The organism is Acidovorax sp. (genome assembly GCF_034519795.1).
Lineage (GTDB): Bacteria > Pseudomonadota > Gammaproteobacteria > Burkholderiales > Burkholderiaceae_C > Acidovorax.
On sequence record NZ_JAXHOB010000012.1, the window covers coordinates 224110 to 281780 of the forward strand.

47 protein-coding genes (1 of these 47 running past the window's edge) are annotated in these 57671 nt (G+C 67.9%); 19 read left to right on the forward strand and 28 right to left on the reverse strand.

Annotated features, from left to right (window positions below):
* Positions 1–157: 157 nt before the first annotated feature.
* On the forward strand, positions 158–409 hold the full coding sequence (locus U5N23_RS14620) for a hypothetical protein (RefSeq protein WP_322593511.1): 252 nt from the start codon (positions 158–160) through the stop codon (positions 407–409).
* Between the two features lie 69 nt (positions 410–478).
* Here the strand turns inward: U5N23_RS14620 and U5N23_RS14625 are convergent, their stop codons facing one another.
* Positions 479–778 (reverse strand): DUF2917 domain-containing protein, encoded by a 300-nt coding sequence (locus U5N23_RS14625; RefSeq protein ID WP_322593512.1) that lies wholly within the window; start codon positions 776–778, stop codon positions 479–481.
* 84 nt (positions 779–862) lie between these two features.
* On the opposite strand from U5N23_RS14625, the gene U5N23_RS14630 reads away from it, so the two are divergent.
* Positions 863–1828 carry a LysR substrate-binding domain-containing protein gene (locus tag U5N23_RS14630; RefSeq protein WP_322593513.1) on the forward strand — a complete coding sequence of 322 codons (966 nt, stop codon included), beginning with the start codon at positions 863–865 and terminating at the stop codon, positions 1826–1828.
* A gap of 26 nt (positions 1829–1854) precedes the next feature.
* Here the strand turns inward: U5N23_RS14630 and U5N23_RS14635 are convergent, their stop codons facing one another.
* The 6 genes from U5N23_RS14635 to U5N23_RS14660 all read right to left on the reverse strand — a co-directional run bounded on the left by U5N23_RS14635 (position 1855) and on the right by U5N23_RS14660 (position 10528).
* On the reverse strand, positions 1855–2355 hold the full coding sequence (locus tag U5N23_RS14635) for a hypothetical protein (RefSeq protein WP_322593514.1): 501 nt from the start codon (positions 2353–2355) through the stop codon (positions 1855–1857).
* Positions 2356–2620: 265 nt separating this feature from the next.
* The gene (locus U5N23_RS14640; RefSeq protein ID WP_322593515.1) at positions 2621–3406 is read right to left on the reverse strand and encodes an alpha/beta hydrolase family protein; all 786 of its coding nucleotides are present in this window, start codon (positions 3404–3406) and stop codon (positions 2621–2623) included.
* Positions 3390–4574: a DUF3182 family protein gene (locus U5N23_RS14645; RefSeq protein WP_322593516.1), complete on the reverse strand. Its 1185-nt coding sequence runs from the start codon at positions 4572–4574 to the stop codon at positions 3390–3392. Before U5N23_RS14645 ends, U5N23_RS14640 begins: the two co-directional genes overlap by 17 nt.
* Before the next feature lie 187 nt (positions 4575–4761).
* The gene (locus tag U5N23_RS14650) at positions 4762–8145 is read right to left on the reverse strand and encodes an EAL domain-containing protein (protein WP_322593517.1); all 3384 of its coding nucleotides are present in this window, start codon (positions 8143–8145) and stop codon (positions 4762–4764) included.
* Positions 8146–8285: 140 nt separating this feature from the next.
* Positions 8286–9806: a HAMP domain-containing sensor histidine kinase gene (locus tag U5N23_RS14655; protein ID WP_322593518.1), complete on the reverse strand. Its 1521-nt coding sequence runs from the start codon at positions 9804–9806 to the stop codon at positions 8286–8288.
* On the reverse strand, positions 9803–10528 hold the full coding sequence (locus tag U5N23_RS14660; protein WP_322593519.1) for a response regulator transcription factor: 726 nt from the start codon (positions 10526–10528) through the stop codon (positions 9803–9805). Before U5N23_RS14660 ends, U5N23_RS14655 begins: the two co-directional genes overlap by 4 nt.
* A gap of 140 nt (positions 10529–10668) precedes the next feature.
* Between U5N23_RS14660 and msrB the strand changes: the two genes are divergently transcribed.
* The 4 genes from msrB to U5N23_RS14680 all read left to right on the forward strand — a co-directional run bounded on the left by msrB (position 10669) and on the right by U5N23_RS14680 (position 14910).
* Positions 10669–11172 (forward strand): peptide-methionine (R)-S-oxide reductase MsrB, encoded by a 504-nt coding sequence (gene msrB / locus U5N23_RS14665; protein WP_322593520.1) that lies wholly within the window; start codon positions 10669–10671, stop codon positions 11170–11172.
* An 11-nt stretch (positions 11173–11183) separates the two neighbouring features.
* The gene (locus tag U5N23_RS14670) at positions 11184–13010 is read left to right on the forward strand and encodes a cytochrome c biogenesis protein DipZ (protein WP_322593521.1); all 1827 of its coding nucleotides are present in this window, start codon (positions 11184–11186) and stop codon (positions 13008–13010) included.
* Positions 13011–13067: 57 nt separating this feature from the next.
* Positions 13068–13796: a peptide-methionine (S)-S-oxide reductase MsrA gene (gene msrA / locus U5N23_RS14675; RefSeq protein WP_322593522.1), complete on the forward strand. Its 729-nt coding sequence runs from the start codon at positions 13068–13070 to the stop codon at positions 13794–13796.
* A gap of 133 nt (positions 13797–13929) precedes the next feature.
* Positions 13930–14910 (forward strand): tripartite tricarboxylate transporter substrate binding protein, encoded by a 981-nt coding sequence (locus U5N23_RS14680; RefSeq protein ID WP_322593523.1) that lies wholly within the window; start codon positions 13930–13932, stop codon positions 14908–14910.
* 8 nt (positions 14911–14918) lie between these two features.
* Here the strand turns inward: U5N23_RS14680 and U5N23_RS14685 are convergent, their stop codons facing one another.
* From U5N23_RS14685 to U5N23_RS14710, 6 genes are all read right to left on the reverse strand, one after another.
* On the reverse strand, positions 14919–15926 hold the full coding sequence (locus U5N23_RS14685; RefSeq protein ID WP_322593524.1) for an SDR family oxidoreductase: 1008 nt from the start codon (positions 15924–15926) through the stop codon (positions 14919–14921).
* Between the two features lie 11 nt (positions 15927–15937).
* Positions 15938–16153 carry a hypothetical protein gene (locus U5N23_RS14690; RefSeq protein WP_007850896.1) on the reverse strand — a complete coding sequence of 72 codons (216 nt, stop codon included), beginning with the start codon at positions 16151–16153 and terminating at the stop codon, positions 15938–15940.
* Positions 16154–16256: 103 nt separating this feature from the next.
* Complete coding sequence (locus tag U5N23_RS14695; protein ID WP_322593525.1) at positions 16257–18443, reverse strand: TonB-dependent receptor; 2187 nt, start codon at positions 18441–18443, stop codon at positions 16257–16259.
* A gap of 30 nt (positions 18444–18473) precedes the next feature.
* Positions 18474–19904 (reverse strand): ABC transporter permease subunit, encoded by a 1431-nt coding sequence (locus U5N23_RS14700; protein WP_322593526.1) that lies wholly within the window; start codon positions 19902–19904, stop codon positions 18474–18476.
* A gap of 40 nt (positions 19905–19944) precedes the next feature.
* A complete protein-coding gene (locus U5N23_RS14705; protein ID WP_322593527.1) occupies positions 19945–21342 on the reverse strand; it encodes an ABC transporter permease subunit in 1398 nt (465 codons plus the stop codon).
* Entirely contained in the window at positions 21339–22049 is a 711-nt protein-coding gene (locus U5N23_RS14710) for an ABC transporter ATP-binding protein (protein ID WP_322593528.1), read from the reverse strand. Before U5N23_RS14710 ends, U5N23_RS14705 begins: the two co-directional genes overlap by 4 nt.
* A gap of 280 nt (positions 22050–22329) precedes the next feature.
* Here U5N23_RS14710 and U5N23_RS14715 point away from each other — a divergent pair, with 280 nt between their 5' ends.
* Entirely contained in the window at positions 22330–22752 is a 423-nt protein-coding gene (locus U5N23_RS14715; RefSeq protein WP_322593529.1) for a transcriptional repressor, read from the forward strand.
* Positions 22753–22758: 6 nt separating this feature from the next.
* Here the strand turns inward: U5N23_RS14715 and U5N23_RS14720 are convergent, their stop codons facing one another.
* Genes U5N23_RS14720 through U5N23_RS14735 form a run of 4 tightly spaced genes read right to left on the reverse strand, consistent with a single transcriptional unit; the run spans position 22759 to position 27478 of the window.
* A complete protein-coding gene (locus U5N23_RS14720) occupies positions 22759–23943 on the reverse strand; it encodes a lipid-transfer protein (protein ID WP_322593530.1) in 1185 nt (394 codons plus the stop codon).
* 11 nt (positions 23944–23954) lie between these two features.
* Positions 23955–25499, reverse strand: coding sequence for an AMP-binding protein (locus U5N23_RS14725; protein WP_322593531.1), 1545 nt, complete (start codon positions 25497–25499; stop codon positions 23955–23957).
* A 12-nt stretch (positions 25500–25511) separates the two neighbouring features.
* On the reverse strand, positions 25512–26648 hold the full coding sequence (locus tag U5N23_RS14730; protein ID WP_322593532.1) for a DUF5938 domain-containing protein: 1137 nt from the start codon (positions 26646–26648) through the stop codon (positions 25512–25514).
* A 23-nt stretch (positions 26649–26671) separates the two neighbouring features.
* Positions 26672–27478, reverse strand: coding sequence for an SDR family NAD(P)-dependent oxidoreductase (locus tag U5N23_RS14735; protein WP_322593533.1), 807 nt, complete (start codon positions 27476–27478; stop codon positions 26672–26674).
* A 196-nt stretch (positions 27479–27674) separates the two neighbouring features.
* Here U5N23_RS14735 and U5N23_RS14740 point away from each other — a divergent pair, with 196 nt between their 5' ends.
* The 7 genes from U5N23_RS14740 (at position 27675) to U5N23_RS14770 (ending at position 36690) form a co-directional block, all read left to right on the forward strand.
* Positions 27675–28337, forward strand: a complete 663-nt coding sequence (locus tag U5N23_RS14740) for a TetR/AcrR family transcriptional regulator (RefSeq protein WP_322593534.1) — start codon at positions 27675–27677, stop codon at positions 28335–28337.
* A gap of 160 nt (positions 28338–28497) precedes the next feature.
* Positions 28498–29436: a hydroxymethylglutaryl-CoA lyase gene (locus tag U5N23_RS14745; RefSeq protein WP_322593535.1), complete on the forward strand. Its 939-nt coding sequence runs from the start codon at positions 28498–28500 to the stop codon at positions 29434–29436.
* Positions 29429–30631 (forward strand): CaiB/BaiF CoA-transferase family protein, encoded by a 1203-nt coding sequence (locus U5N23_RS14750; protein WP_322593536.1) that lies wholly within the window; start codon positions 29429–29431, stop codon positions 30629–30631. The genes U5N23_RS14745 and U5N23_RS14750 overlap by 8 nt, the downstream gene beginning before the upstream one ends.
* Before the next feature lie 199 nt (positions 30632–30830).
* Complete coding sequence (locus U5N23_RS14755) at positions 30831–31361, forward strand: molybdopterin-dependent oxidoreductase (protein WP_322593537.1); 531 nt, start codon at positions 30831–30833, stop codon at positions 31359–31361.
* 185 nt (positions 31362–31546) lie between these two features.
* The gene (locus U5N23_RS14760) at positions 31547–34567 is read left to right on the forward strand and encodes a response regulator (RefSeq protein WP_322593538.1); all 3021 of its coding nucleotides are present in this window, start codon (positions 31547–31549) and stop codon (positions 34565–34567) included.
* Positions 34564–35754: a two-component system response regulator gene (locus tag U5N23_RS14765; protein ID WP_322593539.1), complete on the forward strand. Its 1191-nt coding sequence runs from the start codon at positions 34564–34566 to the stop codon at positions 35752–35754. The genes U5N23_RS14760 and U5N23_RS14765 overlap by 4 nt, the downstream gene beginning before the upstream one ends.
* 3 nt (positions 35755–35757) lie before the next feature.
* Positions 35758–36690, forward strand: coding sequence for a response regulator (locus U5N23_RS14770; protein ID WP_322593540.1), 933 nt, complete (start codon positions 35758–35760; stop codon positions 36688–36690).
* A gap of 10 nt (positions 36691–36700) precedes the next feature.
* Here the strand turns inward: U5N23_RS14770 and bioB are convergent, their stop codons facing one another.
* The 9 genes from bioB to scpA all read right to left on the reverse strand — a co-directional run bounded on the left by bioB (position 36701) and on the right by scpA (position 47386).
* The gene (gene bioB, locus U5N23_RS14775) at positions 36701–37726 is read right to left on the reverse strand and encodes a biotin synthase BioB (protein ID WP_322593541.1); all 1026 of its coding nucleotides are present in this window, start codon (positions 37724–37726) and stop codon (positions 36701–36703) included.
* A gap of 330 nt (positions 37727–38056) precedes the next feature.
* Positions 38057–38446, reverse strand: coding sequence for a phosphopantetheine adenylyltransferase (locus U5N23_RS14780; RefSeq protein WP_322593542.1), 390 nt, complete (start codon positions 38444–38446; stop codon positions 38057–38059).
* 201 nt (positions 38447–38647) lie between these two features.
* Positions 38648–39121: a VOC family protein gene (locus U5N23_RS14785; RefSeq protein ID WP_322593543.1), complete on the reverse strand. Its 474-nt coding sequence runs from the start codon at positions 39119–39121 to the stop codon at positions 38648–38650.
* 30 nt (positions 39122–39151) lie between these two features.
* A complete protein-coding gene (locus U5N23_RS14790; protein ID WP_322593544.1) occupies positions 39152–39976 on the reverse strand; it encodes a YdcF family protein in 825 nt (274 codons plus the stop codon).
* A gap of 28 nt (positions 39977–40004) precedes the next feature.
* Positions 40005–42053: an acetyl/propionyl/methylcrotonyl-CoA carboxylase subunit alpha gene (locus tag U5N23_RS14795; RefSeq protein ID WP_322593545.1), complete on the reverse strand. Its 2049-nt coding sequence runs from the start codon at positions 42051–42053 to the stop codon at positions 40005–40007.
* Between the two features lie 52 nt (positions 42054–42105).
* On the reverse strand, positions 42106–43638 hold the full coding sequence (locus U5N23_RS14800; protein WP_322593546.1) for an acyl-CoA carboxylase subunit beta: 1533 nt from the start codon (positions 43636–43638) through the stop codon (positions 42106–42108).
* 31 nt (positions 43639–43669) lie between these two features.
* Positions 43670–44716 carry a methylmalonyl Co-A mutase-associated GTPase MeaB gene (meaB, locus tag U5N23_RS14805; RefSeq protein WP_322593547.1) on the reverse strand — a complete coding sequence of 349 codons (1047 nt, stop codon included), beginning with the start codon at positions 44714–44716 and terminating at the stop codon, positions 43670–43672.
* Complete coding sequence (locus U5N23_RS14810; protein ID WP_322593548.1) at positions 44713–45177, reverse strand: GNAT family N-acetyltransferase; 465 nt, start codon at positions 45175–45177, stop codon at positions 44713–44715. The genes meaB and U5N23_RS14810 overlap by 4 nt, the downstream gene beginning before the upstream one ends.
* A 37-nt stretch (positions 45178–45214) precedes the next feature.
* Positions 45215–47386, reverse strand: a complete 2172-nt coding sequence (scpA, locus tag U5N23_RS14815) for a methylmalonyl-CoA mutase (RefSeq protein WP_322593549.1) — start codon at positions 47384–47386, stop codon at positions 45215–45217.
* A gap of 118 nt (positions 47387–47504) precedes the next feature.
* On the opposite strand from scpA, the gene U5N23_RS14820 reads away from it, so the two are divergent.
* Positions 47505–48140 (forward strand): GntR family transcriptional regulator, encoded by a 636-nt coding sequence (locus tag U5N23_RS14820; RefSeq protein WP_322593550.1) that lies wholly within the window; start codon positions 47505–47507, stop codon positions 48138–48140.
* A 24-nt stretch (positions 48141–48164) separates the two neighbouring features.
* Here the strand turns inward: U5N23_RS14820 and U5N23_RS14825 are convergent, their stop codons facing one another.
* Positions 48165–49328: a GGDEF domain-containing protein gene (locus U5N23_RS14825; RefSeq protein WP_322593551.1), complete on the reverse strand. Its 1164-nt coding sequence runs from the start codon at positions 49326–49328 to the stop codon at positions 48165–48167.
* Positions 49329–49543: 215 nt separating this feature from the next.
* On the opposite strand from U5N23_RS14825, the gene U5N23_RS14830 reads away from it, so the two are divergent.
* Together U5N23_RS14830 and dusA are read left to right on the forward strand one after the other, a co-directional pair.
* Positions 49544–51397, forward strand: coding sequence for a long-chain fatty acid--CoA ligase (locus U5N23_RS14830; protein ID WP_322593552.1), 1854 nt, complete (start codon positions 49544–49546; stop codon positions 51395–51397).
* Positions 51398–51706: 309 nt separating this feature from the next.
* Positions 51707–52738, forward strand: a complete 1032-nt coding sequence (gene dusA, locus U5N23_RS14835; RefSeq protein ID WP_322593553.1) for a tRNA dihydrouridine(20/20a) synthase DusA — start codon at positions 51707–51709, stop codon at positions 52736–52738.
* Here dusA and U5N23_RS14840 read toward each other — a convergent pair.
* Positions 52713–55526 carry an EAL domain-containing protein gene (locus tag U5N23_RS14840; RefSeq protein WP_322593554.1) on the reverse strand — a complete coding sequence of 938 codons (2814 nt, stop codon included), beginning with the start codon at positions 55524–55526 and terminating at the stop codon, positions 52713–52715. The genes dusA and U5N23_RS14840 overlap by 26 nt on opposite strands.
* 242 nt (positions 55527–55768) lie before the next feature.
* Between U5N23_RS14840 and U5N23_RS14845 the strand changes: the two genes are divergently transcribed.
* Both U5N23_RS14845 and U5N23_RS14850 read left to right on the forward strand, forming a co-directional pair.
* Positions 55769–56833, forward strand: coding sequence for a (p)ppGpp synthetase (locus U5N23_RS14845; RefSeq protein ID WP_322593555.1), 1065 nt, complete (start codon positions 55769–55771; stop codon positions 56831–56833).
* 223 nt (positions 56834–57056) lie between these two features.
* Positions 57057–57671, forward strand: the 5' end (the start) of a protein-coding gene (locus U5N23_RS14850; protein WP_322593556.1) for a polyhydroxyalkanoate depolymerase. Its footprint extends 942 nt past the window's final position; the window shows 615 of its 1557 coding nt (coding positions 1–615); the start codon lies at positions 57057–57059; the stop codon falls past the right edge of the window.

The following is a 57671-nucleotide window of genomic DNA, read 5'->3' on the forward strand; positions in this document are numbered from 1 at the left end:
AGGGCAAGCAGAAAGCCCGCTCCGTGCGGGCTTTCTTTTGGGTGCTGCACTGCATCGAAACCCCTCCCGCCCCAGGGCTGTTGCGAATGGTTGCCCTCCCTGTGGAGCCGGCGGTTCAGAATGCGCTGTCACCAAATACGCCGGGGGTTCTATGCCGATGGAATACCTGAAAGTGATCGCTGCCGAGATGCTTCCGTTCGAGGTGGACGATGAAGCGGAGGTGGACATGCTGCGGGTGCTGGAGGCGGCCGGCATGGTGGAGGTTCAGTTCGCGGCTGGACGGGGCAGCCCCGCCCGCGTGATCGCCGTTACGGGCCTGGGCAGGGCCTCGCTGCTGGCCGAGGTCGCCAGGCAGGTGATCCGACAGCGAAGCCCCGAGGTGTCGTCCGCCTGGGCTGCGCTGTCCTGAACGCGAGTTCCGGGTCAGAAAAGGCGCCCTGCCCCACCTCTGCGATCCGGGTCTTTGCAACCCGACCGTTCAAGCGCCAGCAGTGGCTGGCGGTGTCTGCAGGTGCGGTGTGGGATTCGTGCGTTGGGGCACCCCGGCACCGACCACCCTGCCGTCGCGGGGATCTTCCAGGCTCACGCGGGCCGGCTCCAGCGCGAAGATGATGGCCCGCCGGTGCTCCGGCGTGGAAAAACTCTGGCCCGGGTCGAGCACGATGTCGCGCGTGTCGTGGTCCAGCGTGACCCAGATGCTGCCGCTCTGGCAACGGATCTGCACGCCCGCCGCGTCGGGCAGGCTGTGCAGGTCTCTGTGGGCAAGTTTCAGCATCATGGCGGGTACTCCTTGGCATTCATCCATGGAATGAATATAGTGAGCAGCAGCGCCTTGCTCAAACGGTCATTTGGAATCCTTCGCATGCCCATGCAGAATGTGAAAATCTCTTCTTCGGCGATCGGCCGGGAAGAGTTGCCGCCGCTGGACCTGCTGCGCAGCTTCGAGGCCTCGGCGCGGCACCTGAGCTTCACGCAGGCGGCGCAGGAGCTCTACCTCACCCAGTCCGCGGTCAGCCGCCAGATCCAGCAGATGGAGGCCTGGCTCGGGGTGGCCCTGTTCGAGCGCAGGCACCGCGCCCTGGTGCTGACCGAGGCCGGTGCCGTCATGCACCGCGCCGCCGTGGATGCCCTGGAGCGGTTGCGCGACGCCACCGCACGGGTGCGCGCCGCCCCCGCCCTGCGCCAGGTGGCGATGACCTGCACGCCGGGCTTTGCATCGCTGTGGCTCATCCCCCGGCTGGCGCGGTTCACCGAGCGGCACCCGGACGTGGACGTACGCATCTCGGCCACGCTGGAGTTGCTGGACCTGGACCGCAGCCAACTGGACCTGGCGGTGCGCTTTTGCCCGACCGGGGATGGGCAAGGCCAGCCATTGTTCGAAGAGTGGGTGGTGCCCATGTGCTCCCCCCGCCTGGCCGAGAACAGCGCCAACCCCTTGCTGCAGCCCGCAGACCTGGTACGCCACACCTTGCTCGCCGTGGACCAGCATCCGGGCATGCCGCTCACGGTGGAATGGGAGCCCTGGGCGCGGCTGATGGGTGTGTCCGAAGTGCGCATGAAGAACACCGTGCGCTTCACCCAGTATGCAGATGCCGTGTCGGCGGCCACGCAGGGCCAGGGCGTGGTGATCGGGCGCCTGCCGCTGCTGGCCGAGCTGGTGGCGAGCGGCCGCCTGGTGACACCGTTCGGAAGCTGCGCCTCGTCGCAGCGTGGCTATTACGTGGTGCCCAGCGCCCGCGGCGCGGTCAACCCGGATGCGCAGGATTTCGTGCGCTGGCTGCGCCGCGAGGCCGAGGCGGCGCTCTCGCCGCACAACGCGCTGCCCTGAGCGCGGCACCGCCGGTGGGGATGGATTCAGCGGAAAGACCGCTGCAGGCCGTAGGGCTGGTGGTCGTTGGCCGCGATGAAGGGTTCGTGCAATACCTTGCGCTTGGGCGCAAGGGCACCCGCAGCCTCTGCCCCGGCGCTGCCCTTCACCTGCACGGCAGCCTTGCCGTCGGCTGTGGCGCTCATCTCCAGTTGCACAGGGTCCTGCCCCGTCTGCATATGGTAGGCCCAGGCGACATCCGAGATCACCGCATGCTCGGCAATCACCAGACCCAGCAGGTCGGTGAAAGCGCGTTGCTGCGCCTCCTGCCACTGGACCTGGATCGTGAAACACCGGCCATTGTTGGCGCAATTGATCGTCAGATAGGGATTGTTTTCCTGCGCCGGGTTTGGCTGAGAAGACGGATCGTTCTTTGCCTGATTTTTCAGGGCTTCCCTGCGGAATATCTCCAGCGATGCGCCCGGATCTTCTTCACCAAGAACGGAAGTATCGACAGGGGCGGGGACAGTGGATTTGGAACGGGACATAAGGCACCTCACACCAGTGGGCTCCGTATATTCTGGATACCAGAACATTCACCCTGGACCGAATGGATCCATGGGTACCCGCATGCTCCCGGAGCGTATGGATGATGCGATTGCCAAGGCAATTGGCCGTACCGATGGGTGATCGATGCCCCGATGGTGAACCTGGTGCCCTGTGGGGGCTGTAGGACAATCGCCGGGAGAACGGCCATCCTGCCGCCGCAATCACCTTGCGAGGTTGACCAGGAGGCGGCGGCACCAGGGTGGGTCACGGCTGCAGGTCTCCCTGGGGTGGCGAGGCAGCAACGGGCCTGGCCTTCTTGCGGGCCCCGTTGACCATTTCCTGCACCCAGTGCACCAGCATGGCGGTGTAGTCCTCTTTCCACTCGGGACGGGTCAGCGCATGGTCGGCGCCGCTGATCACCCGGTAGGTCATGGAACGGGTCTGCAGGAAGGCGGCGCGGTAGTTTTCCAGCACCGGGTGGGGCACGACATCGTCGTTCTCGGACTCGACCAGCAGCACGTCGCCCTGGAATTGCGCGCTGGCTGCCAGCGCCCGGTTGGTCTGCGGTTCGATGGAGCGGGTGCGGTAGGCCGCCACCTCCTGGCGGTTGAGCTTGATCTTGGAGACCATCCAGTCCTCGTCCTTGTACAGCGCCGGTGCCCTGAGCGCCATCCAGCGCACGGGGCGCAATGCACTGAGCACGGCCGCCAGGTAGGCGCCGTAACTGGTGCCCACGACCAGCACCGAGGCCGGGTCCACAGCGGGGTGGCCCACCAGCAGGTCGTAGGCGGCCAGCATGTCCGCAAGGCTGTCCTCGCGCGTGACGGTCTCGCGCCCGGCCCGGTCGCTGGCATGGCCGCGCAGGTCGAAGGTCAGGCAGATGCAGCCCAGGGCGGCGATCTGGTGCGCCCGCTCGATGTACTGTTTCTGGCTGCCGTCCCAGCCGTGCACCAGCATCACGCCCGGCACCAGCACATCGGGCGCCACCAAGGTACCGGCGATGCTGCGGTCGCCCACGGGGATGCGGATGCTTCTATGCCGTGTGGTCATGGATCTCCAGCGTGGTGTACTTGGTCAGTGGCCCGGCCTCGGGATCGACACCCTGGTAGTACAGCGTGGCCCCGACCGGAATCGGCTGGCGTGCGCCGAACTTCTCGACGCAGCTGGCGCGCACCCGGCGCAGGCCCGGATTGCGGTGGAAGGCCTCCAGCGCCGCCACCTCGGCACCGCTGGCACCGCCCACGCGCCAGGACTGCTCCAGCACGCCCGAGCACCACTGGCCGGACGCGTTCAGGCCTTGGACCACATCGTAGTTGATGCGCGAGGCGAAGAAGCCCGGGTAGCAGGTGCGTGCCGCCTCGTCATAGGCCAGCGCCTGGGTCACGGCGTCGTGCAGCGGTCCCGATGCGGTGGCGGCCAGCAGCGCATTGAAGTCGCCCCGCACCACGGTGAGGTCCGAGCCGCCATACACCAGCGCCCCGTTGTTGTCGGGTGTGAGCCGCTGCGAGCCATAGTACGAGGCCTGCAGGCCGGCCACCCGCACCTGGCCGATGCTCAGCGTTTCCACCTCGGTCAGGTTGTGCTCCAGCACGATGCCCCCCCTTTCGAGCAGGCTGTCACCCAGCGCGTTCAGGCAGGTTTCCAGGGCCTGCAGGGTGGTGACGACGGTCTGCCCCCGCCCGCCCGTCTCGCCCACGGGTTTGACGCGCAGCGGCCCCAGGGCGAACAGTGCCTCGCCAGCGCGCAGCGCGTCGGCGCGCGAGAATGCTGCATGGCCGGGGAGCACCGAGCGCTTGACCAGCCGGGAAAACTCGGGATTCCAGCCCTCGGGCGCTGCGGCTTCGAACGACACCAGGGGGTGGGTGATGGCCTTGGTGGCCACGAAGGCATGCGGAACCACACCGCCGAACAGGTCGTCGGGCCCGTGTACCCCCAGGGCGTGGGCAGCGGCAACGCCCACCAGCGTATCGCTGGGGACCAGGTAGGTGCGCCCCTCCCAGATGGGCTGGGGCAGCTCCTCGGTGCTGTAGGCACAGCCCTTGATGTCGGCGAGCCTGCGCACCAGTTCTTCGCGCGTGATCTGCTCATGGGTGCTGGCGTGTCCGCGCAGGCCCCGCGTGAACGGCATGACGGTTTCCTGCGCCGCGCGCCGTCGCAGGGCCAGCGCGCTGTAGGCGGCTTCCAGGCCGAGCGGAAACTCCGATGGGTGGGATGTCATGGCGCGGCCCTCCAGGGTGGGTGGGCGCGCACTGCAAGGAGATTCGCAGACCCGCCATTGGCACAACTGCGGCAACCCAGGGCCCTGCCCTGCGGTGACCATGGCTCGATGCTATTTTTGGTGGGGGCTGCTGGCGCTTCTTGTGCACCGCAACATGCTGTAGGACACGGGCTACACAGCGAAATGCTCAACCCACGAACGGGCTCTCGGGCCGCGCACCGGTCACGGGCGCGACGAAGCCTGCCATCCAGCCCGGCAGGTCCTGCGCCGGCATGGGCCGGGCCAGAAAGTAGCCCTGCCCGATATCGCAGCCCAGTGCGGCCAACTGGTCCCAGTGCGCCTGGGATTCGATGCCCTCTGCCACCACCTTGCGGCCCAGGTCGTGCGCCAGGTCGATGGTGGAGCGCACGATGACGGATGAGGTCTTGCTCGATGACATGTCGCAGACGAAGGACTGGTCGATCTTGATGTACTCCACCGGCAACTGCTGCAGGTAGCTGAGCGACGAGTAGCCGGTGCCGAAATCGTCGATGTACAGCGCAATGCCCAGGTCGCGCAGCGCCTGCAGCACGCGCAAGGCGCGCTCGGGCTCGCCCATGACGGTGGTTTCGGTGATCTCCAGCTCCAGCATCCCGGGTGCCAGGGGCCATGTGGCCTGCAACTGGCGGATGGTCTGCAGCAGGGATTCGTCGCGCAGGTTGCGTGCGGACAGGTTCACGGCGATCGGCAGGCTGGCCCCCTGGGCGCCCCAGCCATGGTTGAGCCGCAGGCTGGCCTCGATCACCCACTCGGTCAGCGGCTTGATCAGCCCGGTGTGTTCGGCCAGGCCGATGAACTCGCCCGGCATGAGCAGGCCGCGCTGCGCATGGCGCCAGCGCACCAGGCCCTCGGCGCCGCGTACCTGCCCTGTGGCCATGTCGATCTTGGGCTGCAGGTAGAGCGCGAGGTCGCCGTTTTCAATGGCACGCCGCAGCTCGCCGGCCAACTGCAAATGGTGTGCCTGGTTGCGGTGGTGGCTTTGCGCCGGGTCGAACACCAGATGCCCGAGCCCGGCCTTCTTGGCCTGGTGCACTGCCGTGTCCATGTGGCGGTACAGGTCGTGCGGGGTTTCTCCGTGCGCAGGGAACAGGGCCACCCCGGCTGTCACGGAGACTTCCATCGCGATGTCGGCGATCGCAAACGGCCGGGCCAGCATGGCGTCCACGGTCCGCACCATGGCCACTGCGGCCTGCGCATCGCACTGCGGCAGCAGGATGGCAAACTCGTCGCCGCGCAGCCGCCCCACCGTGGCCGAAGGGGGAACGGCCTGGACAAGGCGGGCCCCGACTTCCTTGAGGATCTGGTCGCCGTAGCAGAAACCCAGGGCATCGTTGATCTCGCTGAGCCGCTCCACATTGGCCTGCAGCACCGCAAACGGCTGGCCAGCGTCGATGGCGGACACCAGGGTCTCGGTGAACTGCGCCTCGTTGGGCAGCCCGGTGAGGGCGTCGTAGCGGCGCATCTGCTGCATGGCCTCCTGCACCCGGGCCTGCTCGCTGCGGTGGCGCAGCGTCGCCATGCCGAAGGCCAGGTCATCAGCCGACTCGACGAGGAAGGTGATCTCGTCGGGCTCGAATATCTTCGGCCGGTTGCTGTAGATGGCCAGGGCGCCGATCACCGCGCCGTCCACCCGCAGCGGGCACGCCAGCACCGAGGCCGCCGCCGGCATGCCGGCCAGCCAGGCCGGGCCGTCGGGGCCGGGCGGCTCGCCTCCCCGGCCCACGCAGGCCAGCCCGGAGCGCAAGGCATCCCCCAGCACGCCCTGCCCCATGTCGCCCGCCTGCCAGCGGGTGTTCAATGCGCGCAGCCAGGGCTGCGCCAGGGGGGCGGTGCTCTCGGCCATGGGCACCAGCAGGCCGTCAGCCCCCTCTGCCGGGCGGCACCACACCACGGCCATGGCATAGCCGCCCGCGGTGACGATGGCCTCGCACATGCCGCTGAGCAGGCCCTGCTCGTCCACGGCGCGCAGCATGGTGCGGTTGCCGGCGCTCAGGGTCTTGAGGGCCCGGGTGGTGTGCTCCAGCCGCAGCACGTGGTCTTCGAGGGCGGTGTTGAGTGCCTGGACCTTCTCCTCGGCCTGCTTGCGCACGGTGATGTCGGAGCCCAGCACGTAGTAGCCCAGCACGCGCCCGCCGTCGCCGTGCTTGGGGATGCAGTCGATGGCCAGCCACTTGCCCGCAAAAGGCTGCCAGTCGTAGCTTTGCCGCTCGCCCTTCAGGGTCCGCTCGATCCGGGGGGCGGCGTGGGCATAGCGCTCTTCGCCCAGGATCTCCCGCACCGTGTGGCCGGTCACCTCATCGCGGTCCGGCGCATACAGCGCCTTGTGCTGCGCGTTGACGTACACATAGCGCTGATCCGCATCGACATAGGCCAGCACCGCCGGAACGTTGTTGATGACACTGTGCAGGTGGTCTTCGCTGGCGCGCAGTTGCGCCGTGCGTTCCTGCACCCGCTGCTCCAGCAGCGCGTTGGCGTCCACGATCATGCGCTGGGCTTTGCGGGCCAGGGTCTCATCGCGGAACACCAGCACCACGCCCGTCACCTGGCCGTCACTGGTGCGGATGGGGGCGGCACTGTCCGCGATCGGGCACTCCGTGCCATCGCGGGCGATCAGCGTCGTGTGGTTGGCCAGTTCATGGACCACCCCGGTGGCCAGCACCTGGGCCACCGGCACCACCGCAGGTTCGCGGGTGATCTCGTTGATGATGCGGAACACCACGTCGATGGGCAGGCCGCGCGCCATCTCGAAGGTCCAGCCGGTCAGTTGCTCGGCCACCGGGTTCATCCGGGTCACACGGCCTTCGATGTCGGTGGCCAGCACCGCATCGCCAATCGACTGCATGGTGGTGGCCAGGCCCTCTTCGCTGTCCGCCAGCGCGCGCTGGGCCTGGCGGGTTTCGCGCAACTGGCCCTTGATCAGCGTGTAGGCGCCCGCCAGCAGCCCCGCCAGCACCAGCACCGCGATGCCATTGGCGGCCAACAGCAAGCGCCGGGTGCGCAACTGCGCTTCGGTGCGCTCGCGCAGCAGCGTGGCCTCCTCGGACTCCAGGCCGCGCAGCAGTTCGTGGATACGGTCACGCGTCTTCTGCAGGGGCGCCGTGGCCACGTAGGCGTTGGCGGCTTCCGGGCCCTGCGTCTTGCGCAGCATTTCCACACGCCGTGAGATGGCCAGCCGCTCGTCCACCATCTGGCGCAGCAGGGTCCAGCGCTCCTGCTGCAAGGGGTTGTCGGCGGTGAGCTGGCGCAGTTGCGACAGCATGGCCTCACGGGCCTCGGCCGCAACATCGCGCTCGGCGAGGTGCGCGGGGTCGCCGGAAATGCGAAAGCTCTGCGTGCTCAGCTCGATTTGCAGGGTGTTGGCCCGGATATGGGCCACGTTGCCCAGCACCTGGTGGGAATGGGCCACCCAGCCATTCGCCTCCTCGGCGTCGTCGGCCAGCTTCGAGCCCGTGAACGTGACGCCAGCCACCACCAGGGCGGCTGCGATGAAAGCAGCGAGAACCTTCGATTCGAAGCTCGAGCGCAGCAGCAATGGGCCTCCCCCCGGGTTCCTGTGGTGCCAGGATGGCCCATTCTTACACCCGGCAGGCGCTCGCCGGTAGCAAAAAATTACAGGGCAACGGTCGATTGCGGCGTTGTCCTACAAGGCGGAGCCGCCCGTGGAGGCCGCGCTCAGCACGGCGGCGACGGCCCACCCCCGCCCTTGTCCTCGGGGGGCGCATGCCTGCCGGGCACGTCGGCCCAGGGCAGGGTGAACCGGAATGCAGCGCCGGGCGCCAGCCCGTCCACCAGCGCGATGCAGCTGCCATGCAGCGCCAGGATGCGGTGCGCAATGCGCAGCCCCAGGCCTCCGGTGCGCCGCGATCCCCCCAGCGCAAAGGGCCGTTCGAACAAGCCTTCGCGCAGCTCGGGTGCAATGCCGGGCCCGGTGTCCTGCACCTGCACGGCCAGGGCATCCCCCTCGCGCGCCAGCACCACGGTCACGGCACCGCCTGGCGGCGTGTGGCGCAGGGCGTTGTCCAGCAGGTTCGTCAGCACCCGCTCGACCAGGCCCAGGTCGGCTTGCACGGGCGGCAGTTGCGGCGCGATGTCCGCCAGCAGGGTCACCTGGCGCTCCTGGGCTGCCAGCTCGAACTTCTGGAACACGTCCTGCACCAGGTCGGCCATGGCGAAGGGCTCGGCCTCTGGCTGCACGAAACCGTATTCGAGCCGCGCCAGCTCGAACAGGCTCTGCGCCAGTGCGCCCACCTTGCGGCTCTGGTCCAGGGCGATGCCCAGGTAGCGCTGGCGCTCGGCCGGCTGCAGCGTGGCGTCCTTGAGCAGCAGGGTCTCCAGGTAGCCGTGCAGCGAGGACAGCGGGGTGCGCAGGTCGTGCGAGACGTTGGCGATGAGCTCGCGGCGCTCCTGGTCCTGGCGGCTCAGCACCTGCCATTGCTCGCCGATGCGCGCCACCATCTGGCGGTAGGCGGCGCCGAGCACGGCGATCTCGTCGCGGCTGTCGGCAGGGGCCGGTGCTGGTGCCGGCAGGGGCGGCGGCGCACCGGTCATGTCGAAATGGCGCACGGTCTCGGTCAGGCGGCGCAGTGGCCGCGTGATCAGGGTGAAGGCCACAAGGCCCGCCGCCAGGCACAGCAGCGCCACCATGGCGATGGACCACAGCGCCGTGGTCAGCACCGCATTGGTGGCGCCCTGCGCCGCCACCAGGTCGTGCGCCTCGCCCAGCAGCACCACGTAGATGAAGCCCACGTCGCGCCCGTGCACGCGCAGCGGCGCAGCGCTGAAGACCTTGCGGCCATCGGTGCTGCGCGGGTCGTCGGCCAGGATGGGCAGCGGCGCACCATCGATCATGCGGCGCACGGGCGCCAGGTCGATGCGGTCACGGCGCAGCCGGCCCTCGGGGGCGGCGTGGCCGGCAATGCGGCCATCGGGTTCTAGCAGGTACACCTCCACGCTCGGGTTGACCACCATGAGCTGGCTGAACAGCTTGCGCACGGCGCCGGGCATGAGTCCGTTGGCATCGGTGAGCTGGGCGTCGCGCGCAATGCCCTGGGCCAGGTCGCGCGACAGGCCTTGCACCACCTCCAGCTCATGCATGCGGTTGGAGCGCACCTGCATCCAGGCCGAGGTGCCGCTGCACACCAGCAGCAGCACGGCGAACACCAGCGACAACCGCTGCGTCAGGGTGAGGCTCATGGCGTGCCCTCGGGGCCGGCGAACTTGTAGCCGCGCCCCCATACGGTGAGGATGCGCGCCGGCTGGGCCGGGTCGGCCTCGATCTTGGCGCGCAGCCGGTTGATATGGGTGTTGACCGTGTGCTCGTAGCCTTCGTGCTGGTAGCCCCACACGGCATTGAGCAGGTCCATGCGCGAGAACACCTTGCCCGGCTGGCGGGCGAAGAAGTACAGCAGGTCGAACTCGCGCGGCGTCAGATCGAGCCGCTGGCCCGCGAGCCGCGCGTCGCGCGCCACCGGGTCCATGGCCAGGCCTGCCACCGACAGGCTGCCCGCCTGCAGGCGCGCGTTCTGCGCCATGGCCTCGGCCCGGCGCAGCAGGGCGCGCACGCGCGCCACCAGCTCCAGCACCGAAAACGGCTTGGGCAGGTAGTCGTCGGCACCGATCTCCAGGCCCAGGATGCGGTGCACCTCACTGGCCCGCGCGCTGATGATGATGATGGGCACGTAGCGCGCCATCGCGCGGGCGCGGCGGCAGATTTCGAGGCCGTCCACCCCTGGCAGCATCAGGTCCAGCACCAGCGCGTCCCAGTCGCCGCCGCGCGTGAGCTGCGCCAAGCCGTCGTCGCCCCGCGCGCAATGCACGACCTGCAGGCCTTCGTCGCGCAGGTGCATGGTCAGCAGGTCGGCGATATGGGCATCGTCTTCGACCAGCAGCACGCGTTTGGAGGGGGGTGTGGACATAGGGGCAACAGGCGGCAATCGGATGCCTGCATTGTGCGCAATCGGGGCCTGCCGAGTTATCACGAATTTTTGAAGTTTGCGTGAGGACTTGGCGATGGGGCCGAACCTAAGCTTCGTTCCATCTACCGACCGAGGACCCCATGACCACCACCCGCCGCCATCTCCTGTTCACCGGCAGCGCCAGCGCACTGGCCCTGGCCGCCTGGTTCTCGCCGCGCCGCGCCCCGGCAGCAGCCGCCACCAGCGAAGTCTTCGAGGTAACCTTCACCGACGCCCAGTGGCGCGCCAAGCTCACACCCGCGCAATACGCCGTGCTGCGCCACGAAAACACCGAGCGCCCTGGCAGCAGCCCGCTCAACAAGGAGCACCGCGCCGGCACCTTTGCCTGCGCGGGCTGCGCCTTGCCGCTGTTTTCATCGAAGACCAAGTTCGACAGCGGCACCGGCTGGCCCAGCTTCTGGAAGCCGCTGGACAACGCCGTGGCCACCCGCACGGACCGCACCCTGGGCATGGCGCGCACCGAGGCGCATTGCCGCCGCTGCGGCGGCCACCTGGGCCATGTGTTCAACGACGGACCCCAGCCCACCGGCCTGCGCTACTGCATCAACGGCCTGTCGCTCACGTTCGCGGCCGGCGCTGCCTGAGGACCGGCGCCATGCTGCTCCTCCTTTTGGCCTACCTGGGCGGGGTGCTGACCATCGTCAGCCCCTGCATCCTGCCCGTGCTGCCGTTTGTCTTCTCGCGCGCCAGCCAGCCGTTCGTGCGCAGCGGCCTGCCGCTGCTGGCCGGCATGGCGCTCACCTTTGCGGCCGTGGCCACGCTCGCCGCCGTGGGCGGCGGCTGGGTGGTGGCCGCCAACCAGTATGGCCGCTGGGCGGCGCTGGTGCTGGTGGCGGTGTTCGGCCTGGCCCTGCTGTGGCCGGGCCTGGCCGACCGCATGGCACGCCCCCTGGTTGCCGCCGGTGACCGCCTGTCGCAGTCAGCCCGGGGCGACGGCAAGCCACGCGTGGGCGCATCGCTGCTGCTGGGTGTCGCCACGGGCCTGTTGTGGGCCCCCTGCGCCGGGCCGGTGCTCGGCCTGATCCTGACCGGCGCCGCATTGCAGGGTGCCAGCGTGGGCACCAGCCTGCTGCTGCTGGCCTATGCGGCCGGCGCGGCCACGTCCATGGCCGCCGCCCTGCTGCTCGGCGGCCGGGTGTTTGCTGCGCTCAAGCGCTCGCTGGGCGTGGGCGAATGGGTGCGCCGCGGCCTGGGCGCTGCGATGCTGGCCGGCGTGGCTGCGATTGCACTGGGGCTGGACACCGGCATCCTGGCCCGGCTGTCGACGGCATCCACCGGCGGCATCGAACAGGCCTTGGTGGACCGGCTGGGCAACGAAGCCCAGGGCGGCGCCATGGCCATGAGCGGCGGCCCATCAATGATGATGCAGGGCAGCGGCGCCATGATGACGGCCGCCGCCGAAGGGGCCGGCCCTTCCATGATGGCAGCCGGCAACGCTGCGGCCGGGCGCTTGCCGGACCAGGGCGAAGTGCCCTCGCTCGATGGTTCCGTGCAGTGGCTCAACTCCCCTGCCCTCACCACGGCCGGCCTGCGCGGCAAGGTGGTGCTGGTGGACTTCTGGACCTATTCGTGCATCAACTGCCTGCGCGCCATGCCCTATGTGAAGGCCTGGGCCGAGAAGTACAAGGACCAGGGCCTGGTGGTGGTGGGTGTGCATGCGCCCGAGTTCGCCTTCGAGCGCGACGCCGCCAACGTGGCCAAGGCCGTGCGCGACCTGGCCATCGCCTACCCCGTGGCCATCGACAACAACTACGCCATCTGGCGCGCCTTCCAGAACCGCTACTGGCCCGCGCACTACCTGATCGACGCCCAGGGCCGCATGCGCTACCGCCATTTCGGCGAGGGCAACTACGCCGAGTCGGAGCGCGCCATCCAGCAACTGCTGCGCGAGGCCGGCACCGCAGCACCGGCCCAGGATGGCCTGGCCCAGGTGGCCGCCCAGGGCGTGCACCAGCCGACCGACCTGGGAACGGTGCGCTCGCACGAAACCTACCTGGGCTATGAGCGGGCCGAGCACTTCGCCTCGGCCGAGCCCGCGGTGCGCGACCGGGCGACCACCTACACCGCCCCGGCCCGCCCGGCGCTCAATGCCTGGGGCCTGGCCGGCCAGTGGACGGTGGGCGCCGAGCGCGCCACGCTGGCGGGCGGTAACGGCCGCATCGTCTACCGCTTCCAGGCGCGCGACCTGCACCTGGTGCTCGGGCCTGGCGCCGGTGGCAAGCCTGTGCGCTTCAAGGTCACGCTCGATGGCCAGGCCCCTGGCGAGGCGCGTGGCATCGACGTGGCCGCCGACGGCACGGGCACGGTGACCGACCAGCGCCTGTACCAGCTGGTGCGCCAGGGCGGTGAGGTGCGCGAACGCACCTTCAGCATCGAGTTCCTGGATGCCCCTGTCGACGCCTACGCCTTTACCTTTGGCTGAACGCAGCCAATCCTGTCCGCATCACACTTCACTCCCCCTCCACAAAGGCGCTTCACCATGACAACAACCTCCTCATCTCCCAGCCGGCGCGGCCTGCTGCAGCTCCTGGCTGGCGGCGCTACGCTGGCCGGCGGCGCCCTGCTGTTCCAGAACCTGGCCCACTCCGCCGAAGAGGCCGTGGTGATCCCGCCGCCCGCGCAGGATGTGCCCGCTGGCAGCGCCAAGCTGGAAACGGCCATCTTCGCCGGCGGCTGCTTCTGGGGCGTGCAGGGCGTGTTCCAGCATGTCCAGGGGGTGCGCAAGGCCGTGTCGGGCTACAGCGGCGGCTCGGCCGCCACGGCCACCTACGGCCTGGTGAGCAGCGGACGCACGGCGCATGCCGAGTCGGTGGAGATCAGCTACGACCCCGCGCAGGTGAGCTACGGCGCGCTGCTGCAGATCTTCTTTTCGGTGGTGCACGATCCGACCCAGCTCAACCGCCAGGGGCCGGACACGGGCACGCAGTACCGCTCGGCCATCTTCGCCGCCAGCCCCGAACAGGAGAAGGTGGCGCGCGCCTACATCGCCCAGCTCGATGCGCTCAAGGTGTTCAAGAAGCCCATCGCCACGCGTGTGGAAAGCGGCCCGAGCTTCTTTGCGGCCGAGGCCTACCACCAGGATTTTCTGACCGAGAACCCGCGCCACCCCTACATCGTGGTCAACGACCTGCCCAAGGTGGCCCACCTCAAGCGGCTGTTTGCCGCCCGCTACCGCGCCCAGCCCGCGCTGGTCAAGCGCGCGGCGTAGTCGCGCCGCATCGCCGCTTGCGGACAGCGGCTCGCAATGGAGCCATTCGGCACCGACCGGTGCCGAAGCGGCACCTCGCACCGCTGCATCGAATGTAACCATGGGTAACCCAATTCACCCGCAGGGATACCCCATGGACACGATGATTTTGAAGAAGGTCCGGACCGTTGTTTCAGTGCATGTGCTGGCCCTGTCCAGCATGGCGGCCTGGGCGCAGGACTATCCGTGGAAAGCCATAACCCTGGTGGTCGGCTACCCGGCAGGCGGCAGTGTGGACCTGGTGGCGCGGGCCATCGCGCCCGGCCTGTCGCGTCGCCTGGGCCAGCCGGTGCATGTGGAGAACATCCCCGGCACCAGCGGGGCGCTGGCCGCAGCGCGGGTGGCCCTGGCCGAGCCGGACGGGCACACGCTGCTGCTGGGATCGCCCGCCGAGGTGGGCATCAACCACCTGGTCAGCCGCCGGCGCGACGGCTACAACCCGCTCAAGGATTCCACCCCCATCGGCCTGATCGGCAGCCAGCCCCTGGTGCTGGTGGCCGGCAGTAAGACGCCGGTCGCCACCATCGACGAATTCCTGCGCGCCACCGCCGAAGCCCCCGCTCCCATGCGCTATGCCTCGTCGGGCATGGGCACTCCGCTGCACCTGGCGGGAGAGACCATCCGCCAGCAATCGGGTGTGCGCATGGCGCATGTGCCTTCGCGCGGTGCCGGTGCCATGCTCGCAAACATGGACAGCGGCGACGTGGACTTTGCGGTGATGGTGCTTTCCAGCGCCCTGCCCCATATCCGGGACGGCAAGGTCAAGGCCATTGGCGTGACGAAGCTTGCGCGCTCTGCGGCGGCGCCCCAGATCCCGGCCCTGGCAGAGAATGCGCGGTTCAAGGGGGTGGATGCGGGGGTGTGGTTCGGCCTCCTGGGCCCCGGCAAGCTGCCGCCCGCCACCACCACCCGGCTGCGCGAGGACCTGCAGCGACTGCTCAAGGAGCCCGAACTGCGCAAGACGCTCGAAGCTGCGGGCCTGACCATGATGGAAGGCACGGATTTCGTGCCCTTCCTGCAGGCAGAGATCCAGAAGTTCAGGCGCGTGGTGGAGTTCGCGAACATCCGCAATTGAGCGGAACCTTAGCCCCCGTCGCCTGCATTGCCGGTGATCGGCAAAACTATGCCGGTGATGTAGCTTGAGCAGCAAGGCGCGGCCAGGAACACATAGGCCGGCGATATCTCCTCGGGCTGCGCCGGCCGCCCCATCTGGGTGCTGGCGCCGAACTCGGCAATGTCCTCGGGCGTCTTGTCGGCCGGGTTCAGCGGTGTCCACACCGGGCCGGGGGCCACGGCATTCACACGGATGCCCTTGTCGGCCAGGTTGTGCGCCAGGGCCTTGGTGAAGGCGTGGATGGCGCCCTTGGTGGCCGAGTAGTCGAGCAACTCCTTGCTGCCGCGCAGGCCTGTGACGGAACCGGTGTTGATGATGGCATCGCCCCGGTTGAGGTGCGGCAGCGCCGCCTTGGCCATGTGGAAGTAGCCGTAGATGTTGGTCCTGAAGGTCTCGTCGAAGCGCTCTTCGGTCAGGTCTTCGAGCGAGCTGGCATGCTCCTGGAAGGCCGCATTGTTCACCAGCAGGTTGAGCTTGCCAAACGCCTTGACCGTCTTGGCAACGGCGGCGTTGCAAAAGCGTGCGCTTTTCACGTCGCCGGAGATCGCGATGCAGCGCCGGCCTTCCGCCTGCACCAGTTCGATGGTGCGCTTCGCATCCTCGTGCTCGTTGAGGTAGACGATGGCCACATCCGCCCCTTCGCGCGCGAACAGCACGGCCACGGCCCTGCCGATGCCCGAGTCGCCGCCGGTGATGAGGGCCGACATGCCTTCGAGCTTGCCACTGCCCTGGTAGTGCGGGGCCTCGAAGCGCGGCGGCAGCGACATTCGAGCCTCGATGCCGGGCTTGGCCAGCGGCTGTTTGGGCAACGGAGTGCCTGGTTCAGCGCGACCAGGGCCCGGAGCCACGGCCTTTTTCTTCGGTGGAGCCAGCTTCTTGCTTGCCGATGCCTTCTTTTTGGAGGCATCCTTGGCATCCTGCTCGGCCTGGATGCGCTTTTGCTTTCTGGCGGTCTGCTCCGCGGCGGATTTCTTCATGCCTGCCTCCCCTACTTGAGCCATTTGCGCTGTGGTTTGGGTTGCACGGTGACGTCCACCGTCTTGTGCACGCCGGGCTGCCCTGTAGCGGGGTCGGTCTCGACGACGTCCTCCAGGTCGATGTCCTTGACTTCCGAGTTGGTCTCTTCTTCCAGGTCTTCGAGGATGTTGTCGATCTTGCGTTCGGCCTTGTCGACTTCGGCTTTGGGGAGGGGGGTGATGCGCATGGCTGCTGCTCCTAGGGGATTGCACCATTCTTGCCAGCCCACCGCCGCCCGCCTGTCATCCATTGCCGACGATGGGCCGCCCTTCCATGCCGACACCCTCGCTTCAGAAATCGACCTTTGCCGACAGCTCGAAGGTGCGCTGCGGCGCCAGCAGCACCTGGCTGGTGGCCCGCCCGGCGTAGTTGGCATACAGCTTGTCCGTGAGGTTGCGGATGCGAAAGGTCAGCAAGGCTGGCTTGATGCGGTAGCTGGCGGCAATGTCGGCCGTGGTGTGGCCGTTGATGCGGATCTGGTTGGCGTTGTCCGTGTACATCTTGCCGGTGTGGTTCACGGACAGCAGCAGGTCCAGCGGCACCTCCTTGAAGCGGTAGCTGGCAAACAGGTTGACGATGCGCTCGGGAACATTGGGCGGGGTATTGCCCACGCGCGACACACCGCCAGCCTCGATCAGCGAGTCAAAACGCGCATCGAGCGCCGCCACGTTGCCCGACAGGGTGAGCTGCTTGGTGGCACGCCAGGCGGCGGCCAGCTCCACGCCGCGCGAGGACTGGCTGCCGTTGTTGATGGTCACATTGGCGTTGTTCGGGTCGCGCGAGAGCACGTTGTCCAGTTCGATATGGTAGGCCGCAGCCGTCCACTCCACGCCGGCCAGGCTCTGCTTGAAGCCCACTTCGAACTGCTTTCCCCGGGACTGCGGGAACGGTGCATTGCCCGCCGACAGCAGGAACAGCGAACCCACCGGGATGGTCGCGTTGGTGTACTGCGCATAGACCGAGGACTGCGCAGACAGATCGTAGACCGTGCCCAGGCGCGCCGAGTTGGCCGTGTACTGCGTGCCGAAGGCCGCGAAGCTGCCCAGGTTGAGGTCGGTCACGCTGCGGTCCACGTCCACGCGGTCGTGGCGCAGGCCGCCGACCAGCGTCCAGGCGGGGGTGAGCTTCAAGGCATCTTCGGCAAACACCGAGGTGCTGCGCACGTCGGACGTGAAGTTGGTGCGGTTGCCGCCGCCAGCCATCAGCGCCGTGTCTTCGTTGAAGTACCCGACGGCCGGATCGAACAGCGGCACGCGCAGGGCGGCGTTGGTGCTGGCCGAGCCGTTGGAGAAGCGCCGTGTGTTGTCGAAATCGGTCTTGCTGACCTCGCTCCCCACCACGAACCTGTGGGCCATGTCCGCCAGGCGCCCTTCGTAGGAGGCATCGAGCCGGTTGGACAGGTAGCGCTGGTCGTGCGCGATCAGGGTCTGGTCGCGCGTGATGGATGCCGGGGCGGTGAACACCGCGCTTTCCGAGTTGCGCCACAGCCGCTCCACCTTGTTGGCGGTGAATTCGTTGCGCAGCGTCCATTCGGGTGTCACGCGGCTGGTGAGGCGGGCGCGCAGCCAATAGGCCTCGGACTGGTTCCGGTCGTCCAAAATGTTGTAGTTGTTGCGCGCAATGCGCTTGTCCACCACCCGGCCATCGGGTGTGCTGACCACGCTGGTCGGCTGCGTGGCCAGGTTGCCCGGGATCAGCGGCGTGCCCCAGTAGGCATGGCCCTCGTCGCGCGCGTAGTCGAACGACAGGTCGAGCCGCGTGGCACGCGCCACGTCGAATGACAGGCCCGTGGTCAGGTGTTCGAGCTTCTCGCTGGTGCGCGCAACCGTGCCCACTCGGGTCTCGTTGCGGCTGTAGTCGAGCCGGTAGGCGCCGGTTTCGCCGACCGCACCGCCCAGACCCACCGCGGCACGGGTCGACCCGTAGCTGCCGTAGGACAGCAGGGCCTCGCGCCCGGGGTTGCCACGGTCGGGCCGCTTGGTCTGGAAGTTGACGATGCCGCCGATGGCGCTGTCGCCCTGCAGCACCGAGGCCGGGCCCTTGAGCACCTCGATGCGCTCGTAGTTCCAGGTGTCCTCCACCCGGTTGGTGACGCCCGCGCCGGACATGCGCACGCCGTCGTACAGGTAGAGCACGTTGGTGAAGCCACGCAGCGACAGCGTGGTGGGCGCCGATGGGGGCCCGCCGCCGGCCATGCCGGCGGTGCTGCGCAGGGCCTCGCTCAGGGTGCGCGCGCCGCGCTCCTGCATCAGGTCCTGCGAGAGGATCTCCACCGAGGCGGGGGTTTCGCGCAGAGTGAGGCCCAGGCGGGAGGCGCTGGAGCTCTTGTTGCTGAGTTGCAGGCTGTCACGGTCCTGCCCGGCCTGGATATGGATGGCGGGCAGTTCGCGCTCGGGGGCGGCCTGCTGGGCCCAGGCGCCTTGCGCGGCGGCGGCTACCGCGAGCGCCACGGCAGTGCGGGCGAAGGGGATCGTCATGGTCTGGTTCCTCTCTTGAATGGGGATGGTCTATGCAATGGGGTAGCGGCGCAGCCGCCAGCCGGCAATGCCCAGCAGCACCAGCGTGGGCAGCAGCAGGTGCAGTACGGCCCGAGCGGCCTGCGCGTGTACGGTGCCCTCTTCCTCCTCGCGCCAGTGGAACGCGGGGATCTGCGGAAAATCGACTTCAGTGAGGGCCCGGCCGCCATCGATGCGGGGGAAAAAGAAGTCCTTCCACACCTGGTGGTAGGCCGTGACCTGCGCCATGAACCAGGCATTGCGGCTGTGCCCCGTGCCTGCGAGTGCGGTGATGCCCTCGTAGGCCACCGCTGCGGGCGAGATGGCGCTGTAGCGTGCCACCAAGGCCTGCTGGCGTGCCTGCTGCGCATCGAAGCGCTCGAGTTCGGGCTGCAGCCTCTCGTCCACCTGGCGCTGTATGCGGTAGTTGGCCATGGCGCGGCCGCTCATCGCCAGGCGGCCCTCCTTGGGCAGCAGCACCTCGGGCTGGACCATGTGGGCATAGTCGGTGGCCAGCAGCGCCGCGTTCTGCGACATGGCCTGGGCCGTGACCACCCGCGTGCGCGTGGCCAGCTCGGCGCGCGAGGGGGCCGGGCTGGTCTGCGTGACGGCGATGTTCAGCAGCACCGGCAGCACGAGCACCAGCACCACCCAGCCGATGATGAGCACCATGGCATTGGTGGCCGAGGACCGGCCGAAGGCGTTGACTGCCACCACCGCCGTGAACCAGAAGAGCGCATAGGCGCCCACCAGCAGCGCCCACCACAGGGTGGCACCGGGTGCCGCCAGCGCCTGCGGGCGGGCGACGAGCAGCACCATCAGCGGCACCAGCACGGCCGCACCCAGCAGCACGGCGGCGCGCACGGCGATCTTGCCCGCCACCAGCGTGGGCAGCGCCAGGGGCTGCGAGAGCAGCAGGCGCAGCGTGCCGTCCTCCTTCTCGCCCGACAGCAGGTTGTAGCTGAGCGCGAAGATCAACAGCGGCAGCAGGTAGACGATGACGAACGCCAGGTCGAAATGGCCGCTCTGCAGGTGCCAGGGGTTTTCGATGTCGTTGTGGTGCAGGAAGTTGACCTTGCTCTGGTGCGTGACCTTGAACTGCGAGGGGAACAGGTCGGTCTGCCCCAGGGCCACGGGCGCCAGCGCCGCGCTGGGCATCACCGCGTAGTGCGCGCCCAGGCCGCCCGCCATGTTGGCGGGGTTGGCCGGGTTGCCGAAGGGCGTGGGCAGCTCCGCGCCCGCCATGATGCGGCCCAACTGCGCGAGCTGGCCACTGCGCGCCGTGGCATCGGCCGCCACCAGGGCCGCCTGGGCCCGGTCGCGCTGGGTGGTCTGCAGCATGCCGTTGAACAGCGCATAGGCCACAAGCAGCAGGAACAGGCCGCCCACCAGCCACAGGCTGCGCTCCTTGAGCAAGAGGCGCAGCTCCTGTCGCGCGACCATGCGAAAACGTTGGATTGGGGAGGTATTCACCATGAAACTCCTATATCGCCCGCTGCCGTGCCACGGCAGCCCAGGCAAAGGCCACGGCCAGCGCCAGGCTGGCGCACAGCACCAGGGCGCTGGTGCCGCTGCGCGCCAGCGCCCAGCCCACCGGCGGCGCGTGGTAAGCGAAGGCCGGCACGCGTGCCCACAGCGAGGGGCTGGCCTGGTAGGCGAAGTGCTGGTGGCCCAGCGGATCGGCGTGGTCTACCAGGTCCTGGCTCACGGTGTCCTGGATCACGCGCCGGTGGCGCTCGGCGGCGGTGGTGAAGTCGCGGTGGTGCGCGAAGTTGGTGCCGGCCATGGCGCTCGAAAAGCTGCGCATGGCCAGCAGCGGCAGGAGCAGGCCGCCGGCCTCCTGCACGCCCTGCTGCTGCTCCCATGTGTCCCAAAGCCGGCCGAAGTGGCGGTCGTACACGGCGTAGCTGGCCTGGTCGTCGAGCTTGAGCGCAATGCCCCATTGGTTCAGGGGCACATCCTTGCTCCAGCGCTCGGTGGTGCCGAAGGCCTGCATCCAGGTGGTGTCGGAGGTGGCCTTGAGGTCGTCACCGAGCGCCTGGTTGAATTCGAGCCGCGTCGGGCTCGGGAACACGGCGCGCGAGAGTTCGGACACCACGCGCGGCGCCACCACGGCATTGGCGATCCACAGCGCCAGCAGCACGGTGATGGCCACGCGCGAACTGCGCGATGCGGCCGACACGCCGAGCGTGGCGAAGACGAAGATGGCCAGGTACAGGGCATAGCCCAGCGCCAGCCCGGCAAAGCGCAGTAGCGCGTCCATGCGCTCGCCGCTGCCGGCGGACAGCGCCACGGCCACCGCGGCGATCAGCGCGGCTGGAGCCAGCAGCACCGCCAGCGCCATGCCCAGCGCCAGTGCCTTGCCCCACAGCAGGCGCAGCGGCGGCACGCCCAGGCTCAGCGTCTGGCGCAGCATGCCCTGCTCGCGCTCGCCCGCAAAGGCGTTGAAGCCCAGCACCACGACCAGGAGCGGCCCCAGCACCTGCAGGATCCAGCCCACCGACAGGTCGCCAAAGCGCTGCAGGCCGGTGGCGTCCTGCGCCGGGCGGAACTTCACCTCGCTTTGCCGGTGCGCCTGCAGCCACACGGTGCTGCCGATGTAGGGGTTGATGCCCGGGTCCAGCAGGGCCAGCGCGGCCTCGGGTTTGAAGGCATGCATGCCCTGGTGCGCCGCGTCGTGCGGGTGGCGCGCGCCCTGGGTCAACCAGTCCTGGTAGTCGGAGTTCTGGGCGGCAGCCTGCTCGGCACGCGCCTCCTGCTGGTGGCCATAGCCCACGGCCAGCGCCGTGAGCAGCAGCAATGCGACCAGGCCGCCGGCCCCGTACAGCCGCCCGTCGCGCAGGCGCTCGCGCAGGTCCTTGAACGCGATGAGCCCAATCATGGCGTGCCCCGCATGTGCTGCAGGTACAGCGCCTGCAGGTCGGTGTCGCTGATCTGTGCGCCGTCCAGGCTTTCGACCAGGCGGCCCTGCTTCATGATGCCGATGCGCGTGGCCGTCTGCCGGGCGTGGAACAGGTCGTGCGTGGTGGCCAGGATGGCCACGCCCGACTCGCTCGCGCGCTGCAGCAAGGTGGTGAATTCGGCCGCGGCATGCGGGTCCAGGCCCGAGGTGGGCTCGTCCAGCAGCAGCACCTTGGCCTCCTTGGCCAGCGCCACGGCGATCCAGATCTTCTGGCGCATGCCCTTGGAGTACGCGGCCACGCGCTTGTCGGCGGCGCTGGCATCCAGGCCCACCTGGGCCATCAGCTCCAGCAGGCGCGTACGCGGGGGTGGCTCGCCCAGCGCCAGCGCGGCAAAGTAGCGCAGGTTCTCCAGCCCGGTCAGCGTACCGTAGAGGTTGACCTGCTCGGGGATGTAGGCCAGGTACTGTTTGGTCGCCACCGGTTCGCGCGTCACGTCCACGCCATGGATCAGCGCCTGGCCGCCGTCGGGCGCGATGAAGTTCAGGAACAGGTTGACCGTGGTCGTCTTGCCCGCGCCATTGGCGCCCAGCAGGCAATAGATCTCGCCCGGGCGGATGCACAGGTCGAGGGGGTGCAGGGCGGTCTGTTCGCCGTAGCGTTTGGTCAGGCCAATGGCTTCGAGCACGGGGCTTCCTTCCATCGGAGATGGCGGTCAGGGGGAAATGGGGTTGGGCAACGCCCTGGGAGGCCCGGACGGTGCAAGCGGAATGAGCAGGCACTGGAAGACCGGGTCACCTCCTCAGTCACAAATGATAATGCGTTATCAATATCATTTGTGGCCCGGCGCAGAAAAAATGCTGCGACCCTGGATTCGGGGAGTTGCCGCGCGGGGCGAAGGCGTGCGCGCCTGTGCTTTCCCTGATAATTGGCTCTCGACAACAAGCCCAGCGACCCGGCCCCACTCCATGGAACGATCCACCCGGCAACGCGCCGCCATCCTGGCGGCCATTGCAGACGCCCAACGCCCGCTCACGCCCCAGGAAGTGCTGGAGAGCGCGCGCGAAGCTGTGCAGGGCCTGGGCATGGCCACGGTCTACCGCAACATCAAGGCCCTGCTGGAGGATGGATCGCTGCAGGCGGTGCAATTGCCGGGAGAAAGCCCGCGCTACGAAACGGCTGAGCACGAGCATGGGCACCACCACCACTTCCAGTGCACGGTGTGCTCACGGGTGTTCGACGTGCACGACTGCCCCGGCGACCTGCGTGACCTGGCGCCCAAGGGCTTCACGGTGGAACGGCACGAATTGACGCTGTACGGCCGCTGCGCCGACTGCGCGAAGCCGGCCGCAGCCCCGAGGCCCCGGGGCAAAGCAGCGGCTACAGCCTGATCGACTTCAGGCGGACTGGTACAGCGTGACCACGCAGGCCCCGCCCAGGCCCAGGTTGTGCTGCAGCGCGGTGCGTGCGCCGGGCACCTGGCGGTCCTCGGCCGTGCCGCGCAGCTGGTGCGTGAGTTCGTAGCACTGGGCCAGCCCGGTGGCCCCGAGCGGGTGGCCCTTGGAGAGCAGGCCGCCCGAGGGGTTGGTGACCACCTTGCCGCCATAGGTGTTGTCGCCCGCGTCGATGAAGGCGGCCGCGCCACCCGGTGGGCACAGTCCCAAAGCCTCGTAGCTGATGAGCTCGTTCTGCGCGAAGCAATCGTGCAGCTCCACCACGTCCAGGTCCTCGGGGCCGATGCCGGCCTGCTCGTAGACCTGGTGCGCCGCCGCTGCCGACATGCCGTAGCCCACCAGTTTCATCATGTCGTGGCTATCGAAGGTATCGGGCCGGTCGGTGGTCATGGCCTGGGCGGCGATGAACACATCGGTGCGCAGGCCATGGCGCTTGGCAAAGCCTTCGGACACCAGCACTGCCGCCGCTGCGCCACAGGTCGGCGGGCAGGCCATGAGCCGGGTGAGCACGCCGGGCCAGAGCATGGGCGCATTCATCACGTCCTCGACCGACAGCTCCTTGCGCAGCAGGGCCAGCGGGTTGCGCGCGGCGTGGCGGCTGGCCTTGGCGCGCACCTTGGCAAAGGCTTCGAGCGGCGTGCCGTATTGGTGCATGTGGCTCTGCCCTGCCCCGCCAAAATAGCGCAGCGCCAGGGGCAACTCGGGCATGCCGACCAGTTCTGCAGCCTCGCGGTCGAAGTCCTCGAAGGGGCTGGGCCGGTCATTGAACACGGTGCCGAGGGCGCCCGGGCTCATCTGCTCGAAGCCCAATGCCAGCACGCAGTCGGCAGCGCCGCTCGCTATGGCCTGGCGCGCCAGGAACAGCGCCGTGGAGCCGGTCGAGCAGTTGTTGTTGACGTTGAAGACCGGTATGCCGGTCATGCCCAGGCCATAAACGGCCTTCTGGCCGCTGGTGGAATCGCCGTAGACGTAGCCCACATAGGCCTGCTCGATGGCGCCGTAGGCGATGCCCGCGTCTTCCAGCGCGAGTCGACCGGCCCGCCCCGCCATCACGGGATAGGGTTCGTTGGCGCCCGGTTTGGCGAACGGGACCATGCCCACGCCCGCGATGAATGCCTTGTGTGACATGTTGGCGTCCCTCAGGTAAGCGCTGGCCGCGCCAGCAGCGTGGCGCGGATGTCCTTCTTCATCACCTTGCCCACCTTGGAGCGCGGCAGATCGGGCCAGATCTCGACGTGCTTGGGGGCCTTCACGCTGCCGATGCGCGCCTTGGCGAAGGCAATCAGCTCGTCGGGCTGCACGGTGCGGCCCGGGCGCAGCTGCAGCACGGCCACCACCTTCTCGCCCCACTTGTCGTCGGGCAGGCCGATGACGGCGCTGTCCTGCACGTCGGGGTGCTGCATCAGCGCCTGCTCGACCTCGACCGAGTAGACGTTGAAGCCGCCGGTGATGATCATGTCCTTGGCGCGGTCGACGATGAACAGGTAGCCATCCGCATCCACCCGGCCGATGTCGCCCGTGTGGTGCCAGCCGCCCTTGCCCGCTTCGGCAGAGGCCTTTGCATCCTTGTAGTAGCCCATCATCACCAGCGAGCTGCGCACCACGATCTCGCCGGTCTCGCCTGCGGCAAGCAGCTTGCCGTCGGCATCCATGGTCGCCACCTGCACCAGCGGGCCGGGCCGGCCGGCGCTGGACAGGCGCTCACGCGCCACCGAGCCGTCCGCGTGGAAATGCTCGCGCGGCGCCATCATGGAGATCATCATGGGCGCCTCGGTCTGGCCGAAGAGCTGGGCCATCACCGGGCCGATGGCCGTGAGCGCTTCTTCGAGCCGGGCCGCCGCAATCGGCGCCGCGCCATACCAGAAGCACTGCAGCGAATCGAGCCGCGTGCTGGCCAGCTTCTCGTGCTGCAGCAGCATGTAGATCAGCGTGGGCGGCAGAAAGGTGTGCGTCACCCGATGCCGCTCGATCAATGCGAGGAAGTCGCCCAGGTCGGGCTTGGGCATGATGACCACGCGCCCGCCCAGGGCCATCACCGGCAGACACAGCACCCCGGCCGCGTGGGTCAGCGGTGCCAGGGCCAGGTAGACCGGGCGGCCCTCGAACGGATAGCCCATCAGGGTCAGGGCCGACATGGTCTCCAGGTTGCGGCCCGAGAGCATGACGCCCTTGGGCTGGCCCGTGGTGCCGCCGGTGCCGGCGATCATGGCCAGGTCGTCCACGGGGGCGATGGGGATGGGCTCGTCGCCCACGCCTTCCACCCACTGCGCCCAGGACGGTGCCCACTCCAATGCGGCATCCAGGCAGACGAACTGGCGCACCTTGGGCAGTTGCGCGCGCATCTGCTCGACCATCGGCGCATAGGCGCTGTGGAAGATCAGGCAACTGCAGTCGAAGGCGTCGAGCACAAAGCGGTTCTCGGACGCCTCGTTGCGCGGGTTCACCGGGCACCACACGGCGGCGGCGCGCGAGATGCCGAACACGCAGGCAAAGGCCAGGGCGTCGTTGCTGGAGAGCACCGCCACCTTGTCGCCCGGCGCAATGCCCGAGCGCTGCAGCGCCCGCGCCACGCGGTGGCTGGTGCGCTGCACCTCGCCGTAAGAGAGGTCGGCCGTGCCCATGGTCAGGCACGGCGACCCCTCGCCCAGCATGGCCCCCTTGTCGAGGTAGTCGATCAGGCGCATGGCGGGGCCCGCTCAGCGCTGCACCGTGAGCACCGGCGGCTGCACCAGGCCGAAGCTGCGCAGCGCGCCCAGCAGTTCGTGGTGGCCGAAGGCCTGGCAGCCCGAGGCAAAGCCCACACGGCGCGGCGCCTGCTGCAGCAGCGAGGCGGCGGCAAAGGCCTGCATCAGCCCGGTCTGCTTGTAGTTGCAGTTGCCGAAGATCACGCAGTGCGCGCGCGCCAGCGGCCCCGAGGCGTGCACCGAATCCACCGACTTGTTGATGCGTGGGTTCTCGCGCGGCGGCATGGAGCCCATGACGGCGGCAGCTGTCTGCGCCAGGGCGGCGTAGCGGTCGTCGTCGTTCATGCCCTCGGTGGCCTTGAGCGCGGCGGCCACGATCTGCGGCACGCCCAGCATCAGCGGTTTGTTGAACACGCCGCCCAGCACCTTGACGTTGGCCACGCGCGGGTCCTTCTTGAACCACACGGGGTGCGAGGTGCCGCCCCAGGGCAGCGCCAGCGCCGCCTCGTGCTGGCCGGGGATGGCCAGGCTGTACAGGCCGGCGTCGGGCTGCCATTCCACATACTGGTTCTGCTCCAGGTAATAGGCCTTGGACGTGGCGGCGTTGACCAGAATGGTCTGGGTGGAGGCCACCGTGGGGCTGCCGCCCCAGAACACCGCGATGTCCAGGGTGTCGAGGCCCGGGGTCTCCAGGCACAGCTGGGCCGCGATCTCGCCGGTGGTGTACATCTGCGCCAGGCCCGGCGACAGCAGCAGGCCGGCGGCGGCGAACTGTGCGCCGTACTCGGCCTCCAGCGTGATCAGCCAGTCCTGCTCGCCCGTGGTGTCGGTGTAGTGGCATTTCGCGGCCAGGCAGGCCTGCACCACCTCGTGGCCGAACCTGGCGAACGGCCCCACGGTGTTGAGCACGACCGAGGCGCCGTCGAACAGCGCCGTAAGTGCCTCCCGCGTATGCGCGACCTCGACCACCTCGTAGCTGGCGGTTTCGATGCCAGGCACATGCGATTGCATGGCTTCGTCGAGCTTGTCCTTGCTGCGGCCGGCCGCGATGAAGGGGATGTTGTACTCGCGCAGGTACTCGCAGACCAGTCGGCCGGTGTAGCCGGAGGCGCCGTAGACCACGACGGGTTTCTTGGTGTTGTTGGCCATGTTCTTGTCTCCTGGTGTTGTGTTCACATGCCCATGCCGCCATCGACCGGCAAGCCGGCGCCGGTGATGAAGCGCGCGGCATCGGAGCACAGGAAGACCACGGCATCGGCCATGTCGGCCACCTCGCCCAGGCGGCCCGAGGGCGTCTGCTCGATGATGGCGCCCACGGCCGCCTCGGGCGACGCGAACAGGCCGGCGGCCACCACGTCGGCGGCCAGCTTCATGCCCATCTCGGTGGGCACCAGGCCGGGGTAGATGCAGTTCACGCGCACGCCGTAACCGAGCTTTCCCGACTCCATGGCGGCCACGCGCGTGAGCCGGTCCACGGCCGACTTGGTGGCCGAGTAGCCGGCGATTGCCGGGAAGGCAATGGTGGCCGCGACCGAGGAGATGTTGACCACCGCCCCGCCCTTGCCGGCGCCGCCGCCCGGGCGCATGGCGCGGAAGGCGTGCTTGAGGCCCAGCGCCGTGCCGACGATGTTCACGTCGAGCATGCGGCGCAGGGCGTCGGGCTCGATCTCGGTCACCAGGGCCGTGACCTCGATGCCGGCGTTGTTGATCAGGATGTCGAAGCCGCCCAGCGTGTCGACCGTGGCCAGCACGGCGGCGGCCCAGTCGGCCTCCTGCGTCACGTCGAGCTTCACGAAGCCGGCCTTGGCCCCGCCGGTCACCGGCAGCTTGCCCGCCGCCTCCTGGCCCTGCGAGGTGAGCACGTCGCCAATCATCACCGAGGCCCCGGCGGCAGCGAGTGCCTGGGCCATGCCTTCACCGAGGCCGCGCGCGCCACCGGTGACCAGGGCCTTGCGGCCGGTCAAATCGAACTTCGTCATGTCTTTGTCTCCTGATGGATAGGTATCGATCGCTGATGCACTGATCGTGTTCTTCGAGGAACGGGATTGATTCTGGGAATCAACTTGACAACTGTCAAGATATTTTCTTGACAGTTGTCATAAATTCAATCGACCTGCCATAGCCCATGCATGAAAAGACATGGGCATCGGCTTGCGGCGTCCCTACAATGGCGCGATGGAAAGAGCCCCCCGCCGTGACAAATACGCCGAACGCCGCGCCGAACTGGGCGAGGCCGCGCTGCAGACGCTGGCCGAACTGGGCTATGCCCGCACCAGCCTGCGCGAGATCGCACAGAACTCCGCCTTCTCGCACGGCGTGCTGCACTACTACTTCACCGACAAGCTCGACCTCATCCTGTGCAGCGTGCGCCAGTACAAGGCGCGCTGCGTGACGCGCTATGACGAGGTGACGAACAATTCCACCACCTTCGGCGATCTGGTCGATGGCTTCGTGGCGGTGCTGGGCGAGACGGTGCGCACCGAGGCGCCCATGCACCGGCTCTGGTACGACATCCGTTCGCAGTCGCTGTTCGAGGACGCCCTGCGCGCCGACGTGGAGGCCATCGACAAGAGCCTGGCCAACATGGTCTGGCGCGTGCTCACGCGCATGTCCGAACTGGCGGGCCTGCCGGTGCGCGCGCCCATCGACCTCACCTACGCCATGTTCGATGGCGTGTTCCAGCAATGCCTGCTGCGGCACATGGCCGGCGACGCCAAGGCCATACCGGCCATGCAGGGCCATGTGCGCCTGCTGGTGGAGCAACTGATCGGCATGCCGGCCGCTGCGGCACCCGCCAAGGCCACACGCAAGCGCAAGCCGGCGGCACTCGCTGCGTAGCGCCCTTACCCGTCACGGGTCGACTGCCATCAAAGCCGTTCTGTTATGCAGAACGGCTTTTTTTATTGGCGGGCCAATGCTTGACCCTCTCTTTGAGGAACTCCATAATTTCATGAGACAGATTGAAGTTCTTTCTTATAGAACACTACAGGAGACCCCGGTGCCCCATGCTTTCGATGTTCTGATCAGCGAGGTCGGCCCGCGCGATGGCCTGCAGTCCGTGAAGGCGACCATGGCCACGGCCGACAAGCTGCGCTGGATCGATGCGCTCTACGCCGCCGGCGTGCGCGAGATCGAGGTGGCGTCCTTTGTGCCCGCCCGGCTGCTGCCGCAGATGGCCGACGCGGCCGAGGTGGTGCGCCACGCCATCACCCTGCCCGGCCTCACGGTGATGGCCCTGGTGCCCAACCGCAAGGGCGCGCAGGCGGCGCTGGACGCGGGGGTGCACAAGCTCACCATGCCGGTGTCCGCCAGCGCCGCCCATTCGCTGGCCAATGTGCGCAAGACGCGCGAGGAGATGGTCGAGGAGGTGCGCGCCATCTCGGACCTGCGCCGCGACATCGCCCCGCATGTGAAGCTGGAGGCCGGCATTTCCACCGCCTTCGGCTGCACTCTGCAGGGCCTGGTGCCCGAGGACGAGGTGATCTGGCTGGCGGCCCAGTGCGTCGAGGCCGGTGCCGACGAGTCGGGCCTGTCCGACACCGTGGGCTATGCCAACCCGGCCCAGGTGCGCCGGCTTTTCAGGCGCCTTCGTGCCGAGTTGGGCGACAAGGCCGGCGCGGTGCACATGCACAACACGCGCGGCCTGGGCCTGGCCAACTGCCTGGCGGCGTACGAGGAAGGCGTGCGCACCTTCGATGCCTCGCTGGGCGGCCTGGGTGGCTGCCCCTATGCGCCCGGTGCCTCGGGCAACGTGGTCACGGAGGACCTGGTGTTCATGTTCGAGGCCAGCGGCATCACCACCGGCATCGACCTGCAGCGGCTGATGCAGGCGCGCGCCCCGCTGGTGGCAGGCCTGCCCCGGGAGCCCGTGTACGGCATGACGCCCGAGGCCGGACTGCCCAAGGGCTTCGTGCAACAGGGAGCCCGCCATGTCTGAGGCCGGCCAGAACGACAAGCCCCTGCCCTACGCCGGCATCCGCGTGGTGGAGTTCACCCACATGGTCATGGGCCCCACTTGCGGCATGGTGCTGGCCGACCTGGGCGCCGAGGTGATCAAGGTCGAGCCCATCGAGGGCGACAGCACGCGCCACCTGCTGGGCTCGGGCGCGGGGTTCTTCCCCACCTTCAACCGCAACAAGAAGAGCATTGCGCTTGACCTCAAGAAACCCGAGGGCATCGAGGCCGCGCTGCGCCTGATCGCCACGGCCGATATCGTGAGCGAGAACTTCAAGCCCGGCACCATGGCCAAGCTGGGGCTGGACTACGCCTCGCTGCGCAAGCTCAACCCGCGCCTGATCTATGTGAGCCACAAAGGCTTTCTGCCCGGCCCCTACGAGCAGCGCACGGCCCTGGACGAGGTGGTGCAGATGATGGGCGGCCTGGCCTACATGACCGGACGCCCGGGCGACCCGCTGCGCGCGGGTACCAGCGTCAACGACATCATGGGCGGCATGTTCGGGGCCATCGGCGCCATGGCGGCGCTGCGCCAGCGCGAGTTGACCGGCGAGGGCTCGGAGGTGCAGTCGGCGCTGTTCGAGAACAACGTCTTCCTGGTGGCCCAGCACATGATGCAGTTCGCCAGCACCGGCAAGGCGGCCAAGCCCATGCCCAGCCGCATCTCTGCCTGGGCCATCTACGACGTGTTCACGGTGAAGAATGGCGAGCAGATCTTCCTGGCCGCCGTGAGCGACAAGCAGTGGGCCATCTTCTGCGAAGCGCTGGACATTGCCGAACTGCTGGCCGACCCGCGCCTGAAAACCAACAACGACCGCGTGCAGGCGCGTGACTGGCTGATGCCCCAGTTGCGCTCGCACCTGGCACAGCGCAGCGCAGGTGAACTGGCGGCCATCTTCGAGGCGAACGAACTGCCATTCGCCCCGATCACCAAGCCCGAGGAGCTGTTCGACGACCCGCACCTCAACCAAAGCGGGGGCCTGGCACCCATCCGCCTGAACAACGGCACCGAATCCCAGGTGCCGCTGCTGCCCCTCACGCTGGGCGGCATGCGCCCCGGGGTGCGCCTGCAGCCGCCGCGCGCGGGCGAGCACACGGCCGCGCTGCTGCAGGAGCTGGGCTACTCCGATGCCCAGGTGGCCGACCTGCGGGCACAGGGTGCCGTGGCCGGCGGCTGACGGAAAGCACCCCCACCTCCTGCCGGCCGGACAACAGCGGGCCCGCATTGCTCCCAGGCAAGACCCACCCCCTTCCCTGCCCACGGTTGGCGCAGCCCTCCATCCGGCACGATATGGTCATTTCGTGGATGCAAGAATCTGCGCCGGCTGTTATAACTCCACATAGAAACGGCCGCAAAGGCTGGCGAGGGGGAACACCATGACCGATGCGAAGGGGGCCACTGGCCCGTTGTCACGCCTGGCAGCAGGCGTTCTGGTGGCGGCGTGCACGCTTTTTCAAGCCCAGGCGCAGACGCTGGAGAAGCCCGCAGGGCCTGTGGTGCTGACCGTCCAGGGCGGCGTCAGCAAGACCAACCAGGGGGACAAGGCCCAGTTCGACATGAAGATGCTCGAAAAGCTGCCCCAGAAGAGCTTCACCACCCAGACCCCCTGGTACCCCAAACCCGTCACCTTCACCGGGCCGCTGCTGCGCGACGTGCTCGCGGCTGCAGGCGCCAAGGGCAGCAAGATCACGGCGGTGGCGCTCAACGACTACAAGACCGAGATACCGTTCGACGATGCCTCGCGCCACGACGTGATCGTGGCCCGGCTCATGAACGACCGCCCCATGCCGATCCGGGAGAAGGGCCCGCTGTTCATCATCTTCCCCTTCGATACCAAGGCCGAATTGCGCACCGAGCTGTACTACAACCGTTCTGCCTGGCAGCTCAGCACCCTGCAGATCAGATAGTGTGCTGTCCGGCAAATAAATGCCCATAAAACCGCATCTTTCACACCAGGGCTGCGTTGCAAATCCTCTCGATAGCTGCGGCTATCGATGCGGTTTGCGCCTTGCCCTGGCGCGAAATCCATCGGTTTTATCGCGGTCATCTATTTGCCGGACAGCACGCCGGACAGCACACTAGTGGGGTCCCCATGCTGCGCAGCAAGCACCTCCTGCCCCTGATCATCGCCAGCCTGGTGGTGGTCTACGTGTCGATTGCGGCCGTCCAGTACCACCAGTACCGCAGCGTCGAAGCCGTGATGCGCCGCGGCGACGTGAACGCCCTGTGGTCCTTCCTGCAGCTCAATGTGGAGCATGAGCGGCTGGACCACGCGCTGCACCAGTACGAGTTCGACCCCGAAAGCACCTCGATGGACGCGCTGCAGCTGCGCTACGACCTGTTCCTGAGCCGCTTCAGCGCGCTGGAGAGCGGCACCGCGCGCACCCTCATGCAGCACGAGCCGATCTATGCCAAGGCCCTGGCAGAGCTGCAGCAGTTCGTCCAGGCCGGCGACAGCTATTTTGGCCTGGCTGCCGACGTGCGCACCAGCCAGACCAACATGCGGATGCTGCGCGAGCGCCTGGTGGATCTGCGCGCGACGGTGCAGGAGCTGTCGCTCAATGCCTCGCGCATTTCCGCGCTGCTGGGCGACCAGCGCAACGCCGAAGTGCAGCACCAGACCCTTTTGACCACGGGCCTCACGGCCTTCCAGGCGCTGCTCACCTTTTTGCTGGCCGTGGCCATGGGGCGGCAGTTCCTCAAGCGCGAAAAGGCCAAGTCGCTGGCCATGGCCGCGCAGGCCGAGCTGGTGGAGGCCTTGAAGCGCAGCGAAGAGGTGCTCGAAGCCCGGGTGGTGCAGCGCACCGAGGAACTGGAACAGGCCAACGCCACCCTGCGCGAGCATGAGGAAGAGCTGGAGGTGGCCCGCGCCCGCGCCGAAGATGCCTCGCAGATGAAGTCGGACTTTCTGGCCAACATGAGCCACGAGATCCGCACCCCCATGAACGCCGTGATCGGCATGAGCCACCTGGCGCTCACCACCGACCTCTCGCCGCGCCAGCGCGACTATGTCGAGAAGATCCAGCGCTCGGGCCAGCACCTCTTGGGCCTGATCAACGACATCCTCGATTTCAGCAAGATCGAGGCCGGCAAGCTGGAAGTGGAAACCGTCGATTTCGGCCTGCGCGGCGTGCTGGACAACGTGGCCAACCTGATCGGCGACAAATGCTCGGCCAAGGGCCTGGAGCTGATGTTCGACGTGGACCCGGCCCTGCCTGACGACCTGCTGGGCGACCCGCTGCGACTGGGCCAGATCCTCGTGAACTATGGCAACAATGCCGTAAAGTTCACCGACACCGGCGAGATTGTGGTGCGCGTGCTCGAAGTGGCGCGCGATGCCGATGGCCTGCTGCTGCGCTTCGAAGTGCAGGACACGGGCATCGGCCTCACGCCCGAGCAGCAGTCGCGGCTGTTCCGCTCGTTCGAGCAGGCCGACACCTCCACCACCCGCAAGTACGGTGGCACCGGGCTGGGGCTGGCCATCTCCAAGAAGCTGGCGGGCCTGATGGGCGGCGAGGTGGGCGTGGACAGCACGCCCGGGCAGGGCAGCAGCTTCTGGTTCACCGCCCGGGTGGGGCTGGGCACGCCCTCGGCGCGCCCGCTCATGCCCGAGCCCGACCTGCGCGGGCGCCGCGTGCTGGTGGTGGACGACAGCGAACAGGCGCGCCAGATCCTCTCGGGCCTGCTGGCCAGCATGAGCTTTGCCGTGACCACGGCCGCCTCGGGCGAGGAGGCGATTGCCGCGGCACGCGATGCCGATGCTGCGGGTCTGCCCTGCGAGATCGCGTTTCTCGACTGGAGAATGCCGGGGCTGGATGGCTTTCAGACAGCCGCCCAACTGGCCCTGCTGCCCCACCCGCCGGTACCTGTGATCGTCACCGCGCATGGCCGCGAAGAGGTGTTCCGCGAGCTGGAGAAGGCCGGCATTGCCCTGATGCTGACCAAGCCGGTCAGCCCGTCCCAACTGTTCGACACGGCCATCCGCGCCCTGGGTGGGGTGCAGGATGCCGGCCTGGCAAGCCGCGCAGCAACGCGGCGGACCACGGCGCCCGACCTCGGCCCCATCCGCGGTGCCCGCGTGCTGCTGGTGGACGACAACGACCTGAACCAGCAGGTGGGCGCCGACCTGCTGGGCGACGCCGGGCTGGTGGTGGAGGTGGCCGAGAATGGCCAGGTGGCGCTGGACATGCTGCAGCAGCGCGCCGCCTACGACATCGTGCTCATGGACATGCAGATGCCGGTGATGGATGGCCTGACTGCCACGCGGCACATCCGCGAGAACCCCGACTGGCACAAGCTGCCCGTGCTGGCCATGACGGCCAATGCCATGAGCGGCGACCGCGACAGCTGCCTGGCCGCCGGCATGAACGGCCACGTGGCCAAGCCCATCGACCCCGATGAGCTGTTTTCGCAGCTCCTGCAGTGGGTGCCTGCGCGTGCCGGGGCCCTGGCTCCCGCAGCGTCCGTGCCGGCGGACGAGCCTGCGCTCGCCCTTGAAGCCCTGGCCCGCATCGAGGGGCTGGACGCAGCCGCCGGCCTGCGCCGGGTGCTGGGCAAGCCCGCTGCCTATGAGAGCCTGCTGCGCAAGTTCGTGGCCGGCCAGGCGGCCGCAGCGCAGAACACCAGCGCCCTCCTTGCTGCCGGCCAGCGGCAAGATGCCCTGCGTGCCATGCACACCCTCAAGGGGACTGCGGGCACCATCGGCGCCGCGCCCCTGGCCCAATTGGCCGAGGTGGTGGAGCACGCGATTGCGGCCGATGCCGATGTCCAGGTGGTGAACACGCTGCTGGAGCCGGTGGACACTGCCTGTCAGGCCCTGGTGGCCGCGTTGCGCAGCGCACTGCCCACAGAGGAGGCCACGGCCCAGCAGGCACCGGTGGACGCCGCAGAGGCGCAGCAATTGCTCGCGCGCCTGGAGGCGCTGCTGGCGGACGACGATTCGGACGCCGTGGAACTGTTCAAGGACTCGGGCCCCGCCCTCAAGGCGCTGCTCGGCCCCGTCTACGGCGAGATGAAGCGCGCGCTGGACAGCTACATCTTCACCGACGCACTGGCGCTGCTGCGTGCAGCCCCCCTGCCCGGCCCCGCGATACAAGGAGGACCCACATCATGAGCAATCCCATGGAAACGAGCGGCAAATGCACGGTGCTGGTGGTGGACGACATGCCCGACAACCTGTCGGTGATGAGCGGCCTGCTGCGCCCCGACTACAAGGTCAAGCTGGCCAACAGCGGCGAGCGGGCCCTGCAGATCGTGGCGGGCGACGGCAAACCCGACCTGATCCTGCTGGACATCATGATGCCCGAGATGGACGGCTACGAGGTGCTGCGCCGCCTGCAGTTCAACCCCGACACCGAGGACATCCCGGTCATCTTCCTCACGGCCATGAGCGCATCGGACGACGAGACCGTGGGCCTGGAGCTCGGTGCGGTGGACTACATCACCAAGCCCATCAACCCCGCCATCACCCTGGCGCGGGTGCGCAACCACCTGCTGCTCAAGCGCGCCCGTGACCTGCTGGCCCGCCAGAACCAGTACCTGGAGGACGAAGTGGCCCGGCGCACGCGTGAAGTGGTGGAGCTGCAGGACGGCACCATCCGCGCCATGGCCTCGCTGGCGGAAACGCGCGACAACGAGACCGGCAACCACATCCGCCGCACCCAGCACTACGTGGAAGTGCTGGCGCGCAAGCTGCAGCACCATCCGCGCTTCAGCGAGGAGCTCACCGAGGCGGCGATCGAGATGATCTTCAAGTCGGCGCCGCTGCACGACATCGGCAAGGTGGGCATCCCGGACCGCATCCTGCTCAAGCCGGGCAAGCTCACGCCCGAAGAGTTCGAGGTCATGAAGACCCACACCACGCTGGGGCGCGACGCCATCGTGGCGGCGGAGCGCGAGGCTTCGCAGACCAACCCGTTCTTCCGCTACGCCAAGGAGATCGCCTACAGCCACCAGGAAAAGTGGGATGGCTCGGGCTACCCCGAGGGGCTGGTGGGCAACACCATCCCGTTGTCCGCGCGGCTGATGGCCGTGGCCGATGTGTACGACGCGCTGATCTCCGTGCGCGTCTACAAGGAGGCGTTTCCCCACGAGGTGGCCGTGGAAATCATCCGCGACGGCCGCGGCAGCCATTTCGATCCCGACATGGTGGACGCCTTCCTGGCGCTGTCCGAGGAATTCCGCAACATCGCCCAGCGCTTTGCCGATGGAGAGCACGCGCTGACCGCCCAGGTGGACCGCATGGCCACCGACCTGCCCGCCGAGCGCATCGAACTGACCGCACAAGACGCCCCATCCTGAGACATGCACCCTTCCAAGACCACCGTGCTGCTGGCCGAAGGCGCCAGCGCCATGCGCCAGGCCCTGGCCAGCCAGCTGCAGACCTTCGGCTTCGGCCAGGTGCTGCAGGCCCGCGACGGCACACGCGCCCTGCAGATGCTGCGTGCCGAACCCGTGCATGTGGTGATCTGCGACCTGGACATGCAGGGCATGGACGGCCTCACCGTGCTCGAATCCATGCGCGCCGACCCCAAGCTGGCGGGTCTGCCCTTCATCCTGATGTCGGGCGGGCTGGACCGCGACTCGGCGGCCCGGGCGATCCGCCTGGGCATCGGCGACCTGCTGGTCAAGCCCTTCACGGTGCGTCGGCTCATCGAACGCATGCAGCGCGTGATGCAGCGCGACGCCCAATCCCTGGTCTCCGCGCTGGCGCCCCCGCCTGCCCTGGAGCCCGCCCCCGAACCTTCCACCGAACCCGAGCGCGCGACCATCCTGGTGGTGGACGACACGCCTGACAACCTGCAGCTGATCGCCGGCCTGTTCCGCGACCGCTTCAAGGTCAAGATCGCGCACAACGGCGAGAAGGCCCTGGCCATCTGCCAATCCGATGCGCCGCCGGACCTGATCCTGCTCGACGTGATGATGCCCGGCATGGACGGCTTCGAGGTGGCGCGCCGCCTGCGCGAACACCACGCCTCGGAATGCACCCCCATCATCTTCGTGACCGCGATGACGGACGAGGCCTCACGCCACCAGGGTCTGAGCCTGGGCGCCATCGACTACGTCTTCAAGCCCATCGAGCCCGAGCTGCTGCGCCTGCGGGTCAGCAACCTCATGTACTACGTGGAGCACCGCAAGCAGTTGCAGAAGGATTTTGACCAGATGCACGAGAACAGCCGGTTGCAGGCGGAGGTGGAGCGCTTGCGGGCCGAACTGCAGGGGCTGCGCGGCGGTTGAACGGGTAAGGTCAGGAAGGCGTGCGGCACGCCTGGCCGGTAGCGTTGAGGCCCAGCTTGCGCAGCAACTGCTCGTCGGCCTCCACGTCCGGGTTGCCCGTCACCAGCAGCTTGTCGCCATAAAAGATCGAATTGGCCCCGGCCAGGAAGCACAGGGCCTGCACCGCCTCACCCATCTGCTGGCGCCCTGCCGACAGGCGCACGCGGGCGCGGGGCATGGTGATGCGGGCCACGGCGATCATGCGCACGAAATCGAGCGGGTCGATGGGCTCGCTGTCGGCCAGCGGCGTGCCGGGCACGCGCACCAGGCTGTTGATGGGCACGGACTCGGGGTAGGGGTCGAGGTTGGCCAGCTGGGCAATGAGCCCGGCGCGGTGAACGGGCGCCTCGCCCATGCCCACGATGCCACCGCAGCACACGCTGATGCCGGCGCTGCGCACGTGCTGCAGGGTGTCGAGCCGGTCCTGGTAGGCGCGGGTGCTGACCACGTCGGTGTAGTACTCGGGGGCGGTATCGAGGTTGTGGTTGTAGTAGTCCAGCCCTGCATCCTTGAGCGCCAGGGCCTGGTGCGATTCGAGCATGCCCAGGGTGGCGCAGGTCTGCAGGCCCAGGCCCTTGACGGCGCCGATCAGCTCGCTGACTTTTTCGATGTCGCGGTCCTTGGGCGCACGCCAGGCGGCCCCCATGCAAAAGCGCGTGGCGCCCGCATCCTTGGCGGCCTGGGCGGCGCGCAGCACTTCGTCAACCGCCATCAGCTTCTCGGCCTTCACGCCGGTGTCGAACTCGGCCGCCTGCGGGCAGTAGCCACAGTTTTCAGGGCAACCGCCGGTCTTGACCGACAGTAGCGTGGCCAGCTCGATGTCGCCCTGGGGCCAGTGCGCGCGGTGCACGGTCTGGGCCTCGAACAGCAAGTCCATCAAGGGTTTGTCGAGCAGCGTCTGGATGGCCGCGACTGTCCATTCGCCACGCACCACCGGTGCGGAGACGGGGCGGTGCAGCTGGATCGGCTGGGGGGCGGAAAGTGCGGTGTTCACCATGGGTTCGGTCCTTTCATCAAGCGGATCAGGTGCCACACAAGACGCCACCCCTGTACCTGTGGGGGTGAATTCTCATGTTGCTATCACCATGATTTTGAAGGAGTTTTGGTTCAAATACACCCTCATTGGTCACAAAAAGTGCCACTAAATTCTCGTGAACAACTTCGCTTATTTACCCATGCGTGAAGAGCGGTGAAGCCAGAAATTGGCAGAAGTAGACCGCATATTGAAAGCACTCAGAAATCCGTTGTCAGAACATGCCGCCTATTTTCAGCTTCGGCATCCAACATACATGGCAGGGCACGCTGCGTGCCTCGACGTTAGTGCAAGTTAGCGCGTTCCTGGCACACGTTCGGCCAGCATCAGAGCGCCTGCACCAGCCGCCAGGCAGAGCAAAGCCAGCATATCGGCCACGACCACGCGCTGCAGGTGGGCGTTGAACCCGCCGGTGGACCAGGCCAGCCAGAGGAAGGAGACCACGCTGAAGCCCCCCAGGACCAGCGCCAGCCATTGCAGATCGGGTTTGAACGCGGCCAGCACGCACACGCCCCCCACGATGCCGAACAGCACGGCGCGGTGGCGCATGAGGATCAGCGCACTGGGGTCGGACGGTGCGGCCCCGTACAGGCGGACCAGGTGCTCCGGCCCGAGCACGCCCGACAAGGGGATCAGGTGGATGATGCCCACGGCGAGCAAGGCCAGGGCGGTGAGGATACGCATGGGGACACGACTCCAGGAAAGCACGAAGGCTCCCGTTGTATCCCCGGTGGACTTACGAATCCATGACTCGCCAGGTCATGCACGGCATTCTGCGAGCTCAACGCCCGGGCAACTCCTGCAGCGCTTGTTGGCGGATGGCGCACGCCGCCGCAGTCCCCAGGCGCAAGCTTCGGTGCGTGACGGCCAGGGGCTGCGGCAGGATCAGCCCAGCGCGGCGATCACGTCGGCCGGGGCCTGCACCAGCTCGATCAGCACGCCCTCTCCCGCGATCGGGAACTCGTCGTTGCTCTTGGGGTGCAAAAAGGTGATGTCGTAGCCCGCCGCGCCTTTGCGGATGCCGCCCGGCGCAAAGCGCACGCCCTTGGCAGTGAGCCATTCGACAGCCCGGGGCAGGTCGTCGATCCACAGGCCGATGTGGTTGAGCGGCGTGGTGTGCACGGCGGGCTTCTTGTCGATGTCGAGCGGTTGCATGAGGTCCACCTCGACCTTCCAGGCGCCCTGCCCCATGGCCAGGATGTCCTCGTCCACGTTCTCGCGCTCGCTTTGAAAGGTGCCTGTCTGCGTGAGGCCCAGCATGTCCACCCACAGGGTCTTCATGCGCGCCTTGTCGGTGCCGCCGATGGCGACCTGCTGGATGCCCAGGACTTTGAAGGGGCGGGAGACGGCGGTATTCATGGCAGATCTTTCAAGAACAAGGGAACGGTTTCAGACTTCACCGAGGATCCAGCTGCTGGCGGTAGCGAAGTACTCGCGCAGCCAGGCGTTGTAGCGCAGGTAGAGCGGCGTGGGGGCTGCTGCCACCACGGATTGCGTATAGCCGATCCTGCGGGCGATGCGCTGGGCGCGCACGGTGTGGAAGTCGCTGGTGACCACGGCCACGGGGCTTGCAAGGTCCAGGCCCTTGGCCTGCAGCAGCGGCAGGCTGTAGCGCAGGTTCAGCTCGGTGCTGGTGCTGCGCTCCTCCTGCAGGATGCGCTCGGCGGCCATGCCCTGGGCGCGCAGGTAGTCGCCCATGATGCGGCCCTCGCTCGCGGTCTCGCCAAAATCCACCCCGCCCGAAACCACGACCCAGGCGGCGGGGTGGGCGGCGGCCAGCTCGCGCGCCTTGTCTAGCCGCGCCCGCAAGGCTGGCGAGGGCTGGCCATTGGGCGTGCCGCTGCCCAGCACGATGATGGCCTTGAGGGGCACATCGCCCACTGAAGCGTTGAAGGCCTGCACCTGCCCTGCCAGGGCATTCCAGAACAGGCCGACGCTGGCCACCCAGGCCAGGAACAGCAGCCAGCCTGCACGCCACGCGCGCCGCGTCCACCCTGCCCGGCCCAATCGGGCCTGCAGCGGGTGCCAGCCCCAGGCGAGCAGGCACAGGGCCAGGCCCAGTGCACCCGGCACGGTGACGCCCATCGAGAACAGGCCCATGGACATCAGCACCAGGCCATCGGCCAGCAGCACGGCGCCCGCCAGCAGGCAGGCCAGGCGCAGCAGCGGCCAGCGCCGGCGGGGCCGGGCTGACGACCATTCATCCACCGTCACAAACACGGTTGCGCGCGCCCCGATTGCTTCATTGGAATTCCAGGATCACCTGGTCCACGGCGAGCGACTCGCCCTTGCCGGCGACGATCTTGCCCACTACCCCATCCTGCGCGGCAAAGAGGATGTTCTCCATCTTCATGGCCTCGATCACGGCCAGCTTCTCGCCGGCCTGCACCTTCTGGCCGGGCTGCACGGCCACGTCCACCAGCAGGCCGGGCATGGGCGAAAGCAGAAAGCGGCTCAGGTCCGGCGGTGCCTTGAAGGGCATGAGCTGGTGCAGGCGCGCGCCCAGGGGCGAGAGCACCAGGGCATCGATCTGCGTGCCGTTGTGGGCAATGCGCAGCGCCAGCGGGTTCTTGCCCGGGCCGCGCTCCACCTGGGCCGTGAACCCGAGGCCATTGCACTGCCCCTGCACGCGCACCTGGCCCAGCGTGGCCGTGCTGCTGATCTTGTAGCTCTTGTCTCCCACCATCACGGCGCTGGAGCCCGACTTGTCCTCGAAATCCGTGACCGACACTTCGTGGTGGGTGTTCTTGCCTTCGGCGCCCAGCGTGACCACGATGAACTGCTCGCCCACCTTGACCTCGTGGCCCGCCAGCTGGCCACTGATGCCCGAGGCGCGTGCGCGGTAGCGCCGGTTCATGTAGGCGGCCAGCGCCACCAGGAACAGCGGGTCTTCGTGCGGCACATCCTCGGCCGCAAAGCCCTGGCTGTAGTTCTCGGCGATGAAACCGGTGTTGAAGTCGCCCGAGACGAATTTGGGGTGCGCCAGCAGCGCCGCCTGGAAGGGGATGTTGCTGCTGATGCCGCGGATCACGAAGCCATTGAGCGCCGCGCGCATCTTGTGGATGGCGTCGTCGCGGTCGGTGCCGTGCACGATGAGCTTGGCGATCATCGAGTCGTAGAACATCGGGATCTCGCCGCCCTCGTACACGCCGGTGTCCACGCGCACGCCGAGCTTCTTGGCCGTGTCGGACTGGAACATGGATTCTTCCGGCGGCTGAAAGCGCACCAGGCGCCCCGTGCTCGGCAGGAAGTTGCGGAACGGGTCTTCGGCGTTGATGCGGCATTCGATGGCCCAGCCCTCGCGCTTCACGTCGGCCTGGGTCAGCGGCAGCGGCTCGCCAGCGGCCACGCGGATCATCAGCTCCACCAGGTCCAGGCCAGTGATGCACTCGGTCACCGGGTGCTCCACCTGCAGGCGGGTGTTCATCTCCAGAAAGTAGAAGTCCTGGTCCTTGCCTACCACGAACTCCACCGTGCCGGCGCTCTGGTACTTCACGGCCTTGGCCAGGGCCACGGCCTGCTCGCCCATGGCCTTGCGCGTGGCATCGGTGATGAAGGGCGACGGCGCCTCTTCGATCACCTTCTGGTGGCGGCGCTGGATGGAGCACTCGCGCTCGTTCAGGTAGATCACATTGCCCTGGCTGTCGCCCAGCACCTGGATCTCGATGTGGCGGGGCTGCTGCACGAACTTCTCGATGAAGATGCGGTCGTCGCCAAAGCTGTTGCGTGCTTCGTTCTGGCAGCTGGTGAAGCCCTCGAAGGCCTCCTTGTCGTTGAAGGCCACGCGCAGGCCCTTGCCGCCGCCGCCGGCCGAGGCCTTGATCATGACGGGATAGCCGATGCCCTTGGCGATCTCCACCGCCTGCTCGGGGCCGCTGATGGCGTCGTTGTAGCCGGGGATGGTGTTGACCTTGGCCTCGTTGGCCAACTTCTTGGAGGCGATCTTGTCGCCCATGGCCGCAATCGAATGGGCCTTGGGGCCGATGAAGGCAATGCCCTCGTCCTCGCAGCGCTTGGCGAAGGCCTCGTTTTCCGACAGGAAACCGTAGCCCGGGTGGATGGCCTGCGCGCCGGTCTGTTTGGCCGCCGCAATGATCCTGTCGGCCAGCAGGTAGCTCTCGCGGCTCGGCGCCGCGCCGATGCGCACGGCCTCGTCGGCCAGCTTGACGTGGCGGGCCTCCTTGTCGGCGTCGGAGTACACGGCCACGGTGGCAATGCCCATCTTCTTCGCGGTGGCGATGACCCGGCACGCGATTTCGCCCCGGTTGGCGATCAATATTTTGGTAAACATAGCGAGTTTCTTTTCTAGGACGACGACCTGGAACGGGTGGTGGCAGTGCCGCTCAGAGCGGAATATTGCCGTGCTTGCGCCATGGGTTCTCGAGCTTCTTGTCGCGCAGCATGACCAGGCTGCGGCAGATGCGCTTGCGCGTCTCGTGCGGCAGGATCACGTCGTCGATGAAGCCGCGGGCGCTGGCCACGAAGGGGTTGGCAAAGCGCTCCTTGTACTCGGCCTCGCGCGCGGCGAGTTTCACCGGGTCGTTCTTGTCCTCGCGGAAGATGATCTCCACCGCGCCCTTGGCGCCCATCACGGCGATCTCGGCATTGGGCCAGGCCAGGTTCACGTCGCCGCGCAGGTGCTTGGAGCTCATCACATCGTAGGCGCCGCCATAGGCCTTGCGCGTGATGACGGTGATTTTGGGCACCGTGCATTCGGCATACGCGTACAGCAGCTTGGCGCCGTGCTTGATGATGCCGCCGTACTCCTGGCTGGTGCCGGGCATGAAGCCGGGCACGTCGACGAAGGTCACCACGGGGATGTTGAAGGCATCGCAAAAGCGCACGAAGCGCGCGGCCTTGATGGAGCTCTTGATATCCAGGCAGCCTGCCAGCACCAGCGGCTGGTTGGCGACGATGCCCACGGTCTGGCCTTCCATGCGCGCCAGGCCGATCACGATGTTCTTCGCGTAGTCGGGCTGCAGCTCGAAGAAGTCGCCGTCGTCCACCACCTTGGCGATCAGCTCCTTCATGTCGTAGGGCTTGTTGGCGTTCTCGGGCACCAGCGTATCCAGGCTGCGGTCCATGCGGTCGGCCGGGTCGTTGCTCGGGCGCACGGGCGCCTTTTCGCGGTTGTTCAGCGGCAGGTAGTTGTACAGGCGGCGCAGCATCATCAGCGCCTCCACGTCGTTCTCGAAAGCCATGTCGGCCACGCCGCTGCGCGTGGTGTGGGTGCCGGCGCCGCCCAGCTCCTCGGCGGTGACTTCCTCGTGCGTCACGGTCTTGACCACCTCGGGGCCGGTCACGAACATGTAGCTCGAGTCCTTGACCATGAAGATGAAGTCCGTCATGGCCGGCGAGTACACGGCGCCGCCAGCGCAGGGGCCCATGATCATGCTGATCTGAGGAATCACGCCGCTGGCCAGCACGTTTTTCTGGAACACGTCGGCATAGCCGCCCAGCGAGGCCACACCCTCCTGGATGCGCGCGCCGCCCGAGTCGTTGATGCCGATGACCGGAGCGCCGACCTTCATGGCCTGGTCCATCACCTTGCAGATCTTCTCGGCATGCGTCTCGCTCAGCGCGCCGCCGAAGACGGTGAAGTCCTGGCTGAAGACGAACACCAGGCGGCCGTTGATCATGCCGTAGCCGGTGACCACGCCGTCGCCGGGGATCTTGTTGGCCTCCATGCCGAAGTCGGTGCAGCGGTGCTCGACGAACATGTCCCACTCTTCGAAGGTGTTGTCGTCCAGCAGCAGCTCGATGCGCTCGCGCGCCGTGAGCTTGCCCTTGGCGTGCTGCGCATCGATGCGCTTTTGCCCGCCGCCCAGGCGCGCCAGGGCGCGCTTCTTCTCCAGTTGCTCCAGGATGTCTTGCATGGTCGCTCTTTCGGTGAAATGGCTGTGGTGATTACGGTGTATTGGTATGGGACGCTGCCAGCAGGGTGCGCGCGGCAGTGGATGCCGCGATGCGCCCCGCGGCCACGTCGGCCTGCAGCGCGGGCAGCAGGCCGCGCACCTGTGGATGCTGGCGAAACGCCTGCTTGAGGCCGGCGTCGATGCGCTCCCACATCCAGGCCAGCGACTGCTTTTCGCGGCGCAGGGCCAGGCGGCCGTTGTCGGTCTGCTGGGTGCGGAACTGGGTGACGGCATCCCAGAAGCCGTCCACGCCCTGCCCCAGCAGCGCGCTGATCTGCACCACGCGTGGCTGCCACAGCGCGCCGTGCGTGGCATGGTCGGGGTTGCCGTGCATGCCCAACAGGCGCAGGCTCGACGTGATCTGCGCCTGGGCCCGCGTGGCGGCATTCTTGTCGATGTCGGCCTTGTTGATGGCCACCAGGTCGGCGATCTCCATCACGCCCTTCTTGATGGCCTGCAGGTCGTCGCCCGCATTGGGCAGCTGCAGCAGCACGAACATGTCGGTCATACCGGCCACGGCGATCTCGCTCTGGCCCACGCCGACGGTCTCGACCATCACCACGTCGTAGCCGGCGGCCTCGCAGACCAGCATGGCCTCGCGCGTCTTCTCGGCCACGCCGCCCAGGGTGCCGCTGGACGGGCTGGGGCGGATGTAGGCCTCCTCGCGCATGGACAGCTGCTCCATGCGCGTCTTGTCGCCCAGGATGGAGCCGCCCGAGACCGTGCTCGACGGGTCGATGGTGAGCACCGCGACGCGGTGCCCCCGGTTGATCAGGAACAGGCCCAGCGCCTCGATGAAGGTGGACTTGCCCACGCCCGGTACGCCGCTGATGCCCAGGCGGAAGGCCTTGCCCGTGTGCGGCAGCAGCGCGGTGAGCAGTTCGTCCCCCTGCGCACGGTGGTCGGCGCGGGTGGATTCGAGCAGGGTGATGGCCTTGGCCATGGCGCGGCGCTGCACGGGCTGGGTGCCGTGCAGAATGCCATCGAACCATGTGCTGGAAGGAGGCTGCAGGTCGGCCAAAGGCAGGGGTGCGTTCATGCCACAGCCTCCACTGGCCGCCACTCGTAGAGCACGTCCACATCCTCCTGGCCGATCTGCACGAAGCCATGGCGCAGGTAGAAGCGGTTGGCATGGCTGTGCTTGAGCGCCGTCACGCGCAGCACGGCGCCTTCGCGGCGCGCCCGGTCTTGCACGCTGGCCAGCACTGCGGCGCCGATGCCCACCCCTTGCCAGTCGGGGTGCAGGTACAGGTGCTGCAGCCGCAGGGCCTGGCCCGCTTCGGGCAGCACGGTGACAAAGCCCATGCGCTGGCCACCGGGCGAGGCCAGGTGCTGCATGTGCTCTGGCGTGAAGGCAGCGCGCAGGCGCTCACGCGAGCGCTCGGGCGTGTAGCGGCCCACGCGCTCCAGGCTTTCACGCATGGCGGCGGTGCGCAGCGCCAGCATGGGCTCGAAGTCGTCTTCGGCCACCGGGTGCAGCACGAACACGGGTGCAGTCATCGGGCGGCTCCCGTACGGCTCCTGGTCGGGCGCACTGTCATGCGGCAATGGCCTTGCGGATCTGTTCGAGCACGTCCTTGGCGCTGGCCGGGATGGGCGTGCCCGGGCCATAGACGCCCTTGACGCCGGCCTCGTACAGAAAATCGTAGTCCTGCGCCGGGATCACGCCGCCGACGAAGACGATGATGTCGTCCGCCCCCTGGTCCTTGAGCGACTGGATGATGGCCGGCACCAGGGTCTTGTGGCCGGCGGCCAGCGTGCTCACGCCCACGGCGTGCACGTCGTTCTCGATGGCCTGGCGCGCGCATTCCTCGGGGGTCTGGAACAGCGGGCCCATGTCCACGTCGAAGCCCAGGTCGGCAAAGGCCGTGGCCACCACCTTGGCGCCGCGGTCGTGGCCGTCCTGGCCGAGCTTGGCGATCATCACGCGCGGGCGGCGGCCCTCAGTCTCGGCAAAATCGCTGATCTCGCTCTTGAGTTTGTCCCAGCCCTCGGCCGAGTCATAGGCAGCAGCGTACACACCGGTCACCTTTTGCGTATCGGCGCGGTGGCGCCCGTAGATCTTTTCGAGCGCATCCGACACCTCGCCCACCGTGGCGCGCAGGCGCACGGCCTTGATGGCCAGGTCCAGCAGGTTGCCCTCGCCGGTCTCGGCGGCCGAGGTGAGTGCGTCCAGCGCCTCCTGCACCTTGGCCGTGTCGCGCGTGGCGCGGATGTTCTTGAGGCGCGCGATCTGGCCGTCGCGCACCATCACGTTGTCGATCTGCAGGATGTCGACCGGGTCTTCCTTGGCCAGCTTGTACTTGTTGACGCCGACGATCACGTCCTTGCCACTGTCGATGCGCGCCTGCTTCTCGGCGGCGGCGGCCTCGATCTTGAGCTTGGCCCAGCCGCTGTCCACGGCCTGCGTCATGCCGCCCATGGCCTCGACCTCTTCGATGATCTTCCACGCCGCATCCATCATGTCCTGGGTGAGCTTTTCCATCATGTAGCTGCCGGCCCAGGGGTCGACCACGTTGGTGATGTGCGTCTCTTCCTGGATGATGAGCTGCGTGTTGCGCGCAATGCGCGAGGAGAACTCGGTGGGCAGGGCAATGGCTTCGTCGAGCGCGTTGGTGTGCAGGCTCTGCGTGCCGCCGAACACCGCCGCCATGGCCTCGATGGTGGTGCGCACGATGTTGTTGTACGGGTCCTGCTCGGTCAGGCTCCAGCCGCTGGTCTGGCAGTGGGTGCGCAGCATCAGGCTCTTGGGGTTCTTGGCGCCGGTCTCCTTCATGATGCGGCACCACAGGAGGCGGGCTGCGCGCATCTTGGCCACTTCGAGGTAGAAGTTCATGCCGATGGCCCAGAAGAACGACAGCCGGCCGGCGAACTCGTCCACGTCCAGGCCCGAGGCGATGGCGGTCTTCACGTACTCCTTGCCATCGGCCAGCGTGAAGGCCAGCTCCAGCGCCTGGTTGGCGCCCGCCTCCTGCATGTGGTAGCCGGAGATCGAGATGGAGTTGAACTTCGGCATGTTGCGTGCCGTGTAGCCGATGATGTCGCCGATGATGCGCATGCTCGGCTTGGGCGGGTAGATGTAGGTGTTGCGCACCATGAACTCTTTCAGAATGTCGTTCTGAATGGTTCCGCTCAACTGGTCCTGGCTGACGCCCTGCTCTTCAGCCGCCACCACGTAGCCGGCCAGCACGGGCAGCACTGCGCCGTTCATGGTCATCGACACGGACACCTTGTCCAGCGGGATCTGGTCGAACAGGATCTTCATGTCCTCCACCGAGTCGATGGCCACGCCGGCCTTGCCCACGTCGCCGGTCACGCGCGGGTGGTCGCTGTCGTAGCCGCGGTGCGTGGCCAGGTCGAACGCCACGCTCACGCCCTGCCCGCCGGCGGCCAGCGCCTTGCGGTAGAAGGCGTTGGATTCTTCGGCCGTGGAAAAGCCCGCGTACTGGCGGATGGTCCAGGGCCGCACGGCGTACATGGTGGCCTGGGGGCCGCGCAGGTAGGGCTCGAAGCCCGGCAAGGTGTTGGCGTATGGCAGGTCGGCCGTGTCCGCCGCCGTGTACAGCGGTTTGACGGTGATGCCGTCGGGTGTGACCCAGTTCAGCGCATTGACATCGCCACCCGGTGCCGACTTGGCGGCGGCTTTCGCCCAGGCCTCAAGCGAGGCGGCAGCGAATTCAGGGGGGCTGTTGGGGGGCGTGGCACTCATGGCGAAGCGGTCTCCGAGGAAGCGTTGGACGTTGTCAGGGCTGTTCCCGATGTGGCGGCAAGTTTACATCATTCATAATTATTGATTCAAAATATTCTTCGCGGCTTACAATCCATCCATGTCTGCACTGACCCTCACGCCCCGCGCCCTGTACGAAGAAGTGGCTGAGCAACTGCGCCAGCGCATCTTCCGTCGCGAGCTGGAGCCCGGCAGCTGGATCGACGAGCTCAAGATCGCCGAGGAATTCGGCATCAGCCGCACGCCCCTGCGCGAGGCGCTCAAGGTGCTGGCCGCCGAAGGCCTGGTCACGATGAAGGTGCGCCGTGGCGCCTATGTGACGGAGATGTCGGACAAGGACCTGCGCGACGTCTACCACCTGCTCAGCCTGCTCGAGAGCGACGCCGCCGCTGTTGTGGCAGCCAGCGCCACCCCGGCGCAGCTGCAGGAGCTGCAGGCCCTGCATGCCGAGCTGGAGGCCGCCGCCGGCGAACGCGAGCGCTTCTTTGCCGTGAACGAGCGCTTTCACATGCGCGTGCTGGAGATGGCCGACAACCGCTGGCGCAGCCAGATGGTGGCCGATCTGCGCAAGGTGATGAAGCTCAACCGCCACAACTCGCTGCTCAAGCAGGGCCGCATCGAGGATTCGCTGAACGAGCACCGCGCGGTAATGGCCGCCCTGGCCCGGCGCGATGGGGCTGGCACCGCCCAGGCCATGCAGGCCCACTTCGCCCAGGGGCTGGAAGCGGCGGCCTGACGCCCTCCCCCAGCAGCAGCTCGGTCAGCCCTCCGCCATTTCCACCCGGTTGCGCCCCCTGCGCTTGGCGGCGTACAGCGCGTCGTCGGCGCGGCGCAGCATCTGGTCCAGGCTGGCATCGCCATCGGCCTGTGCGGCGATACCGGCAGAAATGGTGATGGGCACCGAGGTCCCGCCCGTGGTGAATGGCGTGCCCGCCACGGCCAGGCGCAGCCGTTCTCCGGCCGCATGGGCGTCGCCATGCTGGGCCACGTCCAGCAGCACCACGAACTCTTCTCCCCCGTGGCGGGCCACGAAGTCCAGCCCACGTGCCGTGGCCTGCAGTTGGCCGGCCACATGTTGCAGCGCCCTGTCGCCCACCTCGTGGCCATGGCCGTCGTTGATGGCCTTGAAATGGTCCACGTCGATCAGTGCCAGCGCCAGGCGGGTGCCGCCCTGGCGCGCCGTGGCAAAGCGCTTTGCGCCTTCGGCGAGCAGGGTGCGGCGGTTGGCCAGGCCCGTCAGGTAGTCGGTGGCGGCGGCCAACTCCCACTGGCGGCCGATGCGCTGCGAGCACATGAACAAGAAGGCCGTGGTGCCCACCACGGGCAGCAGGGCGGTGATGAGCGGGCTGGCCGCGTTGATCCACGCGCCCTCGCCGGTGATGTCGAACGACGGCCCCACGCGCCGCGCCAGGAAGTAGGCGGCGCGAAAGGCCACGAACAGGCCGACCAGGAAGAACAGGCCCGCCAGGGCCCTGCGGCTGCGCGCCCGCTCCCCCGTGCCGCCCCATACGAGCTGCGCGGTGCCGGCCATGAGGACCAACGCCACCACGCCCGACAGCAGCAGGATGCGGCTGGGCGTATCGGGCCGCACGCCCGCGAACCACACGATGCCGGCAATGCCCGCCAGGGCCGGCAGCAGCATCCACCAGCGGTCCGGCACGCCATCGAACTGGCGCAGCGCGCGCCAGTAGCCCGTGCAGCCGAGCATCACCATGCCGTTGGCCATGGGCGAGACCAGGCCCAGGGGCAATTCGTACTGCACGGCATAGAGCACGGCGCTGCCTGCCAGCAGCAAGGTGGCGATGCGCCAGGTTTCGGCACAGGGCTGCAGGGAGACCGGCAAGTCCTTGTGCATCAGCCCCAGCACCCCGCCATTGGCCAGCATCATCAGCGTCGCGACGATAAAGATGGTGATGGGATCCATGGGCCAGAAGAGCGCAGGCAGGCGGGACGCGGCAGTGGGAATGGCACGATTGTGGCCGACCCGCGTGCCGCCCAAGACACCCTTTGGCCGCGCACGAAACAAAGAAGCACAGCTTGTGCTCCCCGGATGGGTATGATTCTGCGGGTTTTCCCCAGGGTGGTGCAGCATGGCACCGCTTTGGCACGGCGCACGCCGCCCCGGCACCCCACGATCCGATGACCTCTTCCCTTCCCGACATCGGCAGCGTCCAGACGCTGCCCCAGCTTCTCACTTGGCGCGCCACCCTCACGCCCGACGCTCCGGCCTTCCGTGCCTTCGATGCGCCCAGCCAGGCCTGGACCACCTGGACCTGGGCCGAGACCGCCACCCATGTGGCCCGGTGGTCGCGGGCCCTGGTGGCCCTGCAATTGCCGGCGGGCGCCCGCGTGGCCATCCTGCTGCCCAATGGCCTGGACGCCATGTGCGCCGACCAGTCCACCCTGGCCAGCAGTTGCGTACCCGTGCCGCTGCATGCCATCGACAACCCCGGCAGCATCGCCTACATCCTGGCCGACTGCGAGGCCTCGATGCTCATCGTGGGCAGCGCCCAGCAGTGGGAGAAGATCCGCGCGGCGGGCACCGACTTCCCGGCGCTGCGCGCGGTGATCGTGACCGAGGTGGACGCATCGTTCACCGCCACCCCGCCTTCGGCACACGGCCCCGCCGTAGGTTCGCTTGCGCAATGGCTCGAAGGCGCGGCCCAGGCGGTGGAACAGGCCCCGCCGCAGGCACCCGGCCCCGAGGACCTGGCGGCCATCGTCTACACCTCGGGCACCACCGGCAAGCCCAAGGGCGTGATGCTCACGCACCGCAACGTGGTGAGCGACGTGAAGGCCGTGCTTGAACGCATCGCGCCCACGGTGGACGATGTGTTCCTGTCCTTCTTGCCGCTGTCGCACACCTTCGAGCGCACGGGCGGCTACTACCTGCCGATTGCGGCCGGCAGCTGCGTGGCCTATGCCAGATCGGTGCAGCAACTGGCCGAGGACCTGCAGACCATTCGCCCCACGGTGCTCGTGTCGGTGCCGCGCATCTACGAGCGCATCCACGCCAGGCTGCTTGAAAAGCTCTCGCCCTCGCCCTGGAAAATGCAGCTTTATGAAGCCGCCCAGGCCCGTGGCTGGCAGCAGTTCTGCGCAGCACAGGGCCTGGCCCGGCCCGAGGACGACCAGGCCGGTGGCTGGATGGCCGCCCTGCCCTGGGCCCTGCTCCAGGCCCTGGTCGCCAGGCCGCTGCTGGCGCAGTTCGGCGGCCACGTGCGCGTGGCCGTGAGCGGCGGTGCGCCGCTGTCGCCGACCATTGCCAAATGCTTTCTGGGCCTGGGCCTGCCGCTGGTGCAGGGCTATGGCATGACCGAAACGGCGCCCGTGGTCTCGGTGAACTCGCTCAAGGACAACGACCCGGCCTGCGTGGGCCGGGCGCTGCCGGGCGTGGAGGTGCGCATCGGCGAGAACCGCGAGCTGCAGGTGCGCGGCCCCATCGTGATGCAGGGCTACTGGAAGCGGCCCGAGGACACGGCGCGCATTCTGTCGGCCGACGGCTGGCTGGGCACAGGCGACCAGGCCGACATCGTGGATGGGCGCATCTTCATCCGCGGCCGCATCAAGGAGATCATCGTCACCTCCACCGGCGAGAAGGTGCCACCGGGCGACCTGGAGCTGGCCCTGCTGGCCGACCCGCTGCTGGAACAGGCCTTCGTGGTGGGCGAGAACCGCCCCTTCATCGCCTGTGTGGCCGTGCTGCGCGGCGACGAATGGCAGCGCCTGGCCGGCGACCTGGGTCTGGCCGCAGGGGATCCCGACAGTCTGAACCACCCCGCCGTGCACCGCGCCGTGCTGGCGCGCATCGAAAAGAGCACGGCCAGCTTTGCGCGCTATGCCGTGCCGCGCGCCGTGCACCTGACGCTGGCGCCCTGGAGCATCGAAAACGGCTTCATGACGCCCACGCTCAAGCTTAAGCGCGCGCCGCTCATGGCGCATTTCGGGCAGGCCATCGAGGGCATGTACCAGCAAAAGCCCGGGGCACGCTGAGGGCGCGCATGCACGGCGCACGCGCTCCGGTGAAGCCCCTGCGCCACCCATGCCGGGCAAGAACTGAGAAAATACCCGGCTTGCGCGGGCCTCGCGCCCACCGCCCGGCCAGCGTGCCTGGCTTCACAGGAGCCTGTCGGACTTGGAAATCGTCGGCTGCAAAGCGGCCGCAGCGGTCCATTTTTCACCGCCTTTTTGCCCCATAGCCTGGCTATGGGGCTGCAAATCCGGCAAAAACTGTCCTCGCTGAGGCCGATTTTCGCTTTCGACGCTCCAAGTCCGACAGACTCCTAAACACCGGTTTCAGTTTTGGAAAACACCCCCGAATCCCTCCCAGCGCCCGCAGCACCGCGCGCCGAACACAGCCCTTGGCGCATGTCCGTTGCGCCGATGATGGACTGGACGGACCGCCACTGCCGCTACTTCCACCGCCTGCTGACCCGCCAGACCCTGCTGTACACGGAGATGGTGAACGCAGGCGCCATCATCCATGGCGGCACGGAGCGGCACCTGCGCTTCAACGCCGAGGAGCACCCCGTGGCGCTGCAGCTGGGGGGTAACGAGCCCGACCGGCTTGCAGAGGCTGCGCGGCTCGGCGCGCAATGGGGCTATGGCGAGATCAACCTCAACTGCGGTTGCCCGAGCGACCGGGTGCAGCGCGGTGCCTTCGGCGCCAGCCTGATGAAGGCGCCCCAGCTGGTGGCCGACGGCGTGAAGGCCATGAAAGACGTGGTGGACGTGCCCGTGACGGTCAAGCACCGCATCGGCATCGACAAGGAAGAGCACTACGGCTTCGTGCGCGATTTCGTGGGCACCGTGGCCGATGCCGGCTGCAAGGTGTTCATCGTGCATGCGCGCAATGCCTGGCTGCAGGGCCTGTCGCCCAAGGAAAACCGCGACATCCCGCCGCTGCGCTACGAGGTGGTGCACCAGCTCAAGGCCGATTTCCCGCACCTGACCATTGCCATCAACGGCGGCATCCAGGCCGACGAGGTGGTGCAGGAGCAACTGGCGCACCTGGACGGTGTGATGATCGGCCGCGAGGCCTACCACAACCCCTGGTGGCTGGCGCGCTGGGACCACTTGTACTACGGCGGTGAGCCCTGCGCCCTGACGCGCGACGAGGTCGAACTGGCCATGGTGGACTACATGGAGCGCGAGGCTGCCCTGTACGGCACGCCCTGGCCCCATATCGCGCGCCACATGCTGGGCCTGCGCCATGGCCTGCGCGGCGCGCGCCTGTGGCGCCAGGTCTGGAGCAACCACCTGCTCAAGGACCGGCCGGCGCGCGAGGTGCATGCCCTGGCGCTGGCGACTACCCTGGTGCCTGAACCCGTTTGATGCGGTCCAGCCAGCCGGCCAGCGGCTCGGGCCGCCCGAACAGGTAGCCCTGCAGGCAGTCGCATTGGCTGGCCGCGAGGAAGTCGGCCTGGGCGCGCGTTTCCACCCCTTCGGCCACCACGCGAAGGCCCAGGTGGCGCGCCACCGAGAGGATGGACTGCACGATGGCCGTATCGCTCGGGTCGTCGGGCGTGTCCTGCACGAAGCTCTTGTCGATCTTGAGCTCGTACAGCGGCAAGCGCTTGAGGTAGGCCAGGCTCGAATAGCCGGTGCCGAAGTCGTCGATCGAAAAGCGCACCCCGAGCTGCACCAGCTCCGTCATGCGGGCGATGGTGTCGTCCAGGTTCTCGATGAGCAGGCTTTCGGTGACCTCCAGAATCAGGCAGGACGGCGTGGCACCGGTCTGGGCCAGCACGTTGCGCACGCGCTCGACGAAGTCGTCCTGGCGGAACTGGCGCTGGCTGACGTTCACCGAAATCGACAGCGGCTCCCCCGTGCCGCCGCGGGCCACCCGCGCAGCCTCCAGCTGCGCAATCGCATCGCAGGCCTTCTCGATCATCCAGGCGCCCATGGGCAGTATCAGCGCCGAGGACTCTGCGATGGGGATGAAGCGCGCCGGCGGCACGCTGCCGCGCACCGGATGGCTCCAGCGCATGAGCAGCTCACCGCCCACCACCACCCCCTGCGCATCCACCTGCGGCTGCACGAAGGCGGCCAACTGCCCCTCGGCCATCGCCTTCTTGAGGTCCTGCTCCAGTGCCAGGCGCTCCTGCACGTCGGCCTGCATGGCCGCCTCGTAGAAGCGGATGCGGTTGCGCCCCAGGTCCTTGGCGCGGTACATGGCCGTGTCCGCCTCGCGCAGCAGGTCCTCCACCTGCTCCGCGCGCTTGGGGAACAGCGTGATCCCCAGGCTGCCGGTGCTGCTGTAGAGGTGGGTGTCGATGGCATAGGGCAGCTCCAGCGCCTCGCGCACGCGCTCGGCCACGGCCAGGGCCTGGCGCCCCGCAGTGGCCATGTCGCTGGCAATGCCCTGCAGCAGCAGCACGAATTCGTCGCCCCCCAGGCGGGCCACGGTATCGCCCGGGCGCAGCAGGCCCGTCAGGCGCCGGGCCACCTCCACCAGCAACTGGTCCCCCAGGGTATGGCCGCGCGCGTCGTTGATCTGCTTGAAGTTGTCCAGGTCCACGAACAGCACCGCCCCGACCTGGCCGCTGCGGCGCGCGGCGGCCAGGGCCAGCCCCAGCCGGTCGAGCAGCATGCGGCGGTTGGGCAGTCCGGTGAGGGCATCGAAGTAGGCCAGCTGGTGGGTGCGGGCTTCGGCCTGCTGGCGCTCGGTGATGTCGCGGGCCAGGGCCACGAAGCGCGGCCCCTCACCCGGGTGGGTGCTTTCCTTGCGCGCGATGGACAGCTCGTACCAATGCGCCTGACCATCGATCTCCAGGTGGTACTGGTGGCCTGCGGAGTGCCCGCCCGCAAGCGCCGCCTGCACGGCCTGCAGGCAGCCGGCAGCCTCCTCGGGGGGCACGATGTCCTGCAGGCGGCGCCCCACGAAGTGCGCGGGCGCCAGGCCGGACTGCGGCATGCGCGCAGAGCGGCAGTGGTGGATGCGGCCCTCGGCATCGAGCTCGAACAGCAGGTCCGGGATGGCGCTGAGCGTGCTCTCCAGGTCATCGCGCGCACCCCGCAGCTCGGCTGTCATGCGGCGGGCCAGCGCCACGGCGCGCTCGCGCCCGGTGGCCAGCACCCAGGCGAACCAGCCCAGCAGCAGGCCCAGGAACAGACCCATCACCGCCACCATGTGGTGGCCCTCGTCCTCGTGGCGCAGGTCGAACGCCGGCAGCGGCGCCATCAACAGCGTCCAGGAGCGCCCGCCCACCTCCAGCCGGCGGCTGACCTGCAAGGTGCCCCGCGCAAGGGCCTGCGCCTGCAATGCCGGATCGCCATGCAGCAGGGCATCGGGCAGAGGCTCCTGGCCATCGTAGATGGCCAGGGCAATGTCGGGATCGAACTCCCGGGACAGCCCCCGGACCACGTCCCCCACCCGGAAGGGGGCCGCCACCCAGCCCAGGATGGCGCGGCGGCGGCCCGACAGGGATTCGGCCTCCAGCAGCGTGGAATAAACCGGCAGAAACAGCCCCACCTCGCCCTGCGGCGGCGTGCCCGGTGGCAAGGGGCCCAGCAGGCCCGACAGCGCCAGCCGGCCGGAATCGCGGGCCCGCTCCAGGGCCTCACGCGCCACCGGCAGCGTGAGCGCGTCCAGGCCCAAGGCCTCCAGGTTGCGGCCCTCCAGCGGTTCGATGTGGGTGATGGGAGCGTACTGCGCGCGCTCGCCAGGCGGGTGCACGGTGTAGCCCGAAAAGCCGCGGCCCCGCATGTCGGCCAGATGGGCCGGCAGGCGGCTGCCCTGCACGAACATGAGCAGCGCGATGCCTTGCAGGCCAGGGCGGGTCTGCTGCATCTGCAGCGCATCGACATAGGACTGGAACTCGCCCCTCTCGATGCGCTCGGAGCCGTCGACATAGCCCTGCACGCCCCGGAGCATCACCTCGTAGGTGGACATGCGGTCGCGCAGGTTGTAGGCAATCTGCTCGGCCGCCGCATGGAAGTTGCGCAGCCGCTTGTCGGCCGATTCGCTTTGGGCCCTGTGCCAGTACAGGCCGGTCACCCCGAGCATCATCAGGGCCATCAGCGGCGGCAATACCAGCACCAGCCAGCGCTGGCTGGCGGGTGTGTCCTGGAATGTCCCGGACTCCGTGGCTGCGGGGACCTGGTGTTGTTCTGGTGTCATCGCATGGGGACAGGCAGCAGGGGCTGCGCCCCAGCGGGGCGCAGGTAACCTGCCGCCCCATTATCAGGTTTCACGCAGACCTGCCAAGCGAGGTCACCCGATGCGCCGCACAGGCGGCATCTGCGTGAATTGGTGCCGGGAGTGCGGCTTCGGCTGACATCGCGACCGCCAGAATGGAGGTATCGTTCGCGTGGCAGTTTTTTCGCATTTCCGGCACCACCCGCCTCTTTGCAGACCCATCCATGGCATCGCTTGATTTTGAACGGGAAGAGTCCCGCTTCCGTGCGTTCTACGCAGCCCAGAAACCCGTGCTGGAGGAGGCCTGCGCCGCCTTCACCGCTGCCATCGCCGGGGTGGTGGGCGATGCCGGAAGCGTGGACGTCTCCAAGGTGGAGGGGCGCGTGAAGGACGTGGACGAGTGCATCCGCAAGTTCGCGCGCAAGTACCGGCCCGGCCTGGAAGAGAGCAACACCGCCTACGAGATCCAGCACTGGATCACCGACCTGGTCGGCGTGCGCGTGGTCTGCCTGTACGAGGACGAGCTGGAGAAGGTGGCGCAGATCGTGCGCCAGCATTTTGCGGTGATCGACGTGACCGACAAGGCGTCGGCCGTGGAAAGCACCGAGGCCTCGTTCGGCTACAAGGGCCTGCACCTGGACCTGCGCCCCGGCCCGCGTGACCTGCCGGCGCTCGCCGCGCATGCCGAGCAGCCGTTTGAGCTGCAGGTGCGCACCATCATCCAGGACTCCTGGAGCGTGCTGGACCACAAGATCAAGTACAAGAAATCCATCCCCGGCCAGCTCAAGCGGCGCATCAATGTGCTCTCGGCCCTGTTCGAGCTGGCCGACCGCGAGTTCCGCCAGATCCGCGACGAGACGGCCGCAGAACTGCTGCAGGCCCCCGACGAGACGGTGGAGGCCGGGGCAGAGGTCGACCACGATGCCGCCACCGCACCCAAGTACTCGTCCCTGGGCAGCGAACTCAACGCCTTCACCTTCCTCAAGATCGCCACGCATTTCTTCAAGGACTTCGAGTTCGACCCCTCCAAGGTGGACAGCTTCGTGGACGACATCCAGGCCTGGTCGCCCGGCATCACGCGCGCGCGCTTCAACACCCTGATGCGGGAGACCGTGGGCACGGTCAAGCGCTACAAGCAGCACTTCGAGGAACAGAACCCCCAGGGCAGCTTCAACCCCTACACCGTGATACGGCACTGCCTGTACCTGGCCAACCGCACGCAGTTCCGACCGGCTTTGCGCAACGTGGCCCGCGAGGCCTTCGAATCCTGGCTGGCGGACAACGGCTGAGCGGGGGGGGGGCGTGCCTGGCGCGGCCACGGTGCCAGGTCGGCAACAGGGTTTTTCTGAAAAAACCACAGCAGCAGGGCGTTTCACAGCAGGCCCTGCGCAGTCCTTGCCAGGTGAATGGACAGCGCTGTCACCAAAGCGACTGGGCCTAGGTGGTTTTCCCGCATGCAGAGGTAACCAAGTGCTGCTATATTGCACTGCAACATAACGGAGTTTCGCCCCCATGCTCTACCAGATCTACGAAACCCAGCGCTCCCTGATGGAGCCGGTCACCGACTTTGCGCAAGCCGCGGCCAAGCTCTTCAGCAACCCCATGTCGCCCCTGAGCCAGACGGCGTTCGCCCAGCGCATGTCCGCCGGCTACGATCTGCTGTACCGCCTGGGCAAAGACTATGAAAAGCCGACCTTCGACATCCACACGGTGGACGTGGATGGCGTGGGCGTGGCGGTGCACGAAAACATCGAACTGGACAAGCCCTTTTGCGAACTGCGCCGGTTCAAGCGCTTTTCGGACGACACCGACACCCTGGTCAAGATCAAGGCCCAGCCCGTGGTGCTGATCGTGGCACCGCTGTCGGGCCACTACGCCACGCTGCTGCGCGACACCGTGCGCACCATGCTCAAGGACCACAAGGTCTACATCACCGACTGGAAGAACGCCCGCCTGGTGCCGCTGTCCGAAGGCGAATTCCACCTCGACGACTATGTGAACTACGTGCAGGAGTTCATCCGCCACCTGCAGGCCACCTATGGCAACTGCCACGTCATCAGCGTGTGCCAGCCCACGGTGCCGGTGCTGGCCGCCGTCTCGCTGATGGCCAGCCGCGGCGAGAAGACC

Coding starts and splice junctions, on each gene's coding strand:
- U5N23_RS14620 (WP_322593511.1), top strand. CDS start 158: ATGGAATACCTGAAAGTGATCGCTGCCGAGATGCTTCCGTTCGAGGTG.
- U5N23_RS14625 (WP_322593512.1), bottom strand. CDS start 778: ATGATGCTGAAACTTGCCCACAGAGACCTGCACAGCCTGCCCGACGCG.
- U5N23_RS14630 (WP_322593513.1), top strand. CDS start 863: ATGCCCATGCAGAATGTGAAAATCTCTTCTTCGGCGATCGGCCGGGAA.
- U5N23_RS14635 (WP_322593514.1), bottom strand. CDS start 2,355: ATGTCCCGTTCCAAATCCACTGTCCCCGCCCCTGTCGATACTTCCGTT.
- U5N23_RS14640 (WP_322593515.1), bottom strand. CDS start 3,406: ATGACCACACGGCATAGAAGCATCCGCATCCCCGTGGGCGACCGCAGC.
- U5N23_RS14645 (WP_322593516.1), bottom strand. CDS start 4,574: ATGACATCCCACCCATCGGAGTTTCCGCTCGGCCTGGAAGCCGCCTAC.
- U5N23_RS14655 (WP_322593518.1), bottom strand. CDS start 9,806: ATGAGCCTCACCCTGACGCAGCGGTTGTCGCTGGTGTTCGCCGTGCTG.
- U5N23_RS14660 (WP_322593519.1), bottom strand. CDS start 10,528: ATGTCCACACCCCCCTCCAAACGCGTGCTGCTGGTCGAAGACGATGCC.
- msrB (WP_322593520.1), top strand. CDS start 10,669: ATGACCACCACCCGCCGCCATCTCCTGTTCACCGGCAGCGCCAGCGCA.
- U5N23_RS14670 (WP_322593521.1), top strand. CDS start 11,184: ATGCTGCTCCTCCTTTTGGCCTACCTGGGCGGGGTGCTGACCATCGTC.
- msrA (WP_322593522.1), top strand. CDS start 13,068: ATGACAACAACCTCCTCATCTCCCAGCCGGCGCGGCCTGCTGCAGCTC.
- U5N23_RS14680 (WP_322593523.1), top strand. CDS start 13,930: ATGGACACGATGATTTTGAAGAAGGTCCGGACCGTTGTTTCAGTGCAT.
- U5N23_RS14685 (WP_322593524.1), bottom strand. CDS start 15,926: ATGAAGAAATCCGCCGCGGAGCAGACCGCCAGAAAGCAAAAGCGCATC.
- U5N23_RS14690 (WP_007850896.1), bottom strand. CDS start 16,153: ATGCGCATCACCCCCCTCCCCAAAGCCGAAGTCGACAAGGCCGAACGC.
- U5N23_RS14695 (WP_322593525.1), bottom strand. CDS start 18,443: ATGACGATCCCCTTCGCCCGCACTGCCGTGGCGCTCGCGGTAGCCGCC.
- U5N23_RS14700 (WP_322593526.1), bottom strand. CDS start 19,904: ATGGTCGCGCGACAGGAGCTGCGCCTCTTGCTCAAGGAGCGCAGCCTG.
- U5N23_RS14705 (WP_322593527.1), bottom strand. CDS start 21,342: ATGATTGGGCTCATCGCGTTCAAGGACCTGCGCGAGCGCCTGCGCGAC.
- U5N23_RS14715 (WP_322593529.1), top strand. CDS start 22,330: ATGGAACGATCCACCCGGCAACGCGCCGCCATCCTGGCGGCCATTGCA.
- U5N23_RS14720 (WP_322593530.1), bottom strand. CDS start 23,943: ATGTCACACAAGGCATTCATCGCGGGCGTGGGCATGGTCCCGTTCGCC.
- U5N23_RS14725 (WP_322593531.1), bottom strand. CDS start 25,499: ATGCGCCTGATCGACTACCTCGACAAGGGGGCCATGCTGGGCGAGGGG.
- U5N23_RS14730 (WP_322593532.1), bottom strand. CDS start 26,648: ATGGCCAACAACACCAAGAAACCCGTCGTGGTCTACGGCGCCTCCGGC.
- U5N23_RS14735 (WP_322593533.1), bottom strand. CDS start 27,478: ATGACGAAGTTCGATTTGACCGGCCGCAAGGCCCTGGTCACCGGTGGC.
- U5N23_RS14740 (WP_322593534.1), top strand. CDS start 27,675: ATGGAAAGAGCCCCCCGCCGTGACAAATACGCCGAACGCCGCGCCGAA.
- U5N23_RS14750 (WP_322593536.1), top strand. CDS start 29,429: ATGTCTGAGGCCGGCCAGAACGACAAGCCCCTGCCCTACGCCGGCATC.
- U5N23_RS14755 (WP_322593537.1), top strand. CDS start 30,831: ATGACCGATGCGAAGGGGGCCACTGGCCCGTTGTCACGCCTGGCAGCA.
- U5N23_RS14760 (WP_322593538.1), top strand. CDS start 31,547: ATGCTGCGCAGCAAGCACCTCCTGCCCCTGATCATCGCCAGCCTGGTG.
- U5N23_RS14765 (WP_322593539.1), top strand. CDS start 34,564: ATGAGCAATCCCATGGAAACGAGCGGCAAATGCACGGTGCTGGTGGTG.
- U5N23_RS14770 (WP_322593540.1), top strand. CDS start 35,758: ATGCACCCTTCCAAGACCACCGTGCTGCTGGCCGAAGGCGCCAGCGCC.
- bioB (WP_322593541.1), bottom strand. CDS start 37,726: ATGGTGAACACCGCACTTTCCGCCCCCCAGCCGATCCAGCTGCACCGC.
- U5N23_RS14780 (WP_322593542.1), bottom strand. CDS start 38,446: ATGCGTATCCTCACCGCCCTGGCCTTGCTCGCCGTGGGCATCATCCAC.
- U5N23_RS14785 (WP_322593543.1), bottom strand. CDS start 39,121: ATGAATACCGCCGTCTCCCGCCCCTTCAAAGTCCTGGGCATCCAGCAG.
- U5N23_RS14795 (WP_322593545.1), bottom strand. CDS start 42,053: ATGTTTACCAAAATATTGATCGCCAACCGGGGCGAAATCGCGTGCCGG.
- U5N23_RS14800 (WP_322593546.1), bottom strand. CDS start 43,638: ATGCAAGACATCCTGGAGCAACTGGAGAAGAAGCGCGCCCTGGCGCGC.
- meaB (WP_322593547.1), bottom strand. CDS start 44,716: ATGAACGCACCCCTGCCTTTGGCCGACCTGCAGCCTCCTTCCAGCACA.
- U5N23_RS14810 (WP_322593548.1), bottom strand. CDS start 45,177: ATGACTGCACCCGTGTTCGTGCTGCACCCGGTGGCCGAAGACGACTTC.
- scpA (WP_322593549.1), bottom strand. CDS start 47,386: ATGAGTGCCACGCCCCCCAACAGCCCCCCTGAATTCGCTGCCGCCTCG.
- U5N23_RS14820 (WP_322593550.1), top strand. CDS start 47,505: ATGTCTGCACTGACCCTCACGCCCCGCGCCCTGTACGAAGAAGTGGCT.
- U5N23_RS14825 (WP_322593551.1), bottom strand. CDS start 49,328: ATGGATCCCATCACCATCTTTATCGTCGCGACGCTGATGATGCTGGCC.
- U5N23_RS14830 (WP_322593552.1), top strand. CDS start 49,544: ATGACCTCTTCCCTTCCCGACATCGGCAGCGTCCAGACGCTGCCCCAG.
- U5N23_RS14840 (WP_322593554.1), bottom strand. CDS start 55,526: ATGACACCAGAACAACACCAGGTCCCCGCAGCCACGGAGTCCGGGACA.
- U5N23_RS14845 (WP_322593555.1), top strand. CDS start 55,769: ATGGCATCGCTTGATTTTGAACGGGAAGAGTCCCGCTTCCGTGCGTTC.